Consider the following 57,671-nt stretch of genomic DNA (forward strand, 5'->3'; position numbering starts at 1 on the left):
TATATGAGGACTTTGCTACTGTTCTCAATCAGGTGGATATTTTATTATTAACAGATGTTTACGCAGCAGGGGAACCCCCTATTGCAGGCGCAGATAGTCGCTCACTTTGTCGAACAATTCGCCAGCGTGGCAAGTTAGATCCTATCTGGGTGTCTGATGTAGATAATATTTCATCAATATTAGCAGGCGTATTAACAGATAATGATCTTGTTTTAGTTCAAGGTGCTGGAAATATTGGTAAAATAGCGCGTCGCTTAGCAGATACAAAATTACAGCCATCTTTAAGCGAGGATTAAGGCGGATGTTTGAGCAAGTGAACATCATTTATGGTGAAATGGGTAATCAACTCGCTGTAATGATGAGATGTTATGAGAAAAATAACACAGTATTGGCGAAAAAAATGATCGAGAATTCGCTTGCTCAAAACCGTATTGAGAAAAAATTTCAGTTAAAAAGTAAGAAAAACGCAGAAAAATTCGCAATTTCTTCTTTTAAAGTAAATAATTCTCAACAGATTGAACAATTTAGTGATTTAATTATCAAACCTAAAGGTGTTCATAAAGTATATATATGTAGGAAAAGTATTAATCGAAGGAATATCGGACAAAAGGGTGGGCGATTCTCTTGTTTAAACGTTGCTCAGGAGTTAGTGGGTTAATATGTCACAAGCAGCGCTAAATATAAAAGAGCACAAAGAGAAACAGCATTCTGACAGGCCGAGTAATGGTACTTATTTATCAGGATTAATCTTTTTCTTATGTGTGATTGCCACTATCGTTTGGGGGGGAATACAAGTCGTTAATTGGATGAAAGATGCAAATCGTCTTCCCATCTCAAAACTTGTATTAACTGGCGAGCGGCATTACACAACGAATGATGATGTGCGTCAGGCGATTTTATCTTTAGGACAACCTGGCACATTTATGACACAGGATGTGAATATCATTCAGCAACAAATTGAACGTATGCCATGGATTAGGCAAGTCACTGTGCGTAAACAGTGGCCAGACGAACTTAAAATCCATCTGGTAGAGTATGTTCCCTTTACTCGCTGGAATGATACTTACTTTCTTGATAAAGAAGGGCGTGTTTTCAGTCTGCCAACGCACTTGGAAACTAAAGGTAATTACCCTTTGTTATATGGCCCTCAAGGAAGTGAAAAAATGGTGTTATCAGGTTATGTAGCAATGCGAGATCAACTTCTTGCGAGTAACCTGAATTTAAAAGCAGCGTCAATGTCTGCTCGTCAAGGATGGCAATTAGTTTTAGACAATGATGTCCGATTGGAGTTAGGTCGTAAGGATAACGAAAAACGGATCGCTCGCTTTATTGAGTTGTATCCGATACTGCAACAACAAACAGATAAACGAGTTGATTATGTTGATCTGCGTTATGACAGTGGTGGTGCAGTCGGATGGGCTCCTTTATTACTTGAGAATGAATAAACAAGACGTGGCAGATGACACGATGAAGGCGAAGGCAGAACAATAATGATCAAAGCGACGGACAGAAAATTAGTAGTTGGTCTTGAGATTGGTACGGCCAAAGTAGCCACCCTTGTCGGTGAGATCCTGCCTGATGGTGTAGTGAATATTATCGGGGTGGGAAGTTGTCCATCTCGAGGCATGGATAAAGGTGGTGTTAATGATCTTGAATCCGTCGTGAAATGTGTACAACGGGCGGTAGATCAGGCTGAATTGATGGCTGATTGTCAAATATCTTCAGTGTATTTGGCGTTATCAGGTAAGCATATCAGTTGCCAAAATGAGATTGGTATGGTGCCAATTTCAGAAGAAGAAGTGACTCAAGATGATGTTGATAGCGTGGTTCATACTGCGAAATCCGTCAAAGTAAAAGATGAACATCGTGTTTTACACGTTATACCGCAAGAGTATGCCATTGATTATCAAGAAGGGATCAAAAACCCTGTTGGATTATCGGGTGTACGTATGCAAGCTAAAGTTCATTTAATTACCTGCCATAACGATATGGCAAAGAATATTGTAAAAGCAGTTGAACGCTGTGGGTTAAAGGTAGATCAACTGATTTTTGCAGGATTGGCTTCAAGTTTCGCTGTATTGACAGAAGATGAACGTGAACTCGGTGTGTGTGTTGTTGATATTGGTGGCGGTACAATGGATATCGCAATTTATACCGGTGGGGCATTAAGACATACTCGCGTTATTCCTTATGCTGGCAATGTGGTAACGAGTGATATCGCTTATGCATTTGGTACACCTCCAAATGATGCTGAAGCTATCAAAGTTCGCCATGGTTGTGCATTAGGCTCTTTAGTCGGTAAAGATGAAAATGTCGAAGTTCCTAGTGTCGGAGGCAGGCCACCAAGAAGTCTGCAACGACAAACCCTTGCGGAGGTGATTGAGCCTCGTTATACCGAATTGCTCAATCTTGTTAATGAAGAGATTTTAAAAGTTCAAGAACAATTACGTCAGCAAGGGATTAAGCATCATTTAGCCGCAGGTATTGTGCTAACAGGTGGTGCTGCACAGATTGATGGACTTGTTGAATGTGCTCAACGTGTTTTTCACACGCAAGTACGGATCGGTAAACCGTTAAATATTACCGGGCTAACAGATTATGCGCAGGATCCCTACTACTCAACAGCCGTTGGGCTCTTGCATTACGGTAAAGAATCCCACTTTGGTGAGGAAACAGAAACCGAAAAACGCTCTGCTGTCAGTGGTTTGTTTAAGAAACTTACCAGTTGGCTAAAAAGAGAGTTTTAATAATCAGACAAATTTAAAAAGAGGTCGTTTGAGCAAGCGACCCTAAGAAGGCACAAAACGGAGAGAAATTATGTTTGAACCTATGGAATTAACCAACGATGCGGTGATTAAAGTCATCGGCGTTGGTGGCGGCGGCGGTAATGCGGTTGAGCACATGGTTCGTGAACGTATTGAAGGTGTAGATTTCTTTGCAGTCAATACGGATGCTCAAGCGTTACGTAAAACAGCAGTCGGACAAACTATCCAAATTGGTAATGCCATTACGAAAGGCTTAGGTGCAGGTGCAAACCCTGAAGTGGGTCGTAATGCCGCAGAAGAAGACCGTGAAGCGCTGCGTGCAGCGCTTGAAGGTGCCGATATGGTCTTTATTGCAGCCGGTATGGGGGGCGGTACGGGTACTGGTGCTGCGCCAGTTGTTGCTGAAGTTGCTAAAGAATTAGGTATTTTGACCGTTGCTGTAGTGACTAAGCCTTTTAATTTTGAAGGCAAAAAACGGATGGCATTTGCGGAACAAGGTATTACTGAGTTATCAAAACATGTTGATTCATTAATCACTATTCCTAATGACAAACTATTAAAAGTATTGGGCCGTGGTATTTCATTATTAGATGCGTTTGGTGCTGCTAATGATGTGTTAAAAGGCGCAGTCCAAGGTATTGCAGAGCTAATTACCCGCCCTGGTTTAATGAACGTTGACTTTGCCGACGTAAGAACAGTGATGTCCGAGATGGGCTATGCCATGATGGGCTCTGGTGCTGCTAAAGGTGAAGATCGCGCTGAAGAAGCCGCAGAAATGGCGATTTCAAGTCCATTATTGGAAGATATCGACCTGTCTGGTGCGCGTGGTGTATTAGTCAATATTACTGCAGGCTTTGATTTACGTCTTGATGAATTTGAAACAGTGGGTAATACCATTCGTGCATTTGCATCAGACAACGCAACTGTGGTTATCGGTACATCCCTTGATCCAGAAATGAATGATGAACTGCGTGTAACTGTCGTTGCAACAGGTATCGGCATGGACAAACGTCCAGAAATTACGCTGGTAACGAATAAGCAAAATCAGCAAAGCGCAATGGAGAATCGTTATCAGCAAATGCAAAATAGCATGTCTTCTTTTTCAACTGTAGAAGAAAGCAAGCCAGCAGCAAAAGCCGTTAACGAACAATCTACTCAGGCGAATAAAGAGCCCGATTATTTAGATATCCCTGCGTTCCTGAGAAAACAGGCTGATTAATCGCCAAAAAGATTGGCATCTCCGCTTTTTGTGCTAAACTGTCCTGCCAATTATAAGTATAATGATTGGTAGGACGGATAACATTGCGAGATAAAATGATGATCAAACAACGGACATTAAAACGAATTGTACAAGCAACTGGTGTGGGGCTTCACACAGGTAAAAAAGTTACGCTTACAATGCGTCCGGCGCCAGCAAATACTGGGGTCATCTACCGTCGTACTGATTTAAATCCACCGGTGGATTTTCCAGCAGATGCAAAATCAGTTCGTGACACTATGCTTTGTACTTGCTTAGTTAACGAAGATGATGTGCGTATCTCAACCGTTGAGCATTTAAACGCAGCACTGGCTGGTTTAGGCATTGATAATATCGTAATTGAAGTGAATGCACCTGAAATTCCAATTATGGATGGAAGTGCAGCACCTTTTGTTTTCTTGTTACTAGATGCAGGTATTGAAGAACTTCGTACTGCGAAGAAATTCATTCGCATCAAAGAAACAGTGCGTGTTGAAGATGGCGATAAATGGGCAGAAATGCGTCCATACAATGGGTTTAAATTAGATTTCACTATTGATTTTAATCACCCAGCCATTGATGCAAGTACACAGCGTTATAAATTAGATTTTTCAGCAGAATCCTTCATGAGCCAAATTAGCCGTGCTCGTACTTTTGGGTTTATGCGTGATATCGAATATTTGCAATCTAAAGGATTGTGTTTAGGCGGAAGCTTCGATTGTGCGATTGTAGTTGATGATTATCGTGTTCTCAACGACGATGGTTTACGTTTTGAAGATGAATTTGTTCGTCACAAAATGTTGGATGCAATCGGTGATTTATTTATGTGTGGTTATAACATTATCGGTGAATTCACTGCGTTTAAATCAGGTCACGCATTAAACAATAAATTACTCCAAGCGGTATTAGCAAAAGAGTCTGCGTGGGAATTTGTCACATTTGAAGACGAAGCACAAATGCCGGTGGCATTTAAAGCTCCTTCAATGGTTTTTGCTTAATTCCAGTGATGGAAGTACGTTAATTATCTCTAATTAACGTTCATCTTTGGTTGCACTTGTACTCTCTCCGGCAAGTGCAGCCAACCGTTCTAATTTCTCTCTTAATTTCTTCGGGCTTTTCTGCGCTAAATACTTTAATGATTGAGCACTTTCTAAACTTAAATGACGTCTCTTTGTAGGCTCTTGTTTTTTTAATGATGATATTAAAGATCTTTTTTCCGGTTTTATTCCTAAAGTCGGATTTATTTTGATGTCTATTGAGGATAAGGATGGTAAAATTTCTTGTCTTAATGCAGAAAGTAATGATGGCGTCTCATAACGTAATCGAGTTAACCAACTTGCGTTTGCGACTTCAATAATTAAAATAGCGTTGCGATAATTGGCGACACGGCATTTATCTTGTAAAGGAATAGGTAAAAGGCCCATGACGGCGCGATTTAATTTTAGTAAAATCGTTGCACGCTGTTGAATGAGTTGTAATGTATTTTTATTGGAACCTTCAAGTTCGATGAAGATTTTTTCCAATGATTGTGGGTAACTATCCCGCATAGATTTTGACTCCACAAAATAAAAATTAATGAGCAACGAAGGTTAATGAGCATTATAAGTTTTTGGCGACAGTTTGGCAGGCGATATTTTTGGTCGCATCTGCTTTTAGGGATGGTAGCAGCAGGTATTGGAATACCTTCGCTGTTGTCTGCCCATGCCGAAAATCCACAACAAACAGATACACCTTCCTCACAGAATCGCCAGAGTCAGGCACTTATTGCGTTTGATAACCTATTTTTACGTCAAAGTGTACAGAATCCTGCCTCATCCTTCACCTTTAATTACTGGCAACAGCACGCAGTAAAAAATGTCATTAAACAGCTTTCTTTTGCATTCACTATTAATTCTCCTGAGTTGATGGTAAAGGCCAAAGATGAGCCGTCTCCTGTTTCTCATGTTGCAGAGGTCATGCTTGATACTCTGTATGCTTTATTGACAGACACGTCCTCAACAGCATTAACCCATTTACCGCTTTCTGGCTATACTTTAGCACAGAGCACCACTTCCTATCATACCGGATTATGGCTTGCACAAATCCGCGGGATCCGCGCTGGACCTTACCTAACGGCTTAATTGAGTCATATAATCTAATAAGATTATGATTATCTCTGTTAAAACATAAAAACAGAGGCTTTTTTCGGCGTTTTCACGCCATAAATGAGAATAAAGATTTATGTTAGGTAAAATTGTAACCAAGATTTTTGGTAGCCGTAACGATCGTACTATCCGCCGTATGCGCAAAGTTGTTAATGAAATTAATAAACTTGAGCCAGAATTTGAAAAACTGACAGATGATGAGTTAAAAGCAAAAACGAACGAATTTCGTGAGCGCTTAAAAAAGGGTGAAAAAGAAGAAGATATTTTACCCGAAGCGTTTGCAACTGTGCGTGAAGCCAGTAAACGTGTCTTTGGTATGCGCCATTTCGATGTGCAGTTAATCGGTGGTATGGTACTGAATGAGCGTTGTATTGCAGAAATGCGTACCGGTGAAGGTAAAACATTAACCGCAACATTACCTGCATACTTAAATGCACTATCAGGTAAAGGGGTTCACGTTGTTACCGTCAATGATTACTTGGCACAACGTGACGCCGAAAATAACCGTCCTCTGTTTGAATTCTTAGGTTTAAGCGTTGGTATCAACTTGCCGAATATGGCGCCACCAGTAAAACGCGAAGCCTATAATGCCGACATTACTTACGGTACGAACAACGAATTTGGTTTTGATTACTTACGTGACAACATGGCATTTAGCCCACAAGAGCGTGTTCAACGTAAATTACACTATGCATTAGTGGATGAGGTTGACTCAATCTTAATCGATGAAGCGCGAACACCACTGATCATTTCAGGCCCAGCAGAAGACAGTTCTGAGCTTTATATCCAAATGAATAAAGTGATCCCTCATTTGGTTCCTCAAGAAAAAGAAGACTCAGATACTTTCCAAGGTGAAGGTGATTACTCTGTTGATGAAAAAACACGTCAAGTGAATATCACAGAACGTGGCCTAGTTAAAATTGAAGGCTTATTAGCAGATGCTGGCATGATGAAAGAAGGTGAGTCTTTATACTCACCGGCGAATATTATGTTAATGCACCATGTGACTGCTGCATTACGTGCTCATGCGCTGTTTACCAAAGACGTTGACTACATTGTTAAAGATGGCGAAGTTATTATTGTTGACGAACATACTGGTCGTACAATGCAAGGTCGTCGCTGGTCTGATGGTTTACACCAAGCGGTTGAAGCCAAAGAAGGTGTGAAGATCCAAAATGAGAATCAAACATTAGCGTCAATCACATTCCAAAATTATTTCCGTTTATACGAAAAATTAGCAGGGATGACCGGTACTGCGGATACTGAAGCGTTTGAATTTAACTCTATCTATCGCTTAGAAACTATTGTTATCCCAACTAACCGCCCAATGGTACGTAAAGATCTCCCTGACTTAGTTTATATGAATGAACAAGGTAAATTTGCTGCCATTATCGAAGATATTCGTGAACGTACCAAGAATGGCCAACCTGTACTTGTTGGTACTATCTCAATTGAAAAGTCAGAAGAAATCTCTAATGCGTTAACGAAGGCCAATGTTCACCATAACGTGCTGAATGCGAAATTCCACGCAATGGAAGCTGATATTATTGCTAACGCAGGTTTACCTTCTGCCGTGACTATTGCAACTAACATGGCAGGTCGTGGTACTGATATCGTGTTGGGGGGGAGTTGGCAAACTGAAGTGGCTAAACTTGATGAGCCAACAGAAGAACAAATTGAAGAAATCAAAGCGAAATGGAAAGAGCGCCATGACGCAGTATTAGCTTCAGGTGGTTTACATATCATTGGTACTGAACGTCATGAGTCACGCCGTATTGATAACCAGTTACGTGGTCGTGCGGGTCGTCAAGGTGATGAAGGTTCTTCTCGTTTCTATTTATCTATGGAAGACTCTTTAATGCGTATTTTTGCTTCAGATAAAGTATCTGGCATGATGCGTAAATTAGGTATGAATGAAACCGAAGCGATTGAGCACCCTTGGGTAACTAAAGCGATTGCCAATGCACAACGTAAAGTAGAAAACCGCAACTTTGATATTCGTAAACAATTACTTGAATATGATGATGTAGCTAATGATCAGCGTCGTGCAATTTATACTCAACGTAACGAATTACTTGATGTAGCAGACGTCAGTGAAACTATCGACAGTATTCGTCAAGATGTCTTCACTACGATGATCGATAACTATATTCCACCTCAATCACTGGAAGAAATGTGGGATATTGAAGGGTTAACTGCATGTCTACAAAAAGATTTTGATTTGAATTTACCAATTAAAGAGTGGTTAGATAAAGAGCCTGAGTTACATGAAGAAACATTACGTGAACGTATCCTAGAAAAATCGATCGAAGTTTACAAAGCAAAAGAAGAAATCGTTAGTGCTGAAATGATGCGTAACTTTGAAAAAGGCGTGATGTTACAAACACTGGATTCACTGTGGAAAGAGCACTTGGCAGCGATGGATTATTTACGTCAAGGTATCCACTTACGTGGTTATGCACAAAAAGATCCGAAACAAGAGTACAAACGTGAATCGTTCGCTATGTTTGCTAACATGTTGGAATCACTGAAATATGAAGTGATAAGCACACTAAGCAAAGTCCAGGTTCGTTTACCAGAAGAAGTTGAAGAGTTAGAACGTCGTCGCCGTGAAGAAGCCGAGCGTCTAGCAAAACAACAGCAATTAAGCCATGAAGTGACAAAAGAGTCTCAAATGTCAGCGGTAGATGGTCAAGTTGCGGCGGGTAAAAAAGTAGGACGTAATGAGCCATGCCCTTGTGGATCGGGTAAGAAATTTAAGCATTGTCATGGTCAATTAGGTTAATTTATCTGTTGATAATAATGGTTATTTAGCTTTTCGTTGAATAAGAAAATCCCGCTTAATAATAAGCGGGATTTTTTATTGTTGATAGAAAAAAACTAAATTGAAGAGTGCAAATGTGAGAGATGAGTTTTTGTTTTTTGACTTTCAGATCCCGATCCGGGCTCGATTAATCCTGCAATAATGGGGCAATCAGGATTGTTATCACCTTGGCAATCTTTGACTAAATGTTCTAATGTTTTTGTCATTTGTTGTAATTCTGCAATCTTACAATTGAGCGCTTCAATATGGGAGAGCGCAATAGATTTCACATCTGCACTGGCGCGTTCTCTGTTATCCCACTAAGCGAATAATTTGTGCCAAAACGGTATTTGAACCGACTTTAGTGACGTTAAAGCTAAAAGCTCCTGTTTTATTAATTGTACCACATGAAGCACATGTCATTCCTTCTACAGGTAAACTCAGTCGGTTGGCAGAGGACAACGTTGTCTTCGTATCCATTAGAATTCTCCTCTTAAATAGGGTATGAAATTAAGCTTAAACTTTACCATTAGGGGAAGGTCAAGGGTTATGCATTAATTTATTTTTTACAGTTTTAATGGCTATTTTACTTTTAATTCAAATAATTATGTTTATTTGAGTGTTTTTAGAATATGTAAAAATTGTGAATTTATGGGAAAAGAAGAGACTAAAATAGAGAGATAAAAACCCCGCTTATTATAATAAGCGGGGTGGCTTACAAAAGAATAGGCATTACTCTTTCATAAAGTATCTATTATTTTTCAGAAATAGAGGATTTTGTGTTTACAGTTTCATTGACTTTAATCGGTGATTTTAATGATAAATCACCGCTTGAAAGTTGTTTCACTAAATCAACAGCTGATGATTTCAGATCAAGATCTGCACCCGCTTCGTAATGGTGACCTTCAATATTATTTAATTGAACGTTGCTACCGCCTAAATCAATCTGGCCTTGTTCGCTTTTTACTTCAGCACCTGTAAGTTTAGTTGTGCCACTGACATTTAATGAAATGTCATTTTTGCTTGTTAAGGTTGTAGTTTCGGTAACTGCATCATTGTCAATATGAGAGACCTTGATATCGGCATTGGCGGTATGACCTTCTGCGCCAGTGACAATATTTTTAATACCATTACCGACATAGTTAACACCGTTGTCAATTTTAGCTTTTGTTTCGCCACTGATACCGGTTTTATCTGCGATACTTGAAGAGAGTGAATTATATTTATCAGAAATAACATCTGTTGCAGATTTAATTCCTGAATCAATAGTCTCTTTGATCGTATTTTCTAATAATGATCCACCCGCTTTTGCTGTTTTATCAACTTGGCTAGATTCAGGATCATTGTTGTGGTTATAGCCTACATTGACATCAACACTGACATGGCGATCGCTGTCTTTTTGGCTAGTCACTGTAAAGTCACCACCAACATGGCCTGTTACGTTATCTGCAGAAACATTAGCACCCGAAAGAGTGAGGTTTTTATCACTGTTTACGGTTAATGTTCCTGTTTCTATAACCGTGTTTTGATGTGTGGATTTTTGTTGATCTTCAACATTTACCAGTACTTTACCACCAATATTATGGATAGAAGAGGTTGGATTTTCTTCAGTCACTTCTTTTGGTGTGGTATTGGTTTGTTCGCCATTTAAGGCGATATCGACACTCCAATTATTTTTGTAATCTGTAGATTGTGCTGATGTCAGCGTAGTATCACCAGATTGGGAGGTTAATTGTGTCTCTTTACTATTAACTTTAGTGCCTTGAAGATTAATAGAGCTACCATTAACTGTTAAATTGCCTTGGTTGGTAATTGTACCACCTTCACGAGATACTGTTTTCTCATCTTGTTTACCGATAGCAAATTCAGCACCACCTAATCCACTGATAGAAGACGATTCTTCGCCTGCTTTCTGACCAAAGCCCGCTTGTAATCCACCTGATAAATTTTTACCTGTTTCAGTGCGTTGAGATTCAGTTGCTTGGAAATCAACCTTGTTAGTTGCGGTTAAAGCAACATCGTTTTCACTGGTAATATGAGTACCTTGTAACGTCAGATTATGACCTGAGTTTAGCTCGATACCTTGGGAACCATTCACAGATCCCGCTTGTGCTGTTGTTTGATCTTTTTGATGATTTGCACCACCTGCTTTAAAGCCACCACCATAATCTTTACTGTCTGGTGTTGTACCTACTTTTAGGTTTGCACTACCATTTACGCTATTCTGGCTTTCAGTATGAGTATCTGTTGCTTGTGCAAGCGTTAAATCTCCCCCAGCGTTAATGACAGTTTTACCATTTTGAGCGTCAAACTTAGCACCTTCATAATGTGCATCTTCACGCACATTAATATTGATATGACCCGCTGAGTTAATTTGGCTACCTTCGGCTTTTGCTATGGTTAAGCTAGTGTCAGTGGTTTTACCTTCACCTTTAATGGCTACAGTAATGTCATTGCCTGTTTTGGTGCTGACACCAACTTGACCACCACCAGTTGTTTCATGGAAAGATACTTGGTGTTTGTTTTGCGTAGCTTCACTGGTATGTGTATTTGCTGTTAGCGCAACATCACCTTGCGTTGATTGATAATGAGTTCCTTGGTCATGTAAGGTGTTATTGCTGTCAGTGTTGATTTTTCCGGCAGTAATAGAGGTTGAAACTGCTTGGCTATCGCTTTGTGACTTCTGGCTTCCTCCACCTTTTACACCAACGTTAACGCCTACATTAGGTGCTTCTAAGCTACTTAAGTTAGCAAGATTACTAATGGCATCTTTAAAAGTGACTTTTTTCTCAATACCTTTGTTGCTGTCTGGATTAGTAACATCAACACCATCTTCAACGGCTTTCTTAATTGGTTTAGTGACACCGCTATAATCAAGATTAACACCTACATCAACACCCACATTTAAGGTATCTGTTTTAGAGATTGCACTGTCATTGACGGCAAGGTGATTGATATTTTCACCCGATTCTTTATAAGCACCATCAACTTTGTGTGATGCGCCTTGGTGCGTTACATCTTTGTTTGCTGTAATTGTTAAATCACCTGCAACTTGAGTTTCGCTACCTTTATTTTTGGTGATTTCGGTTGTTGTATGCTGTTTGTCATATTGGAAATCAGCTTTACTACCGATTTTATCGACACCACCGGTATAGCTAAAGCCACCCGAAATGGTTCTATCTGTACTGTCAGTCTCTTTTTTGTTTTCTGTTGAAACAAAAGCAACATTATCACCAGACACCGTGGCATTACCTGCCGTTGTTTTTAAATCAGAACCAGCAAAAGTGACATCTTTATCTGCTTGAATTTTAACACTGCCACCACTAAGAGTAGAGCCGACTTGTTCAGTCTCTGTACTATTGTTCTTATTGGATGTATGAGTGATATGAAAACCAGCACTATATTGCTTATCTTCAACTTCTTTCGCATGACCAGTGATTTCTAAGGATGTTTTTTCATCATTGATTTTTGTGGTTTGCTGTGCTGATTTAACGTTGATATCACCTAAAGATTCAATACCTAATTCTTCAGCACTTTTAATTAAGCTACCGATGACATTGACATCTTTCCCACTGACAACGGTTAACTGTGCATCAGACACTAATTCACTGCCGGTTGAAAGTTGTTGATTAGTCTCGTTTTTGTGAGAATTCTTAGTAATGTTAAAAGCTGTACCTGTACGTTCATCAGTTTTTGTGATGGTTTCGCTAATTGCATTATCAATAACAACATCACCTTGGGTCGTTTTAACAAATGCCCCTTGGTTGCCTTTGACTTGGCTTCCGGTGATTTTGACACTATTCTCTGCGGCTAGTAACAGTTGCCCATCTGCAGTTAATTGTGTTGAATGGCTGACTTCTTGTTTATTGTTATTGTTCTTATTATTACCACCGCCGATACCACCCCAAACGACATGATTGTCAGTTACGGTTTTATCATTATTGGTATTTTGAACATTAAGATTGATGTTCTCTTTAGCATTAACAATAACATTCTCATTAGAATGTAATTTTGCACCTTGGGCAGTAACAGAGCCTTCAGCATTTAAACCTAGTGTTTTACCCGCAGTCAACTCACTGCCTTTTAAGGTTTCTGTTTGATGGCTATTGCTCCAGCTACCGGTTTCTAAGCGAGAAGTATGGTTACGCTTGTAGCCATTTTCACTGCGATTTTCTTTCTCAACTAATCCGTTGATATTAATATCTTGATTAGCATTAATTGCCAGTGTGTTACCCGCATTAACTTTGGCCCCTTCAAGTGTTACATCACCTTGAGTTGCCGTTAATGTTGCACTATTTTTGGCATCAATATGGCTACCAACTTGTTGTACGAGTTCTTTTTCTTTAGTGACATCATACTGCCAAGAATAGAACCAGCGATTGTCGGTATCAGTCTCTTTTTGTTGTAGCTGTTTTCCATCAACAGTTAAATGAGCGCCTTGTAATAAAATATCATCACCCATTAAATCAGAGGCTTTGATTTGATTTTTATTATCAGCCACTAATGTGATGTTTTTACCTTTTAACTCTGTTTTTGTTAGAGTTTGGCTTGAACCACTATTATTAACTGCGATACCACCACGGTAATTTTGGTAGTTTTCACTGCCATCTTTATCGAAATTATCGAAACGAAATTGTCTATCTGTTTGAATATTATCAGCTTTTACGCTTAGTTCATTATCAGCAACAAATTTACCCGTTAATTTAACACCACTTCCTTCTGCGGTATTAATAATACGAATACGGCCAGATTGCATACTTCCGAAGAAATAGCTATCTAATGCAGAAGTTGGTTTTTGTGATGAAAGAATATCAAAACGTTGAGAGAAGGTGTTTTGTCCTGTTAACGCTGAAATTTCAGCAGCAGTTATTTTTCCTTTGCTATCAATACGTGGTGCTATTAGATCTAAAAGACCTGGTGCATATAAACCGTTTTTACCAATAGAAAGTAAATTCGTGTTATTAAGCGTGCTATATCCTTTCAACTGACCGTTTTCAAACAGTGGATTACCTACGACTAAAGAAGAGCGACTGGTATTAATAAATCCACAACCATCGCAGGTGATGCCATTTGGGTTAGAAAGGACATATTCCGCAGCAATACCAAAGACTTCTTGCTGACCTAGTAAAAATGATGGGTTACGACTAACAACTTCATTTAAAATTAAAGAGGCGGCTTGCCCATTTAAATTACTATTGGCATTTAATTGCCCTGCTAGCTGTGATTGTCCAGCTTCTAAGGCGTTATTAAAAACAGCGCCAGGTTTGCCTACATTAAAATCTTGATATTGGTTGTGAGAAATACCTTCACTATTTGGTGTAACGATATTAATGACTTGAGTGCCACCATTGACAGATGAAACATTCGGTCCTTGATTGCCCGAATCAGGAACAATACCGCCAGCATATGCATTTAGTGAGACGAAAATAATCGCTAAAGATGCAGCAAGCCTACCCGAAGGAGAGAGCTTGAAGTTTTTTGAGTTCATAGAGTTTTCTCCGTTTATTGCTATGAGTGTGGATCAAAATAAATATGAAAATCTAACTAACACTTGAGTAGGGTCTTTGGTTTTATTGGAATTCGTTTGGTTGTAAAGCAAATGCCCCTTAGCGACATCGATATCAAATTGTGCTTTTTGATATTGAAGATTTAAGCCCGAACTTAGCCCATAGCCACTACGCCATCCTTCATAGTTGCCATGTTGTTGAACACGACCTGCATCTAGGCCAATTCGAGGGGTGATTGAAAAGGTGTTTATTCGATAAGGATAAGAAAGAGTATTACGTAAATAACCTCCGTTATCCCCGGAAAGAGTGCTTTGATCAAAACCACGGATCGCATTTTTATCGGTTAAACTGAGCCATTCAACACCGGGTAAGGTGTCAGGGCTATATTGACCAAAGAAAGCGCTGTTGAATAAAAATGTAGAATCTGACAATGAAAAACGGTGTTGCCAATTGGCAAAAAGCTTAACTTTTGTAAAGCGATAGTCATTACCATTGCCATTAGCAACACGTGGTGATTCATCTGCACCAAACCAACTAATGGCTTTTTCTGCACTTAAATTAACACTCACAACGCCGTTGGGGATAATGTGTAAATGGTTGATACCGAGCTCTACAGTTGTGAGTGCAGGGCTACTTAGATCAAGACGTATTTGACTGAAATAGTTACGTATCCGTTTATGAGTTACCTGCATGTTTAAGGTATCTATCTGTTTTTGACTACGATAAAAAGCGTAATCCCCCCTTAAACCCACTTGTGTGGTATTACCGGATAAGCGTACGGTGCGTGTTTGTAATGCCTGATGAAACTCATACTCCGAATAGCTACCAAAAGTGCTGAATGTCAATGCACCATAAGGTAAAGAATAGAGTAGAGTGTAAGCGCGGTTAAAGCGTGTGTTTGGGTTGTCTGTGGTGATGCTGGCATTGACGCTGACAAAATCGGATAATCCCAATGGACTGTCTAAGCTTGCATTAGTACGAACTAACCAGCGCCCTGAGTTTTTCTGTCCATAATTATCACTCGAAACATTCAAATGCCACGGTGCTTGGCGTTGATTGGTGAGCTGAATAATAGATCCACCCAATTGTGTACCTGGTAATATATCCAGTTTAACTTTATTGGATTGCAAACGGTTTGCTTGATCCAGACCTTGATCAAGTTTTGATAGCTTTAGAGGCTCGCCTTCAACTTGAGGGAACAGTAACGTCGTGTTAACGCCTCGGTCACCACCTTGTATTTTTTCAATGAAACCCTCGATAACATACAATCCAAGCTGTTGCTCTTCATTAGGACGTAAAAATTGTATTCTGGCAGTGATATAACCATGTTGAAGGTAGCGTTGGGTTAACTCTTTGACTAAACGGTTAATGTCAGCACTTTTAATACATTGCTCTGGTAATGGTGATAGTGCATCAAGATCTTTATCATTAAGCAAAGTAATGCCTTGAACATAAACACCATTTATAGGTAAGCAATGCTCTGATTCAGTAATAAGTGTAGGCGGGGGTGAGGCATCTAATGTGTTTTCTTGGAGTTGTTGATAGCGATTTTGTTCTATCAGTTGATTTATTTCACGTTGGCTATCTTGTAACGCGCGTCGCGATTCTCCCATTGAGCCTAAATAATTGGCATCATTTGCTGTTAATCCACTGGCTGAAAACCCACTTAATAGTGTTAATAAAATAACTTTTTTTCTCATTTTACCTCAATATAAAGGTATTAATTCAAATATAAATAATATGGCTTAAATATAGCAAGATAATAATTAATGTTTTTATATTATCGTTAATTTGAAAATAATAAATACCGGTCACTCTCAATATGAAAAGAAATTAAAAATCGATGAAATAAAGATAAATTTCCATTGGTTTTAATATAAAATATCGACATAACTAAAATGATTAATGTTGGGAGTAGTATTAATCAAACAAATGATTTAATTGAATTTTACCTACCGTATTGATTTTCATGGTTATAATCTAGAGTGTTATTTTTTTCTCCTGTCTAAACTAACATCAATTTTTCTATATTTATTCACAGTTTTTTATTTTTTATAAAGAAAAGAAAAATAATGAGAGGAGGTTCTAGTAAATAGAAAATGAAAAGTTAATCCCTTTTCATTTGTTATTTATAAGTTTATTGATGTTGTATTATGAAATAAAAATTTCATGAATTATTATTTCATTTTAATGAATAAAAAAAGGTTTATAAAAGTAAAAATATCATGTCTTTATTGTTAAGTGATTAATCATGATAAAAAGTAAGTTTATTGAATTTTCATTTTAAGATTATGAATATGTAATTTAAATACAAGTATTGACACTTAATGATATCAATAAAAATTACAAACTATAAAAAATAATTTATTGACGAATTAAAGAAGTGATTGTGATCACGTTAATTCATAATGAAAAAGTAAATAATGTGATTTTTGTCCGAAATATACTATTGTTATATTACTAATTTAGTTTAACTGTTATATAAATTAGCATGTAAATTGTACTATTTCCTGACGATAAGGGTTAAAGTATGTTCTCATCATTTAATGTTTTGATAATATTAAGAGGTTTCTTCAGATTGAAGAAATGGTTTAATATTGATTCTGAACTCGCCTTCTTCTTTCCTGAAAAATAATCCTTTTTTATATCTATCCAAAATAAAGTAATACTCTTTTCTCATTTTTTAAATGGGAAGACTATTTTATTTATTTTTAATTTTATAATTTAATATATATTAAAGGTATTATCATGGCTAAAAGAATCGTAGAACCATTCCGTATTAAAATGGTAGAAAAAATTCGTGTTCCATCAAGAGAAGAACGTGAAGCTGCATTAAAAGAAGCTGGATATAACCCATTTCTATTACCGAGCGATGCTGTTTATATTGATTTATTAACAGACTCTGGTACTAACGCAATGAGTGATCATCAGTGGGCAGCAATGATTACAGGTGATGAAGCTTATGCGGGCTCAAGAAACTATTATGATTTAAAAGACAAAGCCAAAGAGTTATTTAACTACGATTATATTATTCCTGCTCACCAAGGGCGTGGTGCTGAAAATATTCTTTTCCCAGTATTATTAAAATATAAACAAAAAGATGGAAAAGCGAAAAACCCTGTTTTTATTTCTAACTTCCATTTTGACACAACAGCTGCACACGTTGAATTAAATGGCTGTAAAGCCATTAATATTGTAACTGAAAAAGCGTTTGATTCAGAAACTTATGATGACTGGAAAGGCAATTTTGATATTGCTAAATTAAAAGAAAATATAGCTAAACATGGTGCTGATAATATTGTCGCTATTGTTTCAACAGTGACCTGTAATAGTGCTGGAGGTCAGCCTGTTGCAATGGATAATTTAAAAGAAGTTTATGAAATTGCCAAACAGCACGGTATTTTTGTTGTGATGGACTCAGCGCGTTTCTGTGAAAATGCGTATTTCATTAAACAGCGTGATCCTAAATATAAAAATGCAACCATCAAAGAAGTTATTTTGGACATGTATAAATATGCTGACGCTTTAACCATGTCAGCGAAAAAAGATCCATTGTTAAATATTGGTGGTTTAGTTTCTATTCGTGATAATGAAGAAATATTCACGTTAGCAAGACAACGTTGTGTACCGATGGAAGGCTTTGTCACATATGGTGGTCTGGCGGGCCGCGATATGGCGGCAATGGTGCAAGGTTTAGAAGAGGGAACAGAAGAAGAGTATCTGCACTATCGTATTGGTCAGGTACAATATTTGGGGGATCGTCTCCGTGAAGCGGGTATTCCAATTCAATATCCTACAGGAGGCCATGCGGTTTTTGTCGATTGTAAAAAATTAGTGCCACATATTCCTGGTGATCAATTCCCAGCGCAAGCTGTAATTAATGCGCTTTACTTAGAGTCTGGTGTTCGCGCTGTTGAAATTGGTTCGTTCTTATTAGGTCGTGACCCAGCGACAGGTGAGCAAAAACATGCAGATATGGAATTTATGCGTTTGACGATTGCTCGTCGTGTTTATACAAACGATCACATGGATTATATTGCTGACGCATTGATTGGTTTAAAAGAGAAGTTTGCAACACTTAAAGGTCTTGAGTTCGAATATGAACCACCTGTATTAAGACACTTTACTGCTAGATTAAAACCAATCAAATAAAATAATACTCCACAATAATAATGGCTCTCGTGCAATGCGAGAGCCCTATCCTTATTTCAGTAAGGACTAAAAAATGGAAAATAAGTCGGTAAATAAAGAACCCTCAATTATTGTAGGGGGATTTGTGTTGGGTGGCGCCATGATTGGCGCAGGCATGTTCAGCCTACCAACAATTATGTCTGGTGCTTGGTTTATTAATTCACTTTTTATTTTATTTATTGTCTGCTTCTTTATGTTTCATTCTGGAATTTATATTCTTGAATGTATATCGAAATATGGCACAGGAACAAACTATTTTCATATATCGAAAGAATTATTACCTAAATGGGCGTGTTATCTGGCTAATGCATCATTAATATTTGTATTATATATATTAATTTATGCTTATATTTCTGCTGCAGGGTCGATAATTCATGAAGCTTCATTATTGTATGGCATTAATCTGAATCTTAGAGTGATATTCTTTGTATTTACGATAGTGCTTGGTGCAACAATATGGTGGGGAGGGGCTTGTGCAAGTCGTTTAACCTCAATATTTTTATTTATTAAGATTGTTTTATTTGTATTAGCATTTTCTGGATTGTTCTTTAAAGCAAGAGGTGATTTATTATTTAGTGCAACTTTTGAAGGTAAAAGTCAATTATATCTTTATCCCTTTATTTTTATCATTATTCCTTATGCTATTACCTCTTTTGGTTATCATGGTAATGTTTGTAGTCTTTATAAGCTTTATCATGAAAATGAAAGAAAAGTAGTAAAAAGTTGTGTTATTGGTTGTGTCTTAGCTTTGGTTATTTATTTACTTTGGATGATTGGCACAATGGGGAATTTGCCTCGAGAGCAATTTATTACAATTATCCAAAAAGGCGGTAACTTAGATGCTTTTATCGATTCTTTATATACTGTATTAAATAGTAAATATATTGAAGGTTTTTTATTATGGTTTTCTATTAGTGCCGTATTCTGTTCATTTTTAGGGGTAGCGATTGGTCTATTCGACTATATTTTAGCGTCACTAAAATTTGAAGATAACAAAACAGGGCGCTTAAAATCGGGTATTCTATGTTTTACTCCACCTTTACTATTATGTTTACTTTTCCCTAATGGTTTCTTAATTGCGATTGCTTATGCGGGAACGGCTGCTTGTATATGGGCAATTATTTGCCCAGCAGTGATGGCACTGAAAGCGCGTGAGAAATTTCCAAACTCAGGTTTTAAAGTATGGGGGGGGAAAGGATTAATTTATGCTGTTATCGCTTTTGGTGCTGTAGGTATTATTTGCCAAACATTAGCACAGTTTGGATTCTTACCTATTTATCGTTAATTTATCAAGATAATCAAGGAAAAGAAAACCAGAGTCGCGCTATTGGATATACGTTATAATAATATTAAGTGGTTATAATAACTGGACTATTCAATAGGTTGTCTATAATGGATAAAAAAAAGCTACATATTGCTGCGGGTATTATTTGTGATCAACACGATAATGTCTTTATCACTCAACGCCCTTTAAAATCACATATGGGGGGGTTTTGGGAATTTCCAGGTGGAAAATTAGAAGATAAAGAAACCCCTGAGCAGGCGTTAGTGCGGGAATTACAAGAAGAGATTGGTATTGATGTAACACAGTACTCGCTTTTTAAAACGGTAGAGCATGATTTTCCAGATAGGCACATTACATTATCTTTTTTCTTAGTGACACAATGGGATAATGCGCCCTATGGCAAAGAAGGGCAAGATTCAAAATGGACGTCTATTGCCTCATTAAATGCTGATGATTTTCCGCCTGCTAACCGCACTATTGTGGCGTTATTACAAAAGTAAAAGTATATAAATTAACGCAGTTATAAATAAAATAGCCACTCATTGGAGTGGCTATTTTTTTATGTCCATAATGAGCATTAAAAATCTTTAGGTTCAGGTTGCGGCGTTTCACTCCAGTCATCGCTATCATTAATATCGCTTTGGCTTGGAATACGCTTTGATTCGTCAGCCCATTCACCTAAATCAATCAGTTGGCAACGTTTGCTACAAAAAGGGCGATAAGGGCTACTTTCATTCCAAACAACTTCTGTTTGACAGGTTGGACATTTTACAATTAATTCTTCGCTCATTATCTCTCCTCGATTTCATTGGCGCGATAGGTGTTCATATTAATAAGCACAATGTTAGCAACAAGCAATCTCAAAGGGTAGTTCTAGCGGTATTGTTCCACTTTCACTATCAAGTGGTAAGAAGCGGATCGCGTAACGATTTTTGTGACCAGAGACTTGAGGGTAAATCTGGTGGTCAATAGCTATCTTAATACGTAGTAGTTCGCCTTCTTCAGCACTGTCTTGGTAAAAACCACGATGACTTAATGCAGGTTTAAATGTATCTGATTGGCGAATGAGCGTTAATAAGCTATTTAATGCATTTTGTAATGGTAATAAGCCTGCCTTCCAACTGTGTAATTTTTCGTCACGGATGGTTTGAGGCAAACTTAACCACAAATGTAATGCTGGCACATCGAAATTACAGCATCCGCCTGGAATACTTAGGCGCTGTTTTACCAAACTTATCACTTTATCTTGTTTTAAGTGCTGGCCAATTCGTGGAGCTTGACTTAAGACGGCGGCATTTTCGGACAATTCATTAATAATTTGAGTTACAATCTCTTTATCAACATTTGGAAATGAAAGCCATTGTTGTAATTTTTTTTGTCTTTTTTCTAATTCTTTAAGCAATTCAGCTCGAATTTCACCACGATCAAGTACTTCAATAAATTCTGATATCGCACGGAAAAAAGAGAGTGCAGTGGGTAACGAATCAATTGCATGAAAACTGTTAATTTGAATCAATGAGTTTTCAATTCTAAGCCATGAACGCATTTTTTCATTAAGGGGATGTTCGAAGATGATTGTTGTGATGTCATCACTCATGGCAGTTGTCCTGTAACGCTTGTTGAGCTAATTCTAAGTAATGCTGATGGAGTTGCTTAACTTTCCCAATTATATTTTGGCTATTATCGTGATTTTCAATAATATCATCAGCGACGGCTAATCGTTCTTGTCTTTGAGCTTGCGCTTTTAAAATATTGAGCACTTGCTCCCGACTTACGCCATCTCGTTTCATCGTTCTTGCTATTTGTTCTTCTTGTGTGACATCAACGACAAGAACACGAGAGGCTAAGTGAGTTAATTTATTTTCAATTAATAAAGGAACAACCCAAATAAAATATGGAGTTTTAATTTGTTGTATTTGCCTTTGGGTCTCTTGCTGTATCAAGGGGTGAAGAAGATTATTGACCCAGGTTTTTTCTTCATCGTTTTGAAAAATAATCTGGCGTAGATGGGCTCGGTTTAAGGAGCCATCAGGTAATAGAATACTGTCACCAAAATGCTGGTGCAATGCATTTAGCCCGAAAGAATGAGGCTCTACCACTAATCGAGCAATAACATCCGCATCAACAAGAGGTACACCTAATGAGGCAAAAGCATTGGCAATAGTGGTTTTACCACTCCCTATTCCACCTGTAAGAGCAACCGTATAAGCCATTGTGTTTATCTGTTTTTAATGAATGAAAATTTACTATTAGCCTGGGTATTCTAAAGCCTAAATTTGTTTTTATCGCAAGATAATAACCGCAATATTTAGGTTTTATTCGGTTATTATGATAGATGATTTTCTGCTACCCTGACACCTTAGCTCATAATCAGTAAGAGAATTATCATCAATCAATTACTTAGCGAGAAAACTCACAATAGCATATTACTCATAAAATTTGTGATTCATTGTATAGTATCACCTAACTGTAATATAGGAAGATACATTGCTATGATTAATGTACCAACAATCAATGCAATTATCGCCATTAGTAGCGGTTCTAACCATGTACTGATTGTATTTAACTGCTCGTCAAGTTGTTGATAAAACCAATCACTTAATTGCTGACAAAAATAGAGTAACTGCCCTGAATTCTCTGCACAAATGATAAATTGATAGCAAATAGGGGGGAAGTAAGGCTTGTTATTCATAAATGAACTTAATGACTTTCCTTGTGTAATATGCTCACTCATTTGTAAAAGTAGGCGTTTATAAATAGGATGTGTGAGTTGCTCAATAATAATCTTTAAGCCTTGCAATAATGGTAGCCCTGCTTGTTGTGTAATACTGATTATCTGAAAAATAAGATAGAGTTGATGGTTTTTTAATAGGGAACCTAAATAAGGTAGATGAAGAAAGGTTGCTTGTTCATAATAATAAAAGAGCGGTGAATAATGGCGAATAAAATGATAAAACAACATTAGCCCAATAAAGAAAATGACCATTATCACAATATAGTTAGAAAACCATTGTGAGAAAGCAATTAGTGCTAATGTTAAAGTGGGAAGTTCTGTATTAAATGCGCCGTATAAAGATTGATATTCAGGTAAAACATATAGCAACATAAGACTAGTAATAGAAAATAAAATAACGAGTAAAAAAAATGGATATTTAAACGCTTTTTTTATTTTTTTAATTACCTCTTGTCGCTTTTTTAATTGTACGATTTGAAGTGTAATGACTTCATCTAGTTTTCCGCTTTCTTCACCAATAAAAATAAAACGTACTAATGAAAGCGGGAAATAAACAGGATAACGGCTTAATTGTTTTGAAAATGTGCCACCTTGCATTAAGTTAAAAATAATATCGTCTAACACACATTGCCAATGAGTATAACGACACTCATTTTTTAATAGCGTTAAAGCTGGCAGGAGTGCTAAGCCGGAGTGAAGTAATAATGCGAGTTGTTCAAGTAATTGAATACGATATTTTTTATCACTTTCTTGAAATATTACGATTTTGTATAAGCGTATTCTTATGGGGGTTTTTTGTTGCTGTGTTAATTTAATAAAGGCTTCATTACTTGATGATGCGAGAATGTTTCCTGAGCACCATTCATGTTGATAGTTTAATGCATCGTAACAATAAATTTTCTGTAATCTCATTTAATATCTCCCAGTGTTTGATAAACTTCCTCAAGTGTTGTTATTCCTTGTTTAATTAATAAAAGACCTGAATAGAGTAAATTATAGGGAGATGCATGTGTGTGTTTTGTTGGTTCAAAACAGTCATAGATTGCTGTTCTGCCTTTATAGCCAGAGCAACATTGTTGACAACCTATTGCTTGCCAGTTCGGTAATTCAATAATTTCTTCCTTGATATTAATCTGTTTCTTATTGGGTAAGCAGGTTTTACAATGTGGACATAAACAACGCACTAATCGCTGTGAAATAATCAAACTGATACAAGAGTGAATAAGATCTTTTGCAATGCCTAAATTGTGTAATCGCATTAAAGTGGCGCTGGCGGAATTAGTGTGCAAAGTGGATAAAACAAGGTGGCCTGTTTGTGCTGTTTTTATTGCCATTTCAGCAGTTGATGGATCGCGAATTTCGCCCACCATTATAATATCCGGATCTTGACGTAAAAGTGCGCGTAATATTGTGGTAAATGAGATCCCGGCTTTTTCACAAATTTGAATTTGATTAACCCCATTTATCGGTAATTCAATGGGATCTTCGACACTATTTATATTGCGGTTATCTTTATTTAAATAGTGTAAGCAGCTATATAATGTCAGTGTTTTTCCACTTCCTGTCGGCCCTGTAACTAGGATCATTCCTTGCGGTAAATTTAAATATTTTTTTAATAAAGCTAAGTGAGAAGATTGAAAACCTAAATGATTTAATTCGGGTTGCTGTAAATTATTGATAAGCCGTAAAACAACTTTTTCACCATAAAGTGTGGGGAGTGTTGCTATTCGTATAGAGTATTCTTTTTCATGATAAAACCAATTAAATTGTCCATCTTGAGGTAAGCGTTTTTCTGCAATATTTAAGTTAGCCAATATTTTTAAACGTGTCACTATTTCTTTCGAAAACTCATTCGGAGGAGGAGAAAATAAATATAAATGGCTATCTATTCTGGCCCTAATTCTAAAATTGAATTGTTGAGGTTCAATATGTAAATCAGAGACACGCATTAAAATGCTATGGCGTAATAGATGTTCAATAAATTCTGTTGCTGAGTGTGTGATATCCATTATTCACCTTTTATATTTATTTTATTAGTGTTGTCTTATGTTGTTTAGAGTAAGGAACATTCAATGTGAATGCTCCCTAATATCGACAACGTATTAATGTGATTTGAATATTTCAGTACATTGTTTTTGTAACTTAGGATTATTTGCCGAGCATTGTGTTTTCCATATAGGAAGATAATCATCCGCGTTTTTTTCTAAAGACATTACAATGGAGAGGCCTTCAAGTTGTGCTTTGCCAGTTGCATTAATGACACCATTTAATACGGCTATTTCAGAAAGATATCGGCTTCGAAATTGTGGCGGCATAAATGTTGAGTCAGAATTACAATACCGAGGTTCGTTTTCATAACGACATAACTCAACAGCAGAACGATAAGGGGAGAGGGTTTGCAAAATATCGGTTAAAGCCGCTTTTTGGATATAACCTTGATAAGCTGGGATCGCGACAGAGCTTAAAATAGAAATAATGGCAATCACGATCATGAGTTCCATTAGGGTGAAACCATTTTCGGATGAGTGATAATTAAGTATGTTCATCTAGCATTCTCCTTGATTAATAGACACTAGAAGTATGAAAAAAAAGGACTTTATTTGCGAATAGATAAAATAAGCTTTGAGTAAAATATCGAAAAGAAAACGGAGATATACACATTTAGCCTTTATTATTGAGAGTAAATTCGCATTTATTGATGAATATGACTTAGACAAATTATTGATAATAACTAAAACACCGCAGAAGAGGGTTGATGTGAAAATTAAACAAGGTTGGCTTATTGATGCAAGAAAAGTGCCTTCACCGAATCATGATAAAAGGCCTGATGGTGAAGTTCCCTCTTTGCTGATTGTTCATAATATCAGTTTGCCACCAGGCGAATTTGGTGGGCCTTATATTGATAAGCTATTTACCAATACGTTATCCGAGCAAGACCACCCTTTTTTTAGCGAGATAATCGATTTAAGGGTGTCAGCTCATTGTCTTATTCGGCGTGATGGTGAAATTGTGCAATATGTGCCTTTTACCGATAGAGCGTGGCATGCAGGCGTTTCTTTATATAAAGGTAGAGAAAAATGCAATGATTTCTCTATTGGTATAGAGCTGGAAGGCACTGATAATTGTGATTTTACAACAAAACAATATCAGCAATTAGTCAAGATAACGCAATCGCTTATTGCTCTTTATCCTGCGATTAAAGAGAACATAACAGGGCATAGTGATGTTGCACCAAATCGAAAAACAGATCCAGGGCCTCATTTTGATTGGGATTATTTCCGAGGTTTGTTAACAGAACAACAGCACCAAAGTGAGTTGAAAAGGTAAGTATATTGCATTTTTATTCATTTAATAATTGCTGTCACGCTTCAGTTTGACTGTTTATGTGTTTAAAAAACGTTAAAAAATATATTTTTTAACGTTTCTGGATAATGAGATCTAGTTATCACTTTTGATGAATTTTTAAAATAATTTGTTAAATTTTGCAGGTTTTTATGATTTCGCTCAACAACTGTATGGACAGTTAGTGAATACTTTGTTACTTTATTATCCGTTATATTAAATTGGTATTACCAATTGACAACTCAATCACAAAGGTAATAGTTATCCAATAATGGTTTCCAGCAATATGGCTTATACAAAAATCCGCCAACCTAAGCTTTCTGATGTCATTGAGCAACAGCTTGAGCATCTGATTTTAGAAGGCACTCTGCGTCCAGGAGAGAAACTCTTACCTGAGCGTGAGCTGGCGAAACAATTTGATGTATCTCGCCCTTCATTGCGCGAAGCTATTCAAAAATTAGAAGCTAAAGGTTTTTTACTTCGTCGCCAAGGTGGTGGAACATTTGTTCAGCATAATCTCTGGCAAAGTTTTAGTGATCCTTTAGCTCAACTGCTTAGCGGACATCCCGAATCTCAATTTGATCTCTTAGAAACGCGTCATGCCCTTGAAGGTATTGCTGCTTATTATGCGGCATTACGCGGTACTGATGAAGATCTCGCTCGTATCAAAGCAAGTCATGATTGTATTTTGCAGGCTCATGAAAAGGGTGATTTAGTCGCTGAGTCTGAAGCCGTATTGCAATATCAATTAATTGTCACTGAAGCGGCTCATAATGTTGTTTTATTGCATTTATTACGATGCATGGTGCCTATGCTTGAGCAAAATATCCGCCAGAATTTTGAGTTTCTTTACACACGTAAAGAGATGTTAACGGCAGTAAGTGAGCATCGTAGTCAGATTTATCAGGCTATTATTAATAGAGAGCCAGAGGTCGCGCGTGAAGCTTCACATCGTCACTTAGCCTTTATTGAAGATGTTTTGTTGGACATGAGTCGTGAACATACTCGCCGTGAGCGCTCTTTGCGCCGGCTCCAACAACACCCTGATTTATTTTAGTAGCACAGATCCTGACCGCTGAGTCTGTACTACCTATCTCCCTGTCATTTTCAGGGATAGCGGTAATAACAGCAGGGTCTATCTTCCCGTCATATCAAATGGGTATAACGGGAAGATAGGCTCCCATAACCATTAAAAACAGATAACAGATAAGGAATACACCATGTCAGATATGCTGAAAAATGACGTGGATCCGATCGAAACTCGCGACTGGTTACAAGCGATCGACTCGGTCATCCGTGAAGAAGGTGTTGAGCGTGCACAGTTCCTGATTGATCAGGTATTAAAACAAGCCCGTAATGGCGGTCTTAATATTGCTTTAGGTGGCTCTGTACACAGTGATTATATCAATACCATTCCTGCTGAAGATGAACCCGCTTACCCTGGCAATCTGGAATTAGAGCGTCGTATTCGTTCTGCTATTCGCTGGAACGCAGTAATGATGGTTCTGCGTGCATCCAAAAAAGATTTGGAACTCGGCGGACACATGGCGTCATTCCAATCTTCTGCAACATTATATGAAGTGTGCTTTAATCACTTCTTCCGTGCGCAAAATGAAACTGATGGCGGTGATTTGGTTTACTTCCAAGGTCATATTTCCCCAGGTATCTATGCACGTGCATTCTTAGAAGGTCGTTTAACAGAAGAGCAATTAAACAACTTCCGTCAAGAAATTGGTGGTAAAGGCTTATCTTCTTATCCACATCCTAAATTAATGCCTGAATTCTGGCAGTTCCCAACAGTTTCTATGGGTCTGGGGCCTCTATCTGCGATTTATCAAGCTAAGTTCTTGAAATATTTAAATCACCGTGGCTTAAAAGACACAACTAAACAAACTGTTTATGCGTTCTTAGGCGATGGCGAAATGGACGAGCCAGAATCTAAAGGTGCAATCACCATCGCAGTTCGCGAAAAATTAGATAACCTGTGCTTCGTTGTTAACTGTAACTTACAGCGTCTTGATGGCCCTGTTACAGGTAACGGCAAAATTGTTAATGAACTAGAAGGTATCTTTGCAGGTGCTGGCTGGAACGTTATCAAAGTAATGTGGGGCGATCGTTGGGATGAGCTTCTGCGTAAAGACACTTCAGGTAAACTCATTCAATTAATGAATGAAACTCTGGATGGTGACTACCAGACCTTTAAATCTCGTGATGGCGCTTATGTTCGTGAGCACTTCTTCAACCGTTACCCAGAAACTGCCGCATTAGTTAAAGATATGACTGATGATGAGATCTGGGCATTAAACCGTGGTGGGCACGATCCGAAGAAAGTCTTTGCCGCATTCCAAAAAGCAAAAGATACTCAAAACAAACCAACTGTTATTTTAGCTCAAACCATTAAAGGTTATGGTATGGGTGAAACGGCAGAAGGTAAAAACATCGCTCACCAAGTTAAAAAAATGAACATGGATGGCGTTCACCATTTCCGTGATCGTTTCAATATTCCTGTTGCTGATGAGCAGATCAAAGATCTGCCTTATATTACTTTTGATAAAGAGTCAGAAGAATATAAATACCTGCACGCACGTCGTCAGGATTTAGGCGGTTACCTACCAGCACGTCGTCCACGTTTTGAAGAAAAACTGGATATTCCGACACTGGAAGATTTCAGCCAATTACTGGAAGAGCAATCTAAAGAGATTTCTACAACGATCGCTTTCGTTCGCGCACTGAACGTAATGTTGAAAAATAAATCTATCAAAGATCGCTTAGTGCCAATTATTGCCGACGAAGCACGTACTTTTGGTATGGAAGGCCTGTTCCGTCAAATCGGTATTTACAGCCCGAATGGTCAGCAATATACGCCTCAAGATCGTGAGCAAGTTGCTTACTATAAAGAAGACGTTAAAGGTCAAATTCTGCAAGAAGGTATCAATGAGCTAGGTGCAGGCGCATCTTGGTTAGCTGCTGCAACATCTTACAGCACTAACAATCTGCCAATGATCCCATTCTATATCTACTACTCAATGTTTGGTTTCCAACGTATTGGCGACCTATGCTGGGCTGCAGGCGATCAACAAGCGCGTGGTTTCTTAATCGGAGGTACGTCAGGTCGTACAACACTGAACGGCGAAGGCTTACAGCATGAAGATGGTCATAGCCATATTCAATCGCTGACTATTCCTAACTGTATCTCTTATGATCCGGCATTCGCTTATGAAGTTGCTGTTATCATGCAAGACGGTTTAGAGCGTATGTATGGTGATAAACAAGAAAACGTTTATTACTACATCACTACACTCAACGAAAACTACCATATGCCAGCAATGCCAGCCGGTGTTGAAGAAGGTATCCGTAAAGGTATCTACAAACTGGAATCACTGGAAGGCGCGAAAGGTAAAGTTCAGTTACTGGGTTCAGGCTCTATTCTGCGCCACGTTCGTGAAGCAGCACAAATCTTGTCTACTGAATACGGTATTGGTTCTGATGTTTATAGCGTAACTTCATTCACTGAACTGGCTCGTGATGGTCAAGATTGTGAACGTTGGAACATGCTACACCCATCTGAAGCACCACGTGTACCTTACATCGCTCAAATTATGAATGATGCACCAGCTGTAGCCTCTACTGACTATATGAAACTGTTCGCTGAACAAGTTCGTACTTATGTTCCAGCTGATGATTATCGCGTATTAGGTACAGATGGTTTCGGTCGTTCTGATAGCCGTGAAAACCTGCGTCACCACTTCGAAGTTGATACTTCTTATGTGATTGTTGCTGCATTAGGTGAATTAGCTAAACGTGGTGAGATTGATGTGAAGGTTGTTGAAGAAGCAATCAATAAATACAACATCAACCCTGAAAAAGTAAACCCACGTCTGGCGTAAGAGGTAAAGTGAATGTCTATTGAAATTAAAGTCCCAGATATCGGTGCTGATGAAGTTGAAGTCACCGAAGTGATGGTGAAAGTGGGCGACCGTATTGAGGAAGAACAGTCCTTAATTACTGTAGAAGGCGACAAAGCCTCTATGGAAGTCCCATCACCACAAGCGGGTGTGGTTAAAGAGATCAAGATTGCTGTGGGCGACAAAGTCCAAACAGGTTCTCTTATCATGATTTTTGAAGCAGAAGGTGCCACGCAAGCAGCACCAGCACAAGCAGCTACACCAGCACCAGCTGCTACGCCGGCAACAGCCGCACTGAAAGAAGTTCACGTTCCAGATATCGGCGGTGACGAAGTTGAAGTTACCGAAGTGATGGTAAAAGTAGGCGATAGCATTGCTGAAGAACAATCACTGATCACTGTAGAAGGCGATAAAGCTTCTATGGAAGTTCCAGCTCCATTTGCTGGTGTGGTGAAAGAAATCAAAATTGCAACCGGTGATAAAGTGAGCACAGGCTCTCTTATCATGGTATTTGAAGTTGCAGGTAGTGCGCCGGTTGCTCAAGCAGCACCAGCTCCAGCTGCATCTGCACCCGCAGCCTCTGCGGTAAAAGACGTGAATGTTCCAGATATCGGTGGCGATGAAGTTGAAGTTACTGAAGTGATGGTAAAAGTAGGTGATTCCATCACTGAAGAACAATCGCTGATCACCGTTGAAGGCGACAAAGCTTCTATGGAAGTGCCAGCACCTTTTGCAGGTGTGGTTAAAGAGATCAAAATTGCAGTGGGCGACAAAGTGAAAACTGGCTCACTGATCATGACCTTTGAAGTAGTGGGTGCAGCACCTGCTACTCAAGCACCGGCTGCGCCTGCGCCAGCAAGTTCTGCCCCAGCAGCACCTGCTAAAGCACAAGCGACTGCTCCAGTAGCGAAAGAAGAGTTTGTTGAAAATGATGCTTACGTTCATGCAACACCTGTTATTCGTCGCTTAGCGCGCGAATTCGGTGTTAATTTGGCGAAAGTGAAAGGTACGGGTCGTAAAGGTCGTATCTTACGTGAAGACGTTCAGTCTTATGTGAAAGAGTTAATTAAACGTGCTGAATCAGCACCTGCAAATGCAGGTGGCGGATTACCAGGCATGTTACCTTGGCCGAAAGTTGACTTCAGTAAATTTGGTGAAATTGAAGAAGTTGAATTAAGCCGTATCCAGAAAATCTCTGGTGCTAACTTAAGCCGTAACTGGGTAATGATCCCTCACGTAAATCTGTTTGATGAAGCAGATATCACTGAGGTTGAAGAATTCCGTAAACAGCAAAATAAAGAAGCAGAGAAGAAAAAACTGGATGTTAAGATCACGCCGTTAGTCTTCGTGATGAAAGCAGCAGCAAAAGCACTGGCAGATATGCCACGCTTTAACAGCTCTATCTCTGAAGATGGACAGAAACTGATCCTGAAAAAATACATCAATATCGGTATTGCTGTAGATACACCTAACGGTTTAGTTGTTCCTGTTTTCAAAGATGTTAACAAAAAAGGCATTATCGAACTGTCTTATGAGTTAGCAGAAGTCTCTAAGAAAGCACGTGCGGGTAAACTGACAGCTGCGGATATGCAAGGTGGATGTTTCACAATTTCTAGCCTTGGTGGTATTGGTACTACCGGTTTTGCACCAATCGTTAACGCACCAGAAGTTGCGATTATGGGACTTTCCCGTTCTTCTATGAAACCTGTATGGAATGGTAAAGAATTCGTACCACGCTTGATTCTACCAATGTCATTATCTTTCGATCACCGTGTGATCGATGGTGCTGACGGTGCTCGATTCATCACTCTGATTAATCAGTACATGAGCGATTTACGTCGTTTGGTAATGTAATTATTTAAACCGGTGCTTAGCGCCGGTTTCTCTGATTGCGATGATGGATTTTACAGTCATACATCTTAGGTTGTGAGATCCGTCATGTTAGAGCGCTTTTCAGTTTATTAACATTTCTGTAAACTGCATGCGGTATGTAAGTCTCGGTGTTAAATATGGATTTTCGTCTGACTCGCCGGACAAATAAATAATGAGGTCACGATGAGTACTGAAATTAAAGCACAGGTAGTGGTTCTCGGTGCAGGCCCTGCGGGTTATTCCGCAGCGTTTCGTTGCGCTGACTTAGGTTTAGAAACAGTTTTAGTTGAACGTCACTCTACTTTAGGTGGTGTTTGCCTGAACGTGGGTTGTATCCCTTCTAAAGCGTTACTCCACGTTGCTAAAGTTATCGAAGAAGCGAAAGCATTATCTGAACATGGTGTTGTTTTTGATGCGCCAAAAACCGATATCGACAAAATTCGCATCTGGAAAGACAAAGTTATTTCTCAATTAACCGGTGGCTTAGCGGGCATGGCTAAAGGCCGTAAAGTGACTGTTGTTAATGGCGAAGCACGATTCACTGGTTCTCACACATTGTCCGTTGAAGGTAGTGAAGGTACAACTACCATCACTTTTGAAAATGCAATCGTTGCTGCCGGCTCACGTCCAATCGAATTACCATTTATTCCACATGAAGACCCACGAGTATGGGATTCAACAGATGCACTGCAACTGAAAACCGTACCAGAACGTTTACTGGTTATGGGTGGCGGTATCATCGGTCTGGAAATGGGAACGGTTTATCACTCTCTGGGTTCTCAGATTGACGTGGTTGAAATGTTTGATCAGGTTATTCCTGCTGCTGACAAAGACGTGGTTAAAGTATTTACCAAACGTATCAGCAAGAAATTTAATCTGATGCTAGAAACCAAAGTGACGGCGGTTGAAGCAAAAGAAGATGGCATCTACGTAACGATGGAAGGCAAAAAAGCCCCAGCAGAGCCACAACGTTACGATGCAGTATTAGTTGCTATCGGTCGTGTACCTAACGGTAAATTATTAGACGCTGGTAAAGCAGGCATTGAAGTTGATGATCGTGGTTTTATCCATGTTGATAAACAAATGCGTACTAATGTACCTCACATCTTTGCTATCGGAGACATCGTGGGTCAACCCATGCTGGCTCACAAAGGTGTTCATGAAGGTCACGTTGCAGCTGAAGTTATCTCTGGTAAAAAACATTACTTCGACCCTAAAGTTATCCCATCAATCGCTTATACTGAACCAGAAGTTGCATGGGTTGGTATGACAGAAAAAGAAGCGAAAGAGAAAGGTGTTAGCTATGAAGTGGCTTCTTTCCCATGGGCGGCATCAGGTCGTGCAATCGCATCAGATTGTGCTGATGGTATGACTAAACTAATTTTCGACAAAGAAACTAATCGTGTTATCGGTGGTGCAATTGTTGGTTCTAACGGTGGTGAACTGTTAGGTGAAATTGGTCTGGCAATTGAAATGGGTTGTGATGCTGAAGATATCGCATTAACTATCCACGCTCACCCAACGTTATACGAATCAATTGGTATGGCTGCGGAAGTATTTGAAGGTAGTATCACTGACCTGCCAAATCCAAAAGCGAAAAAGAAAAAATAAGCTGCTTATTTACTGAAAACAGTTAATAAAAACAGGTTAAATGATAAGGGCTGAGTTCTTTGTAGGACTTAGCTCTTTTTTATTTAAGATGAGGTTGTTTTTCGCTATATGCGTTAGGTTGAAATATTATCGGAATATTAGACATTGTACTTACGCACTAATTCTCCTATTTTCATTATGACTTTCATTTTTGGATGATATCTATGATGCGTAAACACATTTCGTTCCGCTTGTTTCTATTATTTTTTACGATGGTATTTTCTTTAGGCTCTTTCGCTAATCCTCCTCATGGAAATGGAAATGGAAATGGAAATGGAAATGGGCATCAAAAAGGACGTCATTATCAGAATGATAATGATAGAAACTTTAATAAAAATGACGGTTTTTCGTCAGAAATAAAAATTAATAGTCACGGTCTTGTTTCCGTTTCTTTAACCTATAAGGACGCAAGGGCTCTAGCAATAAGAAACAATATTGTGGGTTATCAGTCTCTTCCCCCAGGTATAGCTAAAAATTTAGTTCGAGGAAAACCGCTTCCTCCAGGGATCATGAAAAAAGCAATTCCAAGTAATATGCTAAATCAGTTACCTTATTATCAAGGGTATGAATGGAAAATAGTAGGGAATGATTTAGTATTGGTCGCGATTGGAACATCAATAATCGCAGCAGTTATTAACCATGTGTTTGATTAATATATTTTCTTTTATTCTTTTAACTCAATAGGGCTTACCTATTTCTCTTTAAATGAGATCCCTCTTTGAAGTGAGAGACGATTAGGTTTATTGGTGGTCACTATTTTCTATAAGAAAAGCCTATTACGGTGACAGAGTAATAGGATGATTCATCTTTTGTCACTCTTTGCGTAAAATTTATCATAAATCGCATATTCCTATTCATTTTCATAGATTCTTTATAGTATTTTATCTAAAAAATTGGGTAAAAATGCGTCTTATATATTTTGTTTAAGTGTTTTAATCTGAATAAGTGGATATTTGAATTTGATTAATGTTACTTTTATGTGAACGAATTAACATCGTGTTGAAGATTTGCTATGCTGATACCCCTTAGCTGGGCATAATTTCACAACCACTTATGTTTTATGCGAGCAAAAGATCCTCTGACCTGGCATCCTATAGACAGGGTGCAGACAGCCGGGTTATACAAAATGACAAAGAAGCGAGGAGACAGTCGTGCTAGAAGAATACCGTAAGCACGTAGCAGAGCGTGCAGCTGAAGGTGTCGTTCCAAAACCTCTCGATGCCACACAAACAGCCGCACTTGTTGAGCTATTAAAAAATCCCCCTAAAGGTGAAGAAGAATTCCTTCTTGATTTAATTGTTAACCGCGTTCCACCCGGAGTTGATGAAGCTGCCTATGTTAAGGCGGGTTTTTTAACTGCCCTCGCGAAAGGCGAAACCACATCACCCCTTATCTCGCCAGAAAAAGCCGTTGAATTATTAGGTACTATGCAAGGTGGCTATAATATTCATGCTTTAATTGAATCTCTGGATAACGATAAATTAGCTCCAATTGCAGCTAAAGCACTTTCTCATACCTTATTGATGTTTGATAACTTCTATGATGTTGAAGAAAAAGCCAAAGCAGGCAATGTGTATGCTAAACAAATTATGCAATCTTGGGCTGATGCAAAATGGTTTACTGAGCGCCCAGAATTAGCAGAAAAAATTACGGTTACCGTATTTAAAGTCACTGGTGAAACCAATACCGATGACTTATCTCCCGCACCTGATGCTTGGTCTCGTCCAGATATCCCTTTACATGCTTTAGCGATGTTAAAAAATGCGCGCGAAGGGATTGAACCTGATCAACCAGGTAGCGTTGGCCCTATCAAACAAATTGAAGCATTAAATAAAAAAGGTTTCCCGCTGGCTTATGTCGGTGACGTTGTAGGGACTGGCTCTTCTCGTAAATCAGCAACCAACTCTGTACTTTGGTTTATGGGGGATGATATTCCATTCGTTCCTAATAAACGGGGAGGGGGGGTTGTGCTCGGAGGTAAAATTGCGCCTATCTTCTTTAATACTATGGAAGATGCTGGGGCATTACCTATCGAAGTTGATGTTTCTAAATTAAATATGGGTGATGTCATTGATATTTACCCATATAAAGGTGAAATCCGTAGCCATGAAACGAATGAGTTACTGGAAACCTTTGAATTGAAAACAGACGTATTAATTGATGAAGTTCGTGCAGGTGGTCGTATTCCTCTGATTATCGGCCGTGGTTTAACCACTAAAGCCCGTGAATCATTAGGTTTACCTGCAAGTACGTTGTTCCGTCATGCTAAACCTATTGAAGACAGTAACCGTGGTTTCTCTTTAGCGCAGAAAATGGTCGGTCGTGCTTGCGGTCGTGCTGGTATCCGTCCAGGTGAATATTGTGAGCCGAAAATGACGTCTGTGGGCTCTCAGGATACAACAGGTCCAATGACGCGTGATGAGTTAAAAGACCTTGCCTGTCTAGGTTTCTCTGCTGATTTAGTGATGCAATCGTTCTGTCATACCGCTGCGTATCCAAAGCCTGTGGATGTTACAACGCATCATACCTTACCTGATTTTATTATGAATCGTGGTGGTGTCTCTTTGCGTCCAGGCGATGGTATTATCCACTCATGGTTAAACCGTATGTTGTTACCTGATACCGTCGGTACAGGTGGTGACTCACATACTCGTTTCCCTATTGGTATCTCATTCCCAGCAGGTTCTGGTTTAGTGGCTTTTGCTGCAGCTACCGGGGTAATGCCATTAGATATGCCAGAATCTGTTCTAGTGCGTTTTAAAGGCAAAATGCAACCAGGTGTGACATTGCGTGATTTAGTTCATGCTATTCCTTATTACGCTATTCAAGATGGTTTATTAACTGTAGAGAAAAAAGGTAAGAAAAACATTTTCTCTGGCCGTATTCTTGAAATTGAAGGTTTACCAGAACTAAAAGTAGAACAAGCATTTGAACTTGCTGATGCATCAGCAGAGCGTTCAGCGGCTGGTTGTACGATTAAATTGGATAAAGCACCTATCATTGAATATTTACAATCTAACATTATCTTACTGAAATGGATGATTGCTGAAGGTTATGGTGATCGTCGTACAATTGAACGCCGTATTACTTCAATGGAAAATTGGCTGAAAGATCCTCAATTACTTGAAGCAGATGCCGATGCTGAATATGCTGCTGTGATCGAAATCGATCTAAATGAAATCAAAGAACCAATTTTATGTGCGCCTAATGATCCTGATGATGCACGACTGCTATCTGAAGTAGCGAACAGTAAAATTGATGAAGTGTTCATTGGTTCTTGTATGACTAATATTGGCCACTTCCGTGCAGCAGGTAAATTACTTGATCAATACAAAGGCCAATTACCAACGCGTTTATGGGTTGCACCACCAACGAAAATGGATGCAGCACAATTAACGGAAGAGGGCTATTACAGCATCTTTGGCAAAAGTGGTGCTCGTATCGAAGTTCCAGGGTGCTCACTTTGTATGGGGAATCAAGCACGTGTTGCTGATGGTGCAACGGTGGTTTCAACTTCGACACGTAACTTTCCTAACCGTTTAGGGACAGGAGCCAACGTGTATCTTGCTTCTGCGGAACTTGCAGCAGTGGCGTCATTGTTAGGTCGTTTGCCTGAGCCACAAGAGTATCTGGACTTCATTAATAAAGTTGATGAAACTGCAGAAGATACTTATCGTTATCTGAACTTTGATCAACTTGCACAATATACAGACAAAGCGGAGCAAGTTATTTTCCAAACAACGGTATAACGATTAATTTATTACTTTAAACGTATTTTATATAAACAAACGGGAGGCATTAGCCTCCCGTTTTTTGTTATTTATTGTCATAATAAGAATAAGATGTTTTTTATTCAATAAGCGACAGCTTAATCAAGGGGCGTACACCATGGATTATGAATTTCAGCGAGATCTCACTGGCGGTATACTAGCCCGTTTTTCGATGGATCATGAAGCAATAGGTTATTGGTTGAATGATGAAATTCAGGGCGATATTAGTCTGATAGATCAAATTTTTGAAGAAATGGAAGGTATTAAAGGCAGTGAAAGGCAGTGGGAATTAATTGGTAAAGAATATAGCCTTTCTATTGATGATGAAGAAGTAATGATAAGAGCCAATACACTGCATTTTGAAACAGATGAAATGGAAGAAGGCATGAGTTACTACGATAACGAAAGTATCTCATTTTGTGGATTAGATGATTTTGCTACCATGTTACAGAAATATCGGTTATTTATTCTGGAAAATAAAAGGAATTAACAAATCCTCTATATTTTTGGAAGAAATATGCCACAATATACTACTGTATGACTATTCTTCTCATTACATTTTTAAGATTTAATAGGTGGTCTAATGAATGAATTACCAGCTAGTTTAGATGAAGCAACAGGTTGGTTTGTCGCAAATCAGGAGCTCTTTATTCAATATGCTGTGAATATTGTCGCCGCTTTCTTGATCCTATTTATTGGTCTTTTTATCGCAAAAATGATCAGTAAAGGTGTCGCAAGAGTTCTCACATTGCGCCATATTGATGCTACTGTTGTGACATTTTTATCTGTTTTAGTTCGTTACACAGTTGTTGCTTTTACCTTAATTGCGGTATTAGGACGATTAGGGGTTCAAACAGCGTCTGTTATCGCGGTATTAGGTGCTGCCGGTTTAGCTGTTGGTTTGGCTCTACAAGGCTCTCTGTCTAACTTTGCTGCAGGCGTATTGATTGTTATCTTCCGTCCAATCCGTACAGATGAATATGTCATGATTGGTTCAGTAGAAGGTACGGTAAAGGATGTACAGATTTTTTCTACGACATTACGTTCAGCAGATGACAAAATTATCGTTATTCCGAATAGCAAAATTATCAGTAGTGAAGTGATCAACTTAAGCCGTGAGCCTAACCGCCGTACACAAATTATTGTTGGTGTGGCTTATGATGCTGATATTGATAAAGTAAAACAAGTATTGGGTGATGTTGTTGCGAAAGACAAACGCATTCAACATGATCAAGGTGTGACTATCCGTTTACATGAAATGGCACCGTCTTCATTAAACTTTGTGGTCCGTGTTTGGACAACGAATGGTGATGCATGGCCTGTTTATTGGGATCTAATGGAAGATTTTAAACGTGCATTAGATGCAAATAATATCGGTATTCCATTCCCACAAATGGATGTTTATATGCATCAAACACAAAGTGCGACAGTGAAAGCAGAATAGTCTCACAAAAATAGATAGCATAGAGCCACGTTAATAACGTGGCTTTTTTCTTTCAGTATTTTGATAGAGTTATATTGTATTTGTTTTGGCGATCTTATTTTTTAGTAATTCCCAATGTCACTATTTGGTCTTATTTTATCTTCATACTATTAATGAATATGGCTATTATATATTTATTAATCCTACAAACCCTTTATTTTATCACCATTAGTTTTTCTTATTATTAATAAGAATGATTCATTTCCTCTAATATCAAAATCCCTCTATTATTCAGCTAATATCTAACGAATAATTATTAAGGTATTTTGCATGTTTACAACTTTTTTTCAGGGTTTTTTATTAAGTGCAGCCATGATTTTACCTATAGGCGCTCAGAATGCTTTTGTTTTACAGCAAGGAAGTAAAAAACAATTTCATTTAATGAGTGCATTTTTATGCGCATTAAGTGATGTTGTATTAATAACAGCAGGTGTTTTTGGTGGCAGTGCATTACTTAGTCAATCAGAAACGCTTTTATTATTGATCACATGGGGAGGAGTGGCATTTTTACTTTGGTATGGTTGGAATGCATTTAAAACAGCTTTTTCAAAAGATATCGAATTGTCACAAAGTGAAAATCAGGTAAAAAGCCGTTGGCGTGTGATTGTGACATTAATTGCCGTAACTTGGCTTAATCCTCATGTTTATTTAGATACTTTTGTTGTGATAGGCAGTATTGGTGGACAATTAACCACAGAGCTTCGCCCTTGGTTTACGATTGGTGCGATATTGGCTTCTATCAGTTGGTTTTTTGCGTTATCACTACTTGCGGCTTGGTTTTCGCCGATATTAAGCAAAACACGCTCTCAACGCATTATTAATTTATTTGTAGGATGTGTGATGTGGTTTATTGCTGTTCAATTAGCTGCACAAGGATGGAAAACTCTCTTTTAATCTTAAAGAACTTTACATCATATATGCTAATGTTCTTCTTAGTCCTAAAAACAGGACATTAAAATTAATTTTGTCAGGGGGTTTTTTGTGAAATTAAGAACGATTGTATTAGCATCCGTGTTTACGTTGGGATTACCTTCCATTGCACTAGCTGCTTCGGAACCAGAAGGACCACATATTACAACATCTGGTAATGCGACAATTAAAGCCACTCCTGATATGGCGACATTAAATATTCAGGTTAACGAAAGAGCAAAAGATGCGGCTCAGGCTAAGAAACAAGTCGATGAGCGTGTTGCAAAATATTTTGCCTTCTTAAAAGAAAATGGTGTTGTGAAGGAAGATATAGAGGCCGCTAATATTCGTACTCAACCAAACTATGAATATGATAAAAAAGCGGAGCGTTCAGTGATTAATGGTTATACCGCAACACGTACTGTAAATGTTAAAATTAAGAAATTAGAACAGCTTAATACGTTACTTGATGGCGCATTAGCGGCGGGTTTAAATGAAATTAATAACGTTGAGTTTGGCGTAAATAATCCAGAACAATACAAAGTAAAAGCTCGAGAAGTGGCCATTAAAAATGCCATTGATCAAGCAACCTCAGTTGCGAAAGGTTTTGGTGCTGATTTAGGTGCAGTTTATAGCGTAAGCTATCGTGCACCAGAGGCGACACCTTATCCAATCACACAAGTGCGTATGGATGCGATGGCATTAAAAGCCCAAGCGCCAGCTGCGGTGCAAGAAACGTATGAACAACAAAGCATCGAATTTAAAGATTATGTGGATGTTGTTTTTGAATTAAAACGTACTCAATAATCTTATTGTTATAAAAATAAAATAGGCTTCATATGAAGCCTATTTTTTGTGTTAGAAGATGAAAATAGTTGTGTTATTCTTCACCTTGTTTTAAAACCTTACGGCCAAAATCAACCAGTGCGTCTGTCACTTTTCTCATAGTTCTACTTTCTGGCGCAAAGCGGTGCCAATAAAGCATACGTCGTTGGTAAAGCCCTGGCGTTAAATCAACCAACTCTCCACTCTTTAGCTCATTAGCAATTTGTAGATGAGGGATCATACAACATGTCGACCCTTGTTTTGCTAATTGCACAAAAGCCTCGGAAGAATTAACGATATGGCAAGGTACACTGCCCGGAGATAAACCAAAGTTTTGTTGTAAAAATGCCTGATGCATATCATCAAGATGGTCAAATGCGACAGCAGGGGCTTTTAATAGCGACGATTTAGTGACCCCGTTTGCAAAATAGCGTTGAGCAAAATCAGGAGAGGCTACAAATAGGTAATCAAGAGCGCCTAATTGATCAACAAGGCAACTTGGTAATGCCTGTGGCTGAATACTGATTGCACCCACTACTTCGCCTCGTCTTAAACGTTCTTGTGTTCGCGTTTCGTCTTCAACTTGGATATTAAGTCGAATAGGCAGTTGTGTTAATACGGGGTGTAAAGCGGGTAATAGCCACGTTGCTAAGCTATCGGCATTTACCGCTAAAGAGAGTAAAAGCGGTGTAGAGCCACTATTTTCATCACCTAACCATTGTTCTTCAAGTAATTCTACTTGATGCAATAACGCCAGTAGTTTTTGCCCTTGCTCGGTGGGTTGTGGTGGAACAGTTCGCACCAATAACGGTTGCCCGAATAAGTTTTCTAATTGTTTAATGCGTTGTGAAACGGCAGATTGTGTAATACATAACTTTTGTGCAGCTCTTTCAAAACCACGTTCGCGAATGACGGCATCAAGGGCTTGTAATGCTCGATAATCAGGGCGTTTCATTAACAGACTCTCTTTGATTTATGTTCTGTTGCTTACTATGCCATATTTTTTGTTGTAATGAGTTAAAATGTTGCTTCTCAGTTTTTGATGTGTCTCGTGCTAGTTTTGAATGCAATATGCTATTCTTAGTCCATTAATGTGATAAATAAGGTTTTTTTAAATGACTCAGGATGAATTGAAAAAAGCAGTAGGTTGGGCAGCGCTTGAATATGTGAAACCTGGCACTATCGTGGGGGTAGGAACAGGCTCTACGGCTTCTCATTTTATTGACGCATTAGCGACAATAAAAGGTCAAATCGAAGGTACTGTTTCAAGTTCAGAAGCATCAACGGCAAAGCTAAAAAGTTATGGTATTCCTGTTTTTGACTGTAATGAAGTCGATTCTTTAGATATCTATGTGGATGGTGCTGATGAAATTAACCACCAGATGCAAATGATCAAAGGTGGCGGTGCCGCATTAACGCGAGAAAAAATTATTGCGGGAGTGGCAAAAACATTTATCTGTATCGTTGATGAATCTAAACAAGTTGATGTATTAGGTAAATTCCCTCTACCTGTCGAAGTTATTCCAATGGCACGCTCTTATGTGGCTCGTGAATTAGTTAAACTGGGTGGCTTACCTGAATATCGTGAAAACGTAGTAACAGATAACGGTAACGTTATTTTAGACGTTCATAACTTAACGATTCTTAACCCTATTGAACTGGAAAATAAAATTAACAGTATTCCAGGCGTGGTTACAGTAGGATTATTTGCTAATCGTGGTGCAAATGTCGTTTTAATGGGAACGTCTGAAGGAGTTAAAACTATTAAGTAAGATGACTAAAAAGAGGTGGCGATGGCGACCTCTTTTTAAAATTATTTTAGAAAATGCAAATTCAGTGATATATATCACACCATAGTTATATCTCTCTTTAAAATCCTGCCTTTTTCAAAGTCAAAATCATTTTACTCGGTAGAAAATCGCTTTCTTTATCGCTTATTCTGTCATCACTGCAATCGGTTGTATTGCCACAAACTCTATTTTTGTTATGTTGATGAGACAGGATTTTGTTTTTCATTAAATGTAATAACGATAGGGCAGGGTAAATGGTCAAAGTATCTTTGGAAAAAGACAAAATAAAATTTCTACTTCTTGAAGGTGTGCACCAAAGTGCAGTAGAAAACTTAAGAGCTGCGGGTTATACCAACATTGAATATCATAAAGGTGCATTATCGGACGAAGAATTAAAAGAAGCTATCCGTGATGCGCGTTTTGTTGGTCTTCGTTCCCGCACTCATTTAACAGAAGAAATTTTTGCAGCCGCAGAAAAATTAGTTGCTGTAGGATGCTTCTGTATCGGGACTAATCAGGTTGATTTAGAAGCAGCAGCTCGTCGCGGTATTCCTGTCTTCAATGCGCCTTTCTCGAACACTCGTTCCGTGGCTGAGATGGTGTTAGGTGAATTACTGTTATTATTGCGTCGTATTCCTGAGGCAAATGCGAAAGCGCATCGTGGAGTTTGGGATAAGCAAGCCAAAGGTTGTTTTGAAGCTCGTGGTAAAAAACTGGGTATTATAGGTTATGGGCACATTGGTACACAGTTAGGTATTTTGGCTGAAAGTGTCGGTTTAGATGTCTATTTTTACGATATTGAAAACAAGCTACCACTGGGTAATGCAACACAAATTCGCCATTTATCTGAACTATTGAATATGAGTGATATTGTCAGCTTACATGTGCCAGAAACGCCTTCCACAAAAAATATGATTGGGCATGAAGAAATTCAACGCATGAAGCCAGGCTCAATTCTTATCAACGCTTCTCGTGGTACGGTAGTTGATATTCCTGCATTAGCACAAGCGTTAGAATCAAAGCATTTATCTGGTGCAGCGGTTGACGTATTCCCATCTGAACCTGGTGCAAATAACGATCCTAACGATCCGTTTGTATCTGAACTTATCAAGTTCGATAATGTGATATTAACGCCACATATCGGTGGTTCAACACAAGAAGCACAAGAAAATATTGGTTATGAAGTTGCAGGTAAATTGGCGAAATATTCAGATAACGGCTCTACATTATCTGCAGTTAACTTCCCTGAAGTATCGTTACCAAGCCATGGTGATGATGTAAACCGTTTACTGCATATTCATGAGAACCGACCAGGTATGATGAATAGCATCAACAAAGTGTTTACTGAAGAAAACATCAACGTGGCAGCACAATTTTTACGTACCTCTGGCAACGTAGGTTATGTTGTGATTGATATTACAACACAAACGAAGGCTCAAGCTGAGTTAGTGTTACAAAAGCTCAAAGCATTACCAGGAACAATCCGTGCTCGTATGCTTTACTAATTATTGATCTAATTATCAGTAATATCTTGAAGGCTCGGTATTTCGAGCCTTTCTTGTTTTTTAAACATTATTATTGCATTTGCTGTTTCCATAATTGGTAATAAAGTGTGTTATTTTCAAGTAAACCCACATGAGTTCCTTCTTCCAATACCCGTCCTTTGTCTATAACATAAATATAATCTGCATGTGCTAATGTATTGAGGCGATGTGCAATACTAATGACGGTTCTGTTTTGACAAATCTGAGGTAAACTTGCCAAAATCTGTGCTTCTGAGATGTAATCTAATGCTGATGTGGCTTCATCTAAAATAAGAATGCGTGGATTTGTTAGTAAAGCTCTTGCCAGTGCAATACGCTGGCGTTGCCCTCCTGATAAATTGGCACCTTTTTCTCCGACTTGAGTGTTAAATCTCAAAGGAAGTTGCTCAATAAAATCTAGAGCACCTGCAAGTTGGCATGCTTCTATTATCTCTTGTTCATTCGCATTGGGTTTTGATAAACGAATATTTTCGACAATAGATCCACTAAATAAAAAACTTTCTTGTAAAACGATACTGATACTTTGGCGCAAAGAGAGAGGATCAGCGATAGCTAAATCCATGCCGTCAATATAAATTTGTCCTTGTTGAGGAGTATAGAGTCGTTGAATTAAGCGTGTGATAGTACTTTTTCCTGAGCCTGAACGACCCGTGATACCAATAAATTGCCCAGCAGGAATAGAGAACGAGAGTGCTTCAAGAACATCTTGTGTATGATGGGTATAACGAAAATAGACATTTGAAAAATCAATACTACCTGTAATTTGGGGCACCGTGGCTAATCCATGATATTGGTGTTCTGTCGGCGCATTTAAAATTTCGCCAATACGGCGCAGAGAAATAGTGGTTTGCTGAAAATCTTGCCAGCATTGTGCTAAGCGTAAAATTGGTTGTGTTATATGCGCAATGAAGAGATTAAATGCAATAAGCTCACCTACCGTCATTTGTGTATTAATAATTAAATTAACACCATGCCACAGAATAATCGCTGTTGTGATTTTATGAATGATGAATATTACTTGTTGAGCTAATAAGGTTTTTTGGGTTGCTGAAAACCGTTTGTTAATATGCTCGGTGAGCTTATATTGCCATTTTTCGATAAAATAGCTTTCTGTTGCTGTAATTTTGATAGTTTCTATACCGCTAATTGCTTCGGTTAGTAGACTAGTATTATCAGCATTTGCTTGATATTCCTGCTCAACCCAATAACGGATCATTGGGCCAAGGATCAGCCAAAGTGTAAAATAAAGAATTAATGCACCTAACGTTATCCAAGTTAATGATGCTGAATAAGTAAACATTACAGAAAGAAACACAATAATAAAAATGAGGTCGAGCACTAACATCAATGCGGAACCAGTCATAAATTGACGAATGTGCGAAAGCTCTTGAATGCGTGCAATTATTTGACCTGATTGTCGTTGATTAAAAAAAGAACTCGGTAAGCGAATAAGATGCTGATAAATTTTTCCTGAAAAATCAGCACTAAATTGACAAGAAATAAATGTATACAATTTGTCTCGAAGAAAAAGATAAACAGGTTCAGTGATTGCAATTAAGAGCAATAAATAGCCCAGTAAATGTAAGTTTGATAAATTTCTTCCTGTTAATACCTTATCGATTAATGTTTCAAAAATTAAAGGGTTAACTAATGCGAAGAGCTGGCTACAGCATGATAAAATAAAAACCAATAAGAGTGATTTTTTTTGTTTTAAAATAGTAGAAATAAACCAAGTGATATTAAATTTATTCCATAATGGATTATGTTGTTTATTAACAAATAATGCTATATTTAGTTTTTGATTTTTATCTAATTCATATTCAATGGTAATATTATTTTTTATATCAAATATAATTAATAGTTTACTTCTTATTTCTTTTAAAATATACCATTTATTGTTTATTTCAATAAGAGTATTTATGAGGTGAGAGTTTTTATTTTCGTAGTCAAGGATATCAAATTTACATTTTAAATTAAGTAAGTGTGCAGCATCTAAAATATTCCATTTGTTAAATAAATTATCTTTGCCAATAAAATGAATGACATTTTCTTTTTTTATATTTCCATTGTTTTTTTTGGCAAAATAAATTAAACCATCAATAATAGAACAATGATATTGTTTTTCTTTTATTAAGTTAGTTTTATTTTTCATGGTGTTAAGTACCCGATTTTACTTTTCAGTCAGTGAATTATGTCGATAAACCTCTATTGGGCTTAAAACATAATCAATAACACGACGTTTATCCGTAATTATTTCGGCGACTAAAGACATACCGGGAGTAAGCTGATATTGCCGATTATTCTTTTCAATAGTTTGTGTATTTAATTTAATTGTAGCGGGATAAACTAAACCTAATTGTTCATGTTGAACAGAATCTTTAGCGATATTAATAATTTCTCCTTCAATTGTGCCATAACGTGTATAAGGAAAAGCATCTATTTTTATCATTGCTTTTTGCCCTATGTGAATAAAACCAATATCTCTATTTAGCAGATTAACCTCTGCAATATTCACTTGATTATCTGGTACGACTGTCATAACACTTTGAGCAGGTTGTAATACACTGCCGAGTGTATAAACAGAAACTTGTTGTATCGTTCCAGTGATAGGTGAACGTATTGTTTTGAGTTGCTGTCGTTTTTGGAGGTGATTAAGGTTTTGAGCATAAATTAATAGCTCATTTTCATATTGTTTATATTTATCATGCCATTCTAATTTTTTCTTTTTTTCTAGTTGATTTAATTTTTTATTTAATTGTTTTTTTTGGCTTTTAATAATATGATATTCTGCGTTTTTTATTGTGATTGAACGATTTATTTCTAATAGTTCCTTCTCACTTTCAAGATATTCCATTTTGCTAATTGTTTTTTTATTGTAAAGTTCCTTTCTAATAATAAATCGGTTTTTTATATTTGCTTGTATGTTTTTTAATGATAATAAATCATTATAGATTAGTGATTGGTTTCTATTATTTATTTCAATTTCAGTTTCTAATACTTTTATATTACTATCGAATTCATCTTTTTCTTTTTGATAGCTTAATAAAATTGTTTTTTTTGTTTTATCATCTAATTTGTTAAAATGATAAAGGCTTTGAGGTGATGCTTCTTGGCTCAAAGCTTGATAGCGAATTTTAAGTAAGAGTAAATTGTCTCTTTTCTTTCTTATTCCCTCCATTTCTTCATCAACTCCCAATATATCAAGTGTTAATAAAGCATCACCTTGATTAACTTTTTGCCCATCTTTTACATGAAGAATGGCTAGTCGGCTAGGTTCATGGATTTGAATTATTTGAGAACGTCCTGTGACGACAAGTTTACCAACTGCGGGGGATTGTACATCTAATTTTCCGTAATAAACCCACAGAATAAAGGCAATAATACTGAGTGAAATGGTAGATGCAATATAACGACTATAAGGCGTTAATGGTTTTTCAATAAGAGCTATATGATTAGGGTAAAAATCATAATGGAAAGACTTTTTATTACGTTGAAAAATAGTCAGTAATAGCCGTTTTATGTTTAATTTCATGCTCAACATCCTTGTTGAATTTGCCACAGTTTAGTGTAATAGCCGTTATTTTTAATTAAAGTTTCATGTTTTCCTTGCTCCACAATTTGCCCCTTATTTAATACAACAATACGATGACAATTTCGTATGGTTGAAAGGCGATGGGCAATGATAATGACAGTTTTATTTTGTGTAATAAGTGGAAGGTTGTTTTGAATAATCGCTTGAGAATCATCATCTAAAGCACTGGTCGCTTCATCAAAGATCAATATCTTAGGTGATGTTAATAAGGCTCTTGCAATAGCAATACGCTGGCGTTGCCCTCCTGATAAGGAGGTTCCACCTTCTGTGATCAAAGTGTCATACCCCAACGGTAATTTTAAAATAAATTCATGAGCGCCTGCTATTTGGGCGACTTCAATAACCTCATCTAAAGAAGCGTGTGGTTGCATCAGTTTAATATTGTCAAAAATCGTCAAATGAAATAAAAAGTTTTCTTGTAGTACAAAACCAATTTGTTGACGCACACTATTTAAATGTAGTTGTGGCAGTGGAATATTATCGAGTTTTATACAGCCTAATTGTGGCGTATAAAGACCAGAAATCAGTCGTGCTAAGGTACTTTTTCCTGAGCCTGATGTGCCTACAATGCCAATAATTTCATGTTTTTTAATCTGTAATGAAATATTACGTAAAATAGGTGGCGTATTGTTTTGATAGTAAAAACTCACGTTATCAAAAGTAACTTCACCTTGAAGTTTGGTGTTTGATTTTGTGACATTTTGCTCATTAGGTAGATTAAGAATATCTTGTAAATTATAAATAGCTGTTTTTGTTCTAATGTATTTACCCCAAACATCAATAGCTATCGCTAAAGGTTGTAAGCAATAGCCTAGTAGCATCATAAAGGCAATCAGTTGACCGATTGTCATTGAATGTGAAATCACTTCATAAGCACCTAGCCATAACAGTAATGCTGTTGTTGTTTTATTGATAAATAGCACAATAAAACGAGAGCGCGAGTCGATATCCTGAAGTGTTAAATGTTTACAAGTAAGTTGATGAATTTGTCTATGCCATTGTTGTGTAAATCGAGGCTCAAGAGATAGGCTTTTAATGGTTTCTATACCACTTAAACTTTCGGTAAGAAATGCCGTATTGGTCGCCATTTTTTGATAAAGCTGTTGAACAGCTAATTCTATTTTTGGTGCAAGCAACTTAGCTAAAATAAAATAAAGAGGAATTGTTGCTATAAAAAATAATGTTAGTTTTATCGATAAAATCGTCATGACAAAAATAAATATAAAGATAAAAGAAAAATCGATAATTAACATTAATAATGTATTGGTGATAAAATCTCTAATAATATCTAATTCTTTTACTCGACTGACAATCGAGCCTGTTTGTCGTGATTTAAAATAACTTATCGGTAAATTTAATAAATGTTTGGCCATTTTTAAACTTAGGGTTGCATCAATTTTATTTGCAGTATGATGATACATGTATTCTCTAATTCCTTTTAATATTCCTTCTGAAATAGCCATAAAGATTAATCCAATAACTAACACATCAAGGGTTGATAATGCTTGATGTATGATCACTTTATCCATAATAATTTGTGTAAATAAAGGTGTAGCTAAAGATAATAATTGTAAGATTAATGAATAGAAAAAAATACGATAAAAAACGGCTCTGTATCGTATAAAAACAGGAAAAAACCAAGATATATCAAATTGATGTTGTTTTCTGAAATCAAGATAATAAGCATGTTCTATGCTTTTCTGTATTATTTTATCTCTATTGATTTTTTCTACTTGATGAGTTTGATAATTATAAATAAGAAAATAATTATCATTTTGTTTTAATAATATAAAAAAATGTTTATTTTTATCTATAAAGATAATTTTATGATTAATGTTTTTCTTAAGTAAAAATAATGAGTCTGTTTTTTTTAATTTAAATTTAAATTCTTTTTCTAAAAAATTTATAGTGCAATTATTTTTTATTTTTATTTCTTTATTTTTAGTTAGGTTGATAATAATATTAATACATTTTATAAGGGGGGTGTCTTTTTTGCGTTTCATTTAAATAAACATACCTTTGGATTGACTGGAAATATAAAAAGGTATTTAAATTTTTTTCTAAGATAAAAAATATAAAAAAACACAGATAATTATTCGATATTTAAGGCGGGTTGTTCAGAATATTAAAAGTGCCATATTTTTTCTGGGGTAATGATTTCAGGTAATGGGACATCCCAATTTGCGATAGGCAGATGTTCAACTTGCTGGCAAGTATGGGCAAGCCCTATTGGATAAAATGATTTTTGTTGCCAGTTTTCTAACGTTCTATCGTAAAAACCGCCTCCCATACCTAATCGTTGGCCTTGAGCATCAAAAGCCACTAGCGGTGTAAAAATAATATCAATCTCAGAGGGAGGAATAACCGCGTTGACATTTAAAGGTGGCTCAGAAATAGCAAAGCGATTTTTTACTAAAACTGTGGTTGGTGTATAACGCAAAAAGAGAAGGTGGTAGCGATGAAAAGGGTGTAATACGGGCAAACAAATCTGTTTCTCCAATGCCCATAATTGTGAAATTAAATATGATGTATCAATTTCACCGTCAAAAGAGAGAAATAAAGCAAGGGTATGTGCTTGTTGGATTTTAGGATGACTAAGGACGCGTTCACATAATTGATGCGCAGCTTGCTGTTGCTGTTGTGATGTGAGTAAACGTCGTTTTTGGCGAATCGTTTTACGTATTTCATCTCTTTGCTGAAATAGTGAAGTATGGGGCATTCATCAATCCATCAAAACTCGGTTGGTATTAACTGAATAATATCATTCTAATCAATTTATCACACTTTAGAGGTAAAAAAGTGATAAAGTTGAAGAACTGAGGACGAAGAGGCATAAAAAAAGTTCTAAACATTAAGTATTTATAAAATACCTAGCATTTAGAACTTTAGTAGAGGTCTCCAAGATGCCGCCGTAGGCTGTAACCCTTGAACCCATGGTCCAAGGTGAACATAGTGTTGTTACCATTAGGCTGCCTGAACGAATCAGGTATGCTCACAAGTAACAGATCACCACATTCTATGTGTTTCGAATATCGGCTCAGGGGACTGGCCCACTGGCAAACATCTCAGAGAAATTTGGTGGATGCTGTTAAGCACCTTATCTATGAACTATTGTATTATTTTAATTGTAGAAAGCAACCTATTATCTGTGAATTTCGTGGCGTACGCATGCTTTCTGAACAAATCTACTTCGCAGTTGAAAAAGTGCGATCATGGTGCTTGCCTTGATCGTGTAAAGCTTGTTCAATAGATTGTTGTAGCATTTTTATCTTCTCTTCCATGTTGTAGGCATAGTCTCTGGTTTTTAACTTTTCTTCTGCCAACTCATGACTCATATTTAATGCCACGATAAAAATTAAGTGCTCTGTATTGGAAACACCACTGCGTTCTTTGAGATCTTGTAATCGTTGTTCAAGTTCAGCAGCAGAAGCCAGTAAAGCATCTTTTTGTTCTGGTGGGCAATTGACACGTAATGATCGCCCAAAAATTTGAAGTTCAACGGGTTGTGCGGACATGATTCCTTCCTGACATAAAATCTGTGCTACGTGTTGAGTAGTGTATACGGTTATAACGCTGTATTAAACGCTATTACTACAAAAATTCCAATGATTAACATGGCTTAACTGGTACAGCGACTTCTATTGATGGTAGCATATCTTGAACTATTCCCCTAAATGCGACGTTTATTCTTATGTCAAAACAAAACACATTACCGAATTATCAATCTATTGATGTCTTATTACAGCAACATACTGTGCCTTTAACGGCAGCCGAAATGCATGGATTGATTACAGGGTTTATTTGCGGTGCTGTGCGTGATAGCAGTTGGAAAACCTTACTACATGATTTAACGAATGAAGGTTTAGCTTTCCCTAAAACGTTATCAGACCCTCTTGAAGCGCTTTATCACATTACTTACGAACAACTTGATGACAGTGTATTTAACTTTTCATTGTTAGTCCCTGACGAATCTGAATCCGTTTTTTCAAGAGCAGATGCCCTTGCTGGATGGGTGAATCATTTTCTTTTAGGTTTGGGTGTTGCACAACCTAAGCTATCTGAGCATAAAGAGTTGACTGAAGTTATCACCGATTTGCGTAATATTGGTGCGCTAGGTTATGAAGAAGATGAAAACCAAGAAGAACTAGAAGATGCGCTTGAAGAAGTCAGCGAATATGTAAAAGTGTCTGTTCAACTTTGTTATATCACTTTTGTCGCACCAAAAGACAAAGGAAGTAATGAACAAAATGAGCAACGTATACTACATTAATGACATTATTCATTAGACAATCATAAAGATAAACGAAAGACAGGAGTGGGTATGAATAAGCAAGAATTTTTATCCCGTCGTCAGGCATTATTAGCACAAATGAAGCCTGCGAGTGCAGCTATCTTTTTTGCTGCACCACCAGCGCAACGTAATGCTGATAGTGAGTATCCTTATCGCCAGCATAGTGATTTCCTTTATCTAACCGGTTTTAGTGAGCCTGAAGCGCTTCTCGTGCTGATTAAAAGTGATGAAACACATAATCATAGTGTGCTCTTTAATCGCGTAAGAGATTTAACGGCTGAAATCTGGTTTGGCCGTCGACTTGGACAAGAAGCTGCACCTGAAAAACTAGGTGTTGATAAGGCTCTTCCTTATGAAGATGTTGGTGAGCAACTTTACCAATTATTAAACGGGTTAGATGTTGTTTATCATGCTCAGGGCGAATATACATTTGCTGATGAAATCGTTTTTAATGCATTAGAAACGTTAAGAAAAGGCTCTCGTCGGAATTTAAAAGCACCTCAAACTATTATTGATTGGCGTCCTCTTGTTCATGAACAACGTTTGTTTAAATCTGACTTTGAACTTGAATTATTGCGTAAAGCAGGGAAAATTACAGCATTAGCACATACACGTGCGATGCAAAAATGTCAGCCGGGTATGTATGAATATCAACTTCAAGGTGAAATTGAGCATGAATTTGTTTCTCATGGTGCCCGTTTCCCTTCGTATAACAGTATTGTAGGTAGTGGTGAAAATGGTTGTATTTTGCACTATACCGAAAATGAAACCAAAATGCGCGATGGGGATTTAGTACTCATTGATGCAGGATGTGAATATGAAGGTTATGCAGGTGATATCACCCGAACTTTTCCTGTGAATGGGAAATTTAGCCGTCAACAACGTGAAATTTATGACATTGTCTTAAAATCTATCAATGTGTCTTTGGAATTGTATAAACCGGGGACAAGCATCAAAGAAGTCACTGAGCATGTCGTGTATATCATGGTCGAAGGACTGGTTAAACTGGGCATTATGCACGGTGAAATCGAACATCTTATTGAAACAAAAGCCTATCAGCGTTTCTTTATGCATAGCCTAAGCCACTGGTTAGGCCTGGATGTTCATGATGTTGGACATTATGGCGCAGACCGTGACCGCATTTTAGAACCAGGCATGGTACTGACTATCGAACCAGGACTGTATATCGCGCCAGATGCCGATGTGCCACAAGAGTATCGTGGTATTGGTATTCGTATTGAAGATGACATTGTGATTACGGAAACTGGTAACGAAAACTTAACGGCATCTGTCGTCAAAGATCCTGATGAAATTGAAGCTCTGATGGCAGGAAAAATTTAAGGCTAAAATCAGCATGAATGTGATTATTGTGGGTGGTGGAATGGCGGGTGCAACATTAGCACTGGCACTTTCTGCATTAAACAAAGGCAATATTTCAATTTCGTTAATTGAAGCAAGAGAGCCTGATCATGGGCATCCTGGATTTGATGCAAGAGCGATTGCATTAGCCCATGGAACAGCAAAGCGTTTATCACAGATTGGGCTTTGGTCAATATTAAAACCTTTTGTTACTCCCATTAATCATGTTCATGTCTCAGATAGAGGCCACAGTGGTTTTGTTAATATTTATGCACAAGACTATGATATATCCGCACTGGGTTATGTGATTGAGTTGCATGACGCTGGAAGGCAACTTTTTGCTAAATTAAAAAAACAATCTAATATCACGCTTTATTGCCCCACTAAAGTTGAACACGTTCAACGTAATATAGACTGCGTTGAGGTTACACTTGATAATGGTATGCAATTAACGGGGAATTTACTGATTGCTGCGGACGGTACTAACTCGCCAATTGGTCATCAATGCCATATTCAATGGCAACGTGAGCCTTATCATCAAGTTGCCGTGATTGCTAATGTCAAAACAGAAATAGACCCAGAGGGAAAAGCCTTTGAGCGTTTTACGGAGTTTGGCCCATTAGCAATGTTACCGATGAGTGAAGGGCGTAGTTCATTAGTGTGGTGTCACCCCATTGATAAATGGGATGAAATTTCACAGTGGAATGATGAAACGACCATTGCACATTTACAGCGTGATTTTGGCTGGCGGTTAGGAAAAATAGAGCATATCGGTAAACGAAATTGCTATCCTTTAGCACTGCAAAAAGCCAACCAAATTATTAGCCATCGTTTAGCCTTAGTGGGCAATGCATCACAAACACTCCATCCTATTGCAGGACAAGGTTTTAACCTCGGTTTACGCGATGTGATGACGTTGGCAAATACGATTACTCAAGCGATTAATACCGATAAAGATATTGGTAGTTATCGAGTGCTCTCTCAATATCAGCAACTTCGCCAACAAGATAGAGAAAAAACCATTTCCATTACAGATGGATTGGTGAAAGTGTTTGCTAATCGTTGTGTGCCACTGGTTGTTTCTCGCAACTTAGGGTTAATGACGATGGAATTGCTCCCAATGATGAGAAATAAATTGGCGCATCAAACACTGGGCTGGACAGACTAGAGCGTGTTGATCTTTGGTAGTCAATTTTAAATCGGACCTATACAGCTGTTTTTAATGCCTATTTTTATTTTAAGTGGTCATTGTTAATATCAATCAATACCTAAAATAGTAAATAGTTTGCTTTATAAATTTTTTTTGTTGTAAAAATAAGCAGAAAAGAACAGCACGCTCTAAAATAATCGCTTTTTAGGATATTTTATTATGAAATCATTTGATGTTGTTATTGCTGGTGGTGGAATGGTTGGGCTTGCATTAGCCAGCGGATTACACGGGTGTGGATTACGTATAGCGATAATAGAAAATCACCCAGTAACAAAACATTTTCACCCGCAAGATGATTTTTCATTACGGGTATCCGCTATTAATACTGCCAGTGAAATGTTGCTGAAAAAATTAGGTGTTTGGGAAAATCTAATTGCTTTACGAGCAACGCCTTACCAAGGTATGGAAGTCTGGGATCAAGATAGTTTTGGTCGAATTGAATTTTCAGCACAAAAAGAAGGATTCAGCCATTTAGGCTCTATCATCGAAAATAACCTTATTCGAGAGGTATTGTGGCAAAAATGCGAAAGCCACAGTGATATTACCTTCTATTCATCGACACAAATTGAACGTGTTGTTTGGGGGGAAAATGATGCATTTATTACACTTAGTGATGGTGAAATGTTAACAGCGAGATTGGTCGTAGGCGCTGATGGCGCAAATTCATGGTTACGCAAACATGCTGATATTCCGCTGACTTTTTGGGACTATGAACATCATGCATTAGTCGCCACTATTCGTACTGAACAACCCCACGATAATGTTGCTCGCCAAGTCTTTCATGGTGAGGGTATTTTGGCATTTCTACCTCTTTCTGATCCTCATACTTGCTCTATTGTTTGGTCTTTACCAAGCCACCTTGCCGAAAGCTACAAAAATGCAGATAAAACCTTATTTGAGCGTACATTAGGTGTAACCTTTGATATGCGTTTAGGCCAATGTGAATTACTCAGTGATCGTATGACAATACCGCTAATTGGTCGTTATGCGCGTCAATTTGCCGCCCCTCGTTTAGCGTTATTAGGTGATGCTGCACATACAATTCATCCTTTAGCTGGGCAAGGTGTCAATCTAGGTTTTATGGATGTCGCTGAACTTATCGGTGAAATAAGACGCTTAAAAGCAGAAGGGAAAGATTTTGGTGAGTATCTCTATTTGAGACGATTTGAGCGTCGTCGCAAACATGCGGCTGCGATAATGTTGGCTAGTATGCAAGGATTTCGCGAACTTTTTGCAGGCAACAATCCTGTCAAAAAATGGGTTCGCGACATTGGCCTTTCGTTAGCGGATAGTTTACCGGGCGTAAAACCGAAGTTACTCGAACAAGCAATGGGGCTTTCTGATTTACCCGAATGGCTAAGTGATAAAAATTTCGCTTCAGTTGAAAAAATCTAATTCCTCTCTTATTTCACATTACTTTTATTTATATCTGACTGAAGAAATAGAACTAAAAAAATCTATTTTTTCAGTCTATTCTTTGTACTAATCCCTTTTTTACAGCAATTACTCGTTAAAAATGAGCGCTGATACGCATAATTGCAATCATTAGTTCTGCATACTCATATCTCTCTATTATGATTGAGAGACACAATACCCTATTTTAACTTATGGTTTATTTTTTCTCACAATGCTAAGTTCAAGGGGATGGTATCGTTTGCGTTGTACGTTAATTGCTCGTATTTGTTAAATCCATGTTTAAAAATAAACTTAAGCTCGTGATTAACACGCTGATTTTGAATCAAGTTTAATTTTATATTTAACAAATTGCGTTCTCTGAATAATCTAAAGTAAAAGTAGAAAGAGGGAAGAATGGCAAAACAGACTCCGTTGTATGATGAGCACGTAGCCTGCGGTGCTCGTATGGTCGATTTTCATGGTTGGATGATGCCGTTGCATTATGGCTCTCAAATAGATGAACATCATATTGTACGTCGTGATGCTGGTATGTTTGATGTTTCTCATATGACCATTGTTGACTTACATGGCTCACAAGTTAAAGATTTTCTACGTTATTTATTAGCGAATGATATCGCTAAACTCACCGAAAAAGGTAAGGCGCTTTATACCGGTATGCTTAATGCGTCAGGTGGTGTAATTGATGACCTTATCGTCTATTACTTTGATGACTCTTTTTATCGCCTTGTGGTGAATTCCGCGACTCGTGAAAAAGATCTGGCATGGATTGAGCAACATGCTTCAGATTACGTGGTTGATATTACTGTTCGCGATGACTTGGCATTAATCGCTGTTCAAGGCCCTCATGCACAAGAAAAGGTTCAAAGTCTATTAACTCAACAGCAACGCCAAGTTGTTTCTGCTATGAAACCTTTTTATGGCATAGAGCTTGATGACTTGTTTATCGCAACGACTGGTTATACTGGTGAAGCGGGCTATGAAATTGCGATGCCAAAAGAGCAAGCGGTCGATTTCTGGAAAAAATTATTAGCGGTGGGGGTTAAACCTGCCGGGTTAGGTGCAAGAGATACATTACGCCTAGAGGCTGGAATGAATCTTTACAGCCAAGAGATGGATGAAACCATTAATCCGCTTGAGGCAAATATGGGATGGACGATTGCATGGGCACCTGAAGATCGTCAATTTATTGGTCGAGAAGCATTAGAAAAATTACGCGCAACAGGCACAGATAAACTTGTTGGCCTTGTTATGCGAGAGAAAGGTGTGCTACGTGCAGGTACTGCCGTACACTTTACTGATGATTTGGGTGAATTAAGAGAAGGTGTGATTACAAGTGGTACTTTTTCGCCCACATTAGGCTTTAGTATTGCATTAGCAAGAGTTCCCGCAGGTATTAAAGATAGCGCAATTGTATTAATGCGTAATCGTGAAATGCCAGTAGAAGTGGTTAAACCTGGATTCGTTCGTTCAGGTAAAGCATTGGTATAACACGCACAATTATTTTAAATGGAGAGTAAGGTCAATGAGTCAAATACCAAGTGAATTAAAATACGCGCAGTCTCATGAGTGGATCCGTTCTGAAGGTAATGGTGAATACACAATTGGTATTACTGAACATGCACAAGAACTGTTAGGTGATATGGTGTTTGTTGATTTGCCTGATGTGGGTCGAGAAGTGACCGCTGGTGATGATTGTGCGGTTGCTGAATCTGTAAAAGCAGCATCAGATATTTATGCACCATTATCGGGTGAGATTATCGCAGTAAATGAAGAATTAGAGGGGTCCCCAGAGCTGGTAAACAGCGCACCTTACGGAGAGGGTTGGCTATTTCGCATAAAAGCAAATAATGAAAGCGAATTAGATGGCCTACTTGATGCTGCTGGTTATCAAGAATTGGTAGATAGCGAAGAGTAAAACGAGCGCCCCGTCAAACCATGCCGGGGCGTTTTTATTTGTTAGCTTGTTATCTATTGCTATTACTACGTTTTTTAAGCCGTGGCTATTACCTATCCATTCATCGTGAATTCAGGAAATTACTTGCAATGA

49 protein-coding genes and 1 other RNA gene (2 of these 50 only partly in view) are annotated in these 57,671 nt (G+C 37.8%); 32 read left to right on the top strand and 18 right to left on the bottom strand.

Translation table 11 applies throughout. From position 1 onward, the window contains the following. The 6 genes from murC to lpxC form a co-directional block, all read left to right on the top strand. Positions 1–296 carry the 3' portion of a UDP-N-acetylmuramate--L-alanine ligase gene (gene murC, locus GWI97_RS08785; RefSeq protein ID WP_115370722.1) on the top strand. 1,168 nt of this gene lie to the left of the window's left edge, so the window shows 296 of its 1,464 coding nt (coding positions 1,169–1,464); its start codon lies off the left edge, out of view; the stop codon is at positions 294–296. A 5-nt stretch (positions 297–301) separates the two neighbouring features. Beyond that, positions 302–658: a hypothetical protein gene (locus GWI97_RS08790; protein ID WP_036934973.1), complete on the top strand. Its 357-nt coding sequence runs from the start codon at positions 302–304 to the stop codon at positions 656–658. Between the two features lies 1 nt (position 659). After that, on the top strand, positions 660–1,445 hold the full coding sequence (ftsQ, locus tag GWI97_RS08795) for a cell division protein FtsQ (RefSeq protein WP_161751909.1): 786 nt from the start codon (positions 660–662) through the stop codon (positions 1,443–1,445). 45 nt (positions 1,446–1,490) lie between these two features. Beyond that, on the top strand, positions 1,491–2,747 hold the full coding sequence (ftsA, locus tag GWI97_RS08800; RefSeq protein WP_036934969.1) for a cell division protein FtsA: 1,257 nt from the start codon (positions 1,491–1,493) through the stop codon (positions 2,745–2,747). Positions 2,748–2,817: 70 nt separating this feature from the next. Beyond that, complete coding sequence (ftsZ, locus tag GWI97_RS08805; RefSeq protein ID WP_036934968.1) at positions 2,818–3,984, top strand: cell division protein FtsZ; 1,167 nt, start codon at positions 2,818–2,820, stop codon at positions 3,982–3,984. A 98-nt stretch (positions 3,985–4,082) separates the two neighbouring features. Next, the gene (gene lpxC, locus GWI97_RS08810) at positions 4,083–5,000 is read left to right on the top strand and encodes a UDP-3-O-acyl-N-acetylglucosamine deacetylase (protein WP_036913397.1); all 918 of its coding nucleotides are present in this window, start codon (positions 4,083–4,085) and stop codon (positions 4,998–5,000) included. A gap of 33 nt (positions 5,001–5,033) precedes the next feature. On the opposite strand, the gene GWI97_RS08815 is transcribed toward lpxC, so the two are convergent. Then, positions 5,034–5,549, bottom strand: a complete 516-nt coding sequence (locus GWI97_RS08815) for a DUF721 domain-containing protein (RefSeq protein ID WP_103004917.1) — start codon at positions 5,547–5,549, stop codon at positions 5,034–5,036. Between the two features lie 45 nt (positions 5,550–5,594). On the opposite strand from GWI97_RS08815, the gene secM reads away from it, so the two are divergent. After that, positions 5,595–6,122 (top strand): secA translation cis-regulator SecM, encoded by a 528-nt coding sequence (gene secM, locus GWI97_RS08820; RefSeq protein ID WP_036934966.1) that lies wholly within the window; start codon positions 5,595–5,597, stop codon positions 6,120–6,122. A gap of 100 nt (positions 6,123–6,222) precedes the next feature. Next, the gene (secA, locus tag GWI97_RS08825; protein WP_036934964.1) at positions 6,223–8,931 is read left to right on the top strand and encodes a preprotein translocase subunit SecA; all 2,709 of its coding nucleotides are present in this window, start codon (positions 6,223–6,225) and stop codon (positions 8,929–8,931) included. A 95-nt stretch (positions 8,932–9,026) separates the two neighbouring features. Here secA and GWI97_RS08830 read toward each other — a convergent pair whose 3' ends face one another. The 4 genes from GWI97_RS08830 to GWI97_RS08845 all read right to left on the bottom strand — a co-directional run bounded on the left by GWI97_RS08830 (position 9,027) and on the right by GWI97_RS08845 (position 16,156). After that, a complete protein-coding gene (locus GWI97_RS08830) occupies positions 9,027–9,239 on the bottom strand; it encodes a hypothetical protein (RefSeq protein WP_115370726.1) in 213 nt (70 codons plus the stop codon). A gap of 22 nt (positions 9,240–9,261) precedes the next feature. Then, positions 9,262–9,429, bottom strand: a complete 168-nt coding sequence (locus tag GWI97_RS08835) for a hypothetical protein (RefSeq protein WP_158482375.1) — start codon at positions 9,427–9,429, stop codon at positions 9,262–9,264. Positions 9,430–9,703: 274 nt separating this feature from the next. Then, positions 9,704–14,437, bottom strand: a complete 4,734-nt coding sequence (gene hpmA / locus GWI97_RS08840; RefSeq protein WP_161751910.1) for a calcium-independent hemolysin HpmA — start codon at positions 14,435–14,437, stop codon at positions 9,704–9,706. A 33-nt stretch (positions 14,438–14,470) separates the two neighbouring features. Next, positions 14,471–16,156: a ShlB/FhaC/HecB family hemolysin secretion/activation protein gene (locus GWI97_RS08845; protein ID WP_036934960.1), complete on the bottom strand. Its 1,686-nt coding sequence runs from the start codon at positions 16,154–16,156 to the stop codon at positions 14,471–14,473. Between the two features lie 830 nt (positions 16,157–16,986). Here GWI97_RS08845 and tnaC point away from each other — a divergent pair. From tnaC to mutT, 4 genes are all read left to right on the top strand, one after another. Further along, positions 16,987–17,091 carry a tryptophanase leader peptide gene (gene tnaC, locus GWI97_RS18595; RefSeq protein WP_071788547.1) on the top strand — a complete coding sequence of 35 codons (105 nt, stop codon included), beginning with the start codon at positions 16,987–16,989 and terminating at the stop codon, positions 17,089–17,091. 113 nt (positions 17,092–17,204) lie between these two features. Further along, positions 17,205–18,608: a tryptophanase gene (locus tag GWI97_RS08855; RefSeq protein WP_036934959.1), complete on the top strand. Its 1,404-nt coding sequence runs from the start codon at positions 17,205–17,207 to the stop codon at positions 18,606–18,608. A 73-nt stretch (positions 18,609–18,681) separates the two neighbouring features. Then, the gene (locus GWI97_RS08860; RefSeq protein WP_036934958.1) at positions 18,682–19,932 is read left to right on the top strand and encodes an aromatic amino acid transporter; all 1,251 of its coding nucleotides are present in this window, start codon (positions 18,682–18,684) and stop codon (positions 19,930–19,932) included. Between the two features lie 107 nt (positions 19,933–20,039). Continuing rightward, positions 20,040–20,432, top strand: coding sequence for an 8-oxo-dGTP diphosphatase MutT (gene mutT, locus GWI97_RS08865; RefSeq protein ID WP_103004915.1), 393 nt, complete (start codon positions 20,040–20,042; stop codon positions 20,430–20,432). Between the two features lie 77 nt (positions 20,433–20,509). On the opposite strand, the gene yacG is transcribed toward mutT, so the two are convergent. The 6 genes from yacG to ppdD form a co-directional block, all read right to left on the bottom strand. Further along, positions 20,510–20,722 (bottom strand): DNA gyrase inhibitor YacG, encoded by a 213-nt coding sequence (yacG, locus tag GWI97_RS08870; RefSeq protein WP_036934954.1) that lies wholly within the window; start codon positions 20,720–20,722, stop codon positions 20,510–20,512. A gap of 54 nt (positions 20,723–20,776) precedes the next feature. Further along, positions 20,777–21,529: a cell division protein ZapD gene (gene zapD / locus GWI97_RS08875; protein ID WP_036934952.1), complete on the bottom strand. Its 753-nt coding sequence runs from the start codon at positions 21,527–21,529 to the stop codon at positions 20,777–20,779. Beyond that, complete coding sequence (gene coaE / locus GWI97_RS08880; RefSeq protein WP_036934951.1) at positions 21,522–22,145, bottom strand: dephospho-CoA kinase; 624 nt, start codon at positions 22,143–22,145, stop codon at positions 21,522–21,524. The genes zapD and coaE overlap by 8 nt, the downstream gene beginning before the upstream one ends. Positions 22,146–22,378: 233 nt before the next feature. Continuing rightward, positions 22,379–23,578 (bottom strand): type II secretion system F family protein, encoded by a 1,200-nt coding sequence (locus tag GWI97_RS08885; protein WP_087803201.1) that lies wholly within the window; start codon positions 23,576–23,578, stop codon positions 22,379–22,381. After that, entirely contained in the window at positions 23,575–24,675 is a 1,101-nt protein-coding gene (locus tag GWI97_RS08890) for an ATPase, T2SS/T4P/T4SS family (RefSeq protein WP_202609406.1), read from the bottom strand. Before GWI97_RS08890 ends, GWI97_RS08885 begins: the two co-directional genes overlap by 4 nt. 93 nt (positions 24,676–24,768) lie before the next feature. Beyond that, entirely contained in the window at positions 24,769–25,212 is a 444-nt protein-coding gene (ppdD, locus tag GWI97_RS08895) for a prepilin peptidase-dependent pilin (protein WP_036934945.1), read from the bottom strand. 211 nt (positions 25,213–25,423) lie between these two features. On the opposite strand from ppdD, the gene ampD reads away from it, so the two are divergent. From ampD to GWI97_RS08950, 11 genes are all read left to right on the top strand, one after another. Beyond that, complete coding sequence (gene ampD / locus GWI97_RS08900) at positions 25,424–25,993, top strand: 1,6-anhydro-N-acetylmuramyl-L-alanine amidase AmpD (protein ID WP_036934943.1); 570 nt, start codon at positions 25,424–25,426, stop codon at positions 25,991–25,993. A gap of 301 nt (positions 25,994–26,294) precedes the next feature. Next, positions 26,295–27,065: a pyruvate dehydrogenase complex transcriptional repressor PdhR gene (gene pdhR / locus GWI97_RS08905; protein WP_036938889.1), complete on the top strand. Its 771-nt coding sequence runs from the start codon at positions 26,295–26,297 to the stop codon at positions 27,063–27,065. A 163-nt stretch (positions 27,066–27,228) separates the two neighbouring features. Then, positions 27,229–29,895, top strand: a complete 2,667-nt coding sequence (gene aceE / locus GWI97_RS08910) for a pyruvate dehydrogenase (acetyl-transferring), homodimeric type (protein WP_036934942.1) — start codon at positions 27,229–27,231, stop codon at positions 29,893–29,895. A gap of 12 nt (positions 29,896–29,907) precedes the next feature. Beyond that, on the top strand, positions 29,908–31,767 hold the full coding sequence (gene aceF, locus GWI97_RS08915) for a pyruvate dehydrogenase complex dihydrolipoyllysine-residue acetyltransferase (protein WP_103004913.1): 1,860 nt from the start codon (positions 29,908–29,910) through the stop codon (positions 31,765–31,767). A 201-nt stretch (positions 31,768–31,968) separates the two neighbouring features. Then, complete coding sequence (gene lpdA / locus GWI97_RS08920; protein ID WP_036934940.1) at positions 31,969–33,396, top strand: dihydrolipoyl dehydrogenase; 1,428 nt, start codon at positions 31,969–31,971, stop codon at positions 33,394–33,396. Positions 33,397–33,599: 203 nt separating this feature from the next. Continuing rightward, complete coding sequence (locus tag GWI97_RS08925) at positions 33,600–34,088, top strand: anti-virulence regulator CigR family protein (protein ID WP_087803207.1); 489 nt, start codon at positions 33,600–33,602, stop codon at positions 34,086–34,088. A 498-nt stretch (positions 34,089–34,586) separates the two neighbouring features. Beyond that, a complete protein-coding gene (gene acnB / locus GWI97_RS08930) occupies positions 34,587–37,184 on the top strand; it encodes a bifunctional aconitate hydratase 2/2-methylisocitrate dehydratase (protein ID WP_036934936.1) in 2,598 nt (865 codons plus the stop codon). A 139-nt stretch (positions 37,185–37,323) separates the two neighbouring features. Then, positions 37,324–37,695, top strand: a complete 372-nt coding sequence (locus GWI97_RS08935; protein WP_036934935.1) for a YacL family protein — start codon at positions 37,324–37,326, stop codon at positions 37,693–37,695. Between the two features lie 93 nt (positions 37,696–37,788). Continuing rightward, complete coding sequence (mscS, locus tag GWI97_RS08940; protein WP_036934933.1) at positions 37,789–38,649, top strand: small-conductance mechanosensitive channel MscS; 861 nt, start codon at positions 37,789–37,791, stop codon at positions 38,647–38,649. 309 nt (positions 38,650–38,958) lie between these two features. Then, the gene (argO, locus tag GWI97_RS08945) at positions 38,959–39,582 is read left to right on the top strand and encodes an arginine exporter ArgO (protein WP_036934932.1); all 624 of its coding nucleotides are present in this window, start codon (positions 38,959–38,961) and stop codon (positions 39,580–39,582) included. Between the two features lie 87 nt (positions 39,583–39,669). Then, a complete protein-coding gene (locus GWI97_RS08950; RefSeq protein WP_036934931.1) occupies positions 39,670–40,404 on the top strand; it encodes an oxidative stress defense protein in 735 nt (244 codons plus the stop codon). Positions 40,405–40,477: 73 nt separating this feature from the next. Here the strand turns inward: GWI97_RS08950 and GWI97_RS08955 are convergent, their stop codons facing one another. Then, positions 40,478–41,377: a LysR family transcriptional regulator ArgP gene (locus GWI97_RS08955; RefSeq protein WP_036934930.1), complete on the bottom strand. Its 900-nt coding sequence runs from the start codon at positions 41,375–41,377 to the stop codon at positions 40,478–40,480. Between the two features lie 160 nt (positions 41,378–41,537). On the opposite strand from GWI97_RS08955, the gene rpiA reads away from it, so the two are divergent. Both rpiA and serA read left to right on the top strand, forming a co-directional pair. After that, entirely contained in the window at positions 41,538–42,194 is a 657-nt protein-coding gene (gene rpiA / locus GWI97_RS08960; RefSeq protein WP_036934928.1) for a ribose-5-phosphate isomerase RpiA, read from the top strand. 272 nt (positions 42,195–42,466) lie between these two features. After that, the gene (gene serA, locus GWI97_RS08965) at positions 42,467–43,717 is read left to right on the top strand and encodes a phosphoglycerate dehydrogenase (protein ID WP_036934926.1); all 1,251 of its coding nucleotides are present in this window, start codon (positions 42,467–42,469) and stop codon (positions 43,715–43,717) included. A gap of 70 nt (positions 43,718–43,787) precedes the next feature. Here the strand turns inward: serA and GWI97_RS08970 are convergent, their stop codons facing one another. From GWI97_RS08970 to zapA, 6 genes are all read right to left on the bottom strand, one after another. After that, positions 43,788–45,908 (bottom strand): type I secretion system permease/ATPase, encoded by a 2,121-nt coding sequence (locus tag GWI97_RS08970; protein WP_161751911.1) that lies wholly within the window; start codon positions 45,906–45,908, stop codon positions 43,788–43,790. An 18-nt stretch (positions 45,909–45,926) separates the two neighbouring features. Next, on the bottom strand, positions 45,927–47,288 hold the full coding sequence (locus tag GWI97_RS08975; protein ID WP_052038457.1) for an HlyD family type I secretion periplasmic adaptor subunit: 1,362 nt from the start codon (positions 47,286–47,288) through the stop codon (positions 45,927–45,929). A 2-nt stretch (positions 47,289–47,290) separates the two neighbouring features. Then, complete coding sequence (locus GWI97_RS08980; RefSeq protein ID WP_036934922.1) at positions 47,291–49,351, bottom strand: peptidase domain-containing ABC transporter; 2,061 nt, start codon at positions 49,349–49,351, stop codon at positions 47,291–47,293. A 122-nt stretch (positions 49,352–49,473) separates the two neighbouring features. Continuing rightward, on the bottom strand, positions 49,474–50,067 hold the full coding sequence (locus GWI97_RS08985; RefSeq protein WP_036934920.1) for a 5-formyltetrahydrofolate cyclo-ligase: 594 nt from the start codon (positions 50,065–50,067) through the stop codon (positions 49,474–49,476). Between the two features lie 172 nt (positions 50,068–50,239). Next, a non-coding RNA gene (gene ssrS, locus GWI97_RS08990) (6S RNA) lies at positions 50,240–50,423 on the bottom strand. A 110-nt stretch (positions 50,424–50,533) separates the two neighbouring features. Then, positions 50,534–50,863: a cell division protein ZapA gene (gene zapA / locus GWI97_RS08995; RefSeq protein WP_036934918.1), complete on the bottom strand. Its 330-nt coding sequence runs from the start codon at positions 50,861–50,863 to the stop codon at positions 50,534–50,536. A 176-nt stretch (positions 50,864–51,039) separates the two neighbouring features. On the opposite strand from zapA, the gene GWI97_RS09000 reads away from it, so the two are divergent. The 7 genes from GWI97_RS09000 to gcvP form a co-directional block, all read left to right on the top strand. Next, positions 51,040–51,618 (top strand): YecA/YgfB family protein, encoded by a 579-nt coding sequence (locus GWI97_RS09000; protein WP_036934917.1) that lies wholly within the window; start codon positions 51,040–51,042, stop codon positions 51,616–51,618. A 51-nt stretch (positions 51,619–51,669) separates the two neighbouring features. After that, positions 51,670–52,980: a Xaa-Pro aminopeptidase gene (gene pepP / locus GWI97_RS09005; protein ID WP_123822344.1), complete on the top strand. Its 1,311-nt coding sequence runs from the start codon at positions 51,670–51,672 to the stop codon at positions 52,978–52,980. A 13-nt stretch (positions 52,981–52,993) separates the two neighbouring features. Continuing rightward, a complete protein-coding gene (gene ubiH / locus GWI97_RS09010; protein ID WP_036934914.1) occupies positions 52,994–54,166 on the top strand; it encodes a 2-octaprenyl-6-methoxyphenyl hydroxylase in 1,173 nt (390 codons plus the stop codon). Between the two features lie 201 nt (positions 54,167–54,367). Continuing rightward, positions 54,368–55,603: an FAD-dependent 2-octaprenylphenol hydroxylase gene (gene ubiI / locus GWI97_RS09015; RefSeq protein ID WP_087803217.1), complete on the top strand. Its 1,236-nt coding sequence runs from the start codon at positions 54,368–54,370 to the stop codon at positions 55,601–55,603. A gap of 414 nt (positions 55,604–56,017) precedes the next feature. Beyond that, positions 56,018–57,112 carry a glycine cleavage system aminomethyltransferase GcvT gene (gene gcvT, locus GWI97_RS09020; RefSeq protein ID WP_036934912.1) on the top strand — a complete coding sequence of 365 codons (1,095 nt, stop codon included), beginning with the start codon at positions 56,018–56,020 and terminating at the stop codon, positions 57,110–57,112. Between the two features lie 34 nt (positions 57,113–57,146). Continuing rightward, entirely contained in the window at positions 57,147–57,539 is a 393-nt protein-coding gene (gcvH, locus tag GWI97_RS09025; RefSeq protein WP_036934911.1) for a glycine cleavage system protein GcvH, read from the top strand. Positions 57,540–57,667: 128 nt separating this feature from the next. Further along, positions 57,668–57,671, top strand: partial view of an aminomethyl-transferring glycine dehydrogenase gene (gcvP, locus tag GWI97_RS09030; protein WP_036934910.1) — the 5' end (the start) only. 2,873 nt of this gene lie beyond the right edge of the window; only the first 4 of its 2,877 coding nucleotides appear in the window; it begins with the start codon at positions 57,668–57,670; its stop codon lies beyond the right edge, outside the window.

Source organism: Proteus sp. G2300 (genome assembly GCF_009915965.1).
Classification (GTDB): Bacteria; Pseudomonadota; Gammaproteobacteria; order Enterobacterales; family Enterobacteriaceae; genus Proteus; species Proteus vulgaris.

Excerpts from the sequence above, each read along its gene's own strand:
- ftsZ (WP_036934968.1), top strand. The coding sequence starts at position 2,818 with ATGTTTGAACCTATGGAATTAACCAACGATGCGGTGATTAAAGTCATC.
- GWI97_RS09000 (WP_036934917.1), top strand. The coding sequence starts at position 51,040 with ATGTCAAAACAAAACACATTACCGAATTATCAATCTATTGATGTCTTA.
- mutT (WP_103004915.1), top strand. The coding sequence starts at position 20,040 with ATGGATAAAAAAAAGCTACATATTGCTGCGGGTATTATTTGTGATCAA.
- ppdD (WP_036934945.1), bottom strand. The coding sequence starts at position 25,212 with ATGAACATACTTAATTATCACTCATCCGAAAATGGTTTCACCCTAATG.
- GWI97_RS08790 (WP_036934973.1), top strand. The coding sequence starts at position 302 with ATGTTTGAGCAAGTGAACATCATTTATGGTGAAATGGGTAATCAACTC.
- GWI97_RS08845 (WP_036934960.1), bottom strand. The coding sequence starts at position 16,156 with ATGAGAAAAAAAGTTATTTTATTAACACTATTAAGTGGGTTTTCAGCC.
- serA (WP_036934926.1), top strand. The coding sequence starts at position 42,467 with ATGGTCAAAGTATCTTTGGAAAAAGACAAAATAAAATTTCTACTTCTT.
- yacG (WP_036934954.1), bottom strand. The coding sequence starts at position 20,722 with ATGAGCGAAGAATTAATTGTAAAATGTCCAACCTGTCAAACAGAAGTT.
- GWI97_RS08955 (WP_036934930.1), bottom strand. The coding sequence starts at position 41,377 with ATGAAACGCCCTGATTATCGAGCATTACAAGCCCTTGATGCCGTCATT.
- GWI97_RS08860 (WP_036934958.1), top strand. The coding sequence starts at position 18,682 with ATGGAAAATAAGTCGGTAAATAAAGAACCCTCAATTATTGTAGGGGGA.
- GWI97_RS08890 (WP_202609406.1), bottom strand. The coding sequence starts at position 24,675 with ATGGATATCACACACTCAGCAACAGAATTTATTGAACATCTATTACGC.
- gcvH (WP_036934911.1), top strand. The coding sequence starts at position 57,147 with ATGAGTCAAATACCAAGTGAATTAAAATACGCGCAGTCTCATGAGTGG.
- GWI97_RS08985 (WP_036934920.1), bottom strand. The coding sequence starts at position 50,067 with ATGCCCCATACTTCACTATTTCAGCAAAGAGATGAAATACGTAAAACG.
- lpdA (WP_036934940.1), top strand. The coding sequence starts at position 31,969 with ATGAGTACTGAAATTAAAGCACAGGTAGTGGTTCTCGGTGCAGGCCCT.
- GWI97_RS08970 (WP_161751911.1), bottom strand. The coding sequence starts at position 45,908 with ATGAAAAATAAAACTAACTTAATAAAAGAAAAACAATATCATTGTTCT.
- zapA (WP_036934918.1), bottom strand. The coding sequence starts at position 50,863 with ATGTCCGCACAACCCGTTGAACTTCAAATTTTTGGGCGATCATTACGT.
- ubiI (WP_087803217.1), top strand. The coding sequence starts at position 54,368 with ATGAAATCATTTGATGTTGTTATTGCTGGTGGTGGAATGGTTGGGCTT.
- GWI97_RS08885 (WP_087803201.1), bottom strand. The coding sequence starts at position 23,578 with ATGAGATTACAGAAAATTTATTGTTACGATGCATTAAACTATCAACAT.
- secM (WP_036934966.1), top strand. The coding sequence starts at position 5,595 with ATGAGCATTATAAGTTTTTGGCGACAGTTTGGCAGGCGATATTTTTGG.
- coaE (WP_036934951.1), bottom strand. The coding sequence starts at position 22,145 with ATGGCTTATACGGTTGCTCTTACAGGTGGAATAGGGAGTGGTAAAACC.
- tnaC (WP_071788547.1), top strand. The coding sequence starts at position 16,987 with ATGTTCTCATCATTTAATGTTTTGATAATATTAAGAGGTTTCTTCAGA.
- ubiH (WP_036934914.1), top strand. The coding sequence starts at position 52,994 with ATGAATGTGATTATTGTGGGTGGTGGAATGGCGGGTGCAACATTAGCA.
- hpmA (WP_161751910.1), bottom strand. The coding sequence starts at position 14,437 with ATGAACTCAAAAAACTTCAAGCTCTCTCCTTCGGGTAGGCTTGCTGCA.
- rpiA (WP_036934928.1), top strand. The coding sequence starts at position 41,538 with ATGACTCAGGATGAATTGAAAAAAGCAGTAGGTTGGGCAGCGCTTGAA.
- argO (WP_036934932.1), top strand. The coding sequence starts at position 38,959 with ATGTTTACAACTTTTTTTCAGGGTTTTTTATTAAGTGCAGCCATGATT.
- ftsQ (WP_161751909.1), top strand. The coding sequence starts at position 660 with ATGTCACAAGCAGCGCTAAATATAAAAGAGCACAAAGAGAAACAGCAT.
- lpxC (WP_036913397.1), top strand. The coding sequence starts at position 4,083 with ATGATCAAACAACGGACATTAAAACGAATTGTACAAGCAACTGGTGTG.
- secA (WP_036934964.1), top strand. The coding sequence starts at position 6,223 with ATGTTAGGTAAAATTGTAACCAAGATTTTTGGTAGCCGTAACGATCGT.
- GWI97_RS08925 (WP_087803207.1), top strand. The coding sequence starts at position 33,600 with ATGATGCGTAAACACATTTCGTTCCGCTTGTTTCTATTATTTTTTACG.
- mscS (WP_036934933.1), top strand. The coding sequence starts at position 37,789 with ATGAATGAATTACCAGCTAGTTTAGATGAAGCAACAGGTTGGTTTGTC.
- pdhR (WP_036938889.1), top strand. The coding sequence starts at position 26,295 with ATGGCTTATACAAAAATCCGCCAACCTAAGCTTTCTGATGTCATTGAG.
- GWI97_RS08835 (WP_158482375.1), bottom strand. The coding sequence starts at position 9,429 with ATGGATACGAAGACAACGTTGTCCTCTGCCAACCGACTGAGTTTACCT.
- ftsA (WP_036934969.1), top strand. The coding sequence starts at position 1,491 with ATGATCAAAGCGACGGACAGAAAATTAGTAGTTGGTCTTGAGATTGGT.
- aceF (WP_103004913.1), top strand. The coding sequence starts at position 29,908 with ATGTCTATTGAAATTAAAGTCCCAGATATCGGTGCTGATGAAGTTGAA.
- aceE (WP_036934942.1), top strand. The coding sequence starts at position 27,229 with ATGTCAGATATGCTGAAAAATGACGTGGATCCGATCGAAACTCGCGAC.
- GWI97_RS08980 (WP_036934922.1), bottom strand. The coding sequence starts at position 49,351 with ATGAAACGCAAAAAAGACACCCCCCTTATAAAATGTATTAATATTATT.
- GWI97_RS08975 (WP_052038457.1), bottom strand. The coding sequence starts at position 47,288 with ATGAAATTAAACATAAAACGGCTATTACTGACTATTTTTCAACGTAAT.
- zapD (WP_036934952.1), bottom strand. The coding sequence starts at position 21,529 with ATGAGTGATGACATCACAACAATCATCTTCGAACATCCCCTTAATGAA.
- GWI97_RS08935 (WP_036934935.1), top strand. The coding sequence starts at position 37,324 with ATGGATTATGAATTTCAGCGAGATCTCACTGGCGGTATACTAGCCCGT.
- gcvT (WP_036934912.1), top strand. The coding sequence starts at position 56,018 with ATGGCAAAACAGACTCCGTTGTATGATGAGCACGTAGCCTGCGGTGCT.
- pepP (WP_123822344.1), top strand. The coding sequence starts at position 51,670 with ATGAATAAGCAAGAATTTTTATCCCGTCGTCAGGCATTATTAGCACAA.
- GWI97_RS08855 (WP_036934959.1), top strand. The coding sequence starts at position 17,205 with ATGGCTAAAAGAATCGTAGAACCATTCCGTATTAAAATGGTAGAAAAA.
- GWI97_RS08815 (WP_103004917.1), bottom strand. The coding sequence starts at position 5,549 with ATGCGGGATAGTTACCCACAATCATTGGAAAAAATCTTCATCGAACTT.